Origin of the sequence: Pseudoduganella sp. SL102 (assembly GCF_027856995.1) — a bacterium.
Classification (GTDB): Bacteria; Pseudomonadota; Gammaproteobacteria; order Burkholderiales; family Burkholderiaceae_D; genus Rugamonas; species Rugamonas albidiflava.
Map to the genome: position 1 here is coordinate 3,786,727 of NZ_CP115554.1, position 57,671 is coordinate 3,844,397.

Annotated in this window: 48 protein-coding genes (2 of these 48 only partly in view); 26 read left to right on the forward strand and 22 right to left on the reverse strand. The window is 66.4% G+C overall.

Translation table 11 applies throughout. The annotated features are described in order from the left end of the window. The 3 genes from mshL to OU994_RS16015 form a co-directional block, all read left to right on the forward strand. A protein-coding gene (gene mshL / locus OU994_RS16005; RefSeq protein ID WP_281606657.1) for a pilus (MSHA type) biogenesis protein MshL crosses the window boundary here: on the forward strand, positions 1 to 49 show its final stretch. Its footprint begins 1,727 nt before the window's first position; 49 of the gene's 1,776 nt are visible here — the last part of the coding sequence; its start codon lies off the left edge, out of view; the stop codon is at positions 47 to 49. After that, a complete protein-coding gene (locus OU994_RS16010) occupies positions 49 to 945 on the forward strand; it encodes an ExeA family protein (protein WP_131146024.1) in 897 nt (298 codons plus the stop codon). Before mshL ends, OU994_RS16010 begins: the two co-directional genes overlap by 1 nt. Positions 946 to 1,045: 100 nt before the next feature. Then, complete coding sequence (locus OU994_RS16015) at positions 1,046 to 2,215, forward strand: tetratricopeptide repeat protein (protein ID WP_281606658.1); 1,170 nt, start codon at positions 1,046 to 1,048, stop codon at positions 2,213 to 2,215. A 98-nt stretch (positions 2,216 to 2,313) separates the two neighbouring features. Here OU994_RS16015 and OU994_RS16020 read toward each other — a convergent pair whose 3' ends face one another. The 4 genes from OU994_RS16020 to OU994_RS16035 all read right to left on the reverse strand — a co-directional run bounded on the left by OU994_RS16020 (position 2,314) and on the right by OU994_RS16035 (position 6,324). Further along, positions 2,314 to 3,330 (reverse strand): IS110 family transposase, encoded by a 1,017-nt coding sequence (locus tag OU994_RS16020; protein WP_281606659.1) that lies wholly within the window; start codon positions 3,328 to 3,330, stop codon positions 2,314 to 2,316. 332 nt (positions 3,331 to 3,662) lie between these two features. After that, positions 3,663 to 4,541, reverse strand: a complete 879-nt coding sequence (locus OU994_RS16025; RefSeq protein WP_281606660.1) for a metal-dependent phosphohydrolase — start codon at positions 4,539 to 4,541, stop codon at positions 3,663 to 3,665. Between the two features lie 5 nt (positions 4,542 to 4,546). Further along, the gene (locus OU994_RS16030) at positions 4,547 to 5,644 is read right to left on the reverse strand and encodes a pyridoxal phosphate-dependent aminotransferase (protein WP_373922621.1); all 1,098 of its coding nucleotides are present in this window, start codon (positions 5,642 to 5,644) and stop codon (positions 4,547 to 4,549) included. A gap of 188 nt (positions 5,645 to 5,832) precedes the next feature. Continuing rightward, positions 5,833 to 6,324 carry a putative toxin-antitoxin system toxin component, PIN family gene (locus OU994_RS16035; RefSeq protein ID WP_281611650.1) on the reverse strand — a complete coding sequence of 164 codons (492 nt, stop codon included), beginning with the start codon at positions 6,322 to 6,324 and terminating at the stop codon, positions 5,833 to 5,835. A gap of 89 nt (positions 6,325 to 6,413) precedes the next feature. On the opposite strand from OU994_RS16035, the gene yaaA reads away from it, so the two are divergent. Then, entirely contained in the window at positions 6,414 to 7,181 is a 768-nt protein-coding gene (gene yaaA / locus OU994_RS16040) for a peroxide stress protein YaaA (RefSeq protein WP_281606662.1), read from the forward strand. A 42-nt stretch (positions 7,182 to 7,223) separates the two neighbouring features. Here yaaA and OU994_RS16045 read toward each other — a convergent pair whose 3' ends face one another. After that, positions 7,224 to 8,033, reverse strand: coding sequence for an outer membrane protein assembly factor BamD (locus tag OU994_RS16045; protein WP_131146018.1), 810 nt, complete (start codon positions 8,031 to 8,033; stop codon positions 7,224 to 7,226). Positions 8,034 to 8,097: 64 nt separating this feature from the next. Between OU994_RS16045 and OU994_RS16050 the strand changes: the two genes are divergently transcribed. Both OU994_RS16050 and pgeF read left to right on the forward strand, forming a co-directional pair. Then, positions 8,098 to 9,243, forward strand: coding sequence for an RluA family pseudouridine synthase (locus OU994_RS16050; protein WP_373922457.1), 1,146 nt, complete (start codon positions 8,098 to 8,100; stop codon positions 9,241 to 9,243). Next, positions 9,240 to 10,031 carry a peptidoglycan editing factor PgeF gene (pgeF, locus tag OU994_RS16055; protein ID WP_281606663.1) on the forward strand — a complete coding sequence of 264 codons (792 nt, stop codon included), beginning with the start codon at positions 9,240 to 9,242 and terminating at the stop codon, positions 10,029 to 10,031. The genes OU994_RS16050 and pgeF overlap by 4 nt, the downstream gene beginning before the upstream one ends. Before the next feature lie 27 nt (positions 10,032 to 10,058). Here the strand turns inward: pgeF and OU994_RS16060 are convergent, their stop codons facing one another. Beyond that, positions 10,059 to 10,277 (reverse strand): hypothetical protein, encoded by a 219-nt coding sequence (locus OU994_RS16060; RefSeq protein WP_281606664.1) that lies wholly within the window; start codon positions 10,275 to 10,277, stop codon positions 10,059 to 10,061. A gap of 45 nt (positions 10,278 to 10,322) precedes the next feature. On the opposite strand from OU994_RS16060, the gene phaC reads away from it, so the two are divergent. The 8 genes from phaC to OU994_RS16100 all read left to right on the forward strand — a co-directional run bounded on the left by phaC (position 10,323) and on the right by OU994_RS16100 (position 21,634). After that, complete coding sequence (gene phaC / locus OU994_RS16065; RefSeq protein ID WP_281606665.1) at positions 10,323 to 12,032, forward strand: class I poly(R)-hydroxyalkanoic acid synthase; 1,710 nt, start codon at positions 10,323 to 10,325, stop codon at positions 12,030 to 12,032. A gap of 274 nt (positions 12,033 to 12,306) precedes the next feature. Continuing rightward, on the forward strand, positions 12,307 to 12,873 hold the full coding sequence (phaR, locus tag OU994_RS16070; RefSeq protein WP_281606666.1) for a polyhydroxyalkanoate synthesis repressor PhaR: 567 nt from the start codon (positions 12,307 to 12,309) through the stop codon (positions 12,871 to 12,873). A gap of 429 nt (positions 12,874 to 13,302) precedes the next feature. Further along, positions 13,303 to 14,688, forward strand: a complete 1,386-nt coding sequence (locus OU994_RS16075) for a GH1 family beta-glucosidase (RefSeq protein WP_281606667.1) — start codon at positions 13,303 to 13,305, stop codon at positions 14,686 to 14,688. A gap of 76 nt (positions 14,689 to 14,764) precedes the next feature. Further along, the gene (locus OU994_RS16080; protein ID WP_281606668.1) at positions 14,765 to 16,078 is read left to right on the forward strand and encodes an ABC transporter substrate-binding protein; all 1,314 of its coding nucleotides are present in this window, start codon (positions 14,765 to 14,767) and stop codon (positions 16,076 to 16,078) included. A 17-nt stretch (positions 16,079 to 16,095) separates the two neighbouring features. After that, a complete protein-coding gene (locus tag OU994_RS16085) occupies positions 16,096 to 16,971 on the forward strand; it encodes a carbohydrate ABC transporter permease (protein ID WP_281606669.1) in 876 nt (291 codons plus the stop codon). Next, the gene (locus OU994_RS16090; protein WP_281606670.1) at positions 16,968 to 17,975 is read left to right on the forward strand and encodes a carbohydrate ABC transporter permease; all 1,008 of its coding nucleotides are present in this window, start codon (positions 16,968 to 16,970) and stop codon (positions 17,973 to 17,975) included. The genes OU994_RS16085 and OU994_RS16090 overlap by 4 nt, the downstream gene beginning before the upstream one ends. 3 nt (positions 17,976 to 17,978) lie before the next feature. Further along, complete coding sequence (locus OU994_RS16095) at positions 17,979 to 19,034, forward strand: ABC transporter ATP-binding protein (RefSeq protein WP_281606671.1); 1,056 nt, start codon at positions 17,979 to 17,981, stop codon at positions 19,032 to 19,034. 158 nt (positions 19,035 to 19,192) lie between these two features. After that, positions 19,193 to 21,634, forward strand: coding sequence for a TonB-dependent receptor (locus tag OU994_RS16100; protein WP_281606672.1), 2,442 nt, complete (start codon positions 19,193 to 19,195; stop codon positions 21,632 to 21,634). Positions 21,635 to 21,659: 25 nt separating this feature from the next. Here the strand turns inward: OU994_RS16100 and OU994_RS16105 are convergent, their stop codons facing one another. Continuing rightward, on the reverse strand, positions 21,660 to 22,679 hold the full coding sequence (locus OU994_RS16105; RefSeq protein ID WP_281606673.1) for a substrate-binding domain-containing protein: 1,020 nt from the start codon (positions 22,677 to 22,679) through the stop codon (positions 21,660 to 21,662). A 91-nt stretch (positions 22,680 to 22,770) separates the two neighbouring features. On the opposite strand from OU994_RS16105, the gene rimO reads away from it, so the two are divergent. From rimO to OU994_RS16120, 3 genes are all read left to right on the forward strand, one after another. Next, positions 22,771 to 24,177, forward strand: coding sequence for a 30S ribosomal protein S12 methylthiotransferase RimO (rimO, locus tag OU994_RS16110; RefSeq protein ID WP_281606674.1), 1,407 nt, complete (start codon positions 22,771 to 22,773; stop codon positions 24,175 to 24,177). Between the two features lie 183 nt (positions 24,178 to 24,360). Next, positions 24,361 to 25,542: a cystathionine beta-lyase gene (locus OU994_RS16115; protein WP_281606675.1), complete on the forward strand. Its 1,182-nt coding sequence runs from the start codon at positions 24,361 to 24,363 to the stop codon at positions 25,540 to 25,542. 145 nt (positions 25,543 to 25,687) lie between these two features. After that, positions 25,688 to 27,103: a hypothetical protein gene (locus OU994_RS16120; RefSeq protein WP_281606676.1), complete on the forward strand. Its 1,416-nt coding sequence runs from the start codon at positions 25,688 to 25,690 to the stop codon at positions 27,101 to 27,103. Positions 27,104 to 27,237: 134 nt separating this feature from the next. On the opposite strand, the gene OU994_RS16125 is transcribed toward OU994_RS16120, so the two are convergent. From OU994_RS16125 to OU994_RS16140, 4 genes are all read right to left on the reverse strand, one after another. After that, a complete protein-coding gene (locus tag OU994_RS16125; protein ID WP_281606677.1) occupies positions 27,238 to 27,594 on the reverse strand; it encodes a hypothetical protein in 357 nt (118 codons plus the stop codon). Positions 27,595 to 27,690: 96 nt separating this feature from the next. After that, a complete protein-coding gene (locus tag OU994_RS16130; RefSeq protein WP_281606678.1) occupies positions 27,691 to 28,038 on the reverse strand; it encodes a GFA family protein in 348 nt (115 codons plus the stop codon). A gap of 60 nt (positions 28,039 to 28,098) precedes the next feature. Beyond that, positions 28,099 to 28,338, reverse strand: coding sequence for a hypothetical protein (locus OU994_RS16135; RefSeq protein ID WP_281606679.1), 240 nt, complete (start codon positions 28,336 to 28,338; stop codon positions 28,099 to 28,101). A 2-nt stretch (positions 28,339 to 28,340) separates the two neighbouring features. Continuing rightward, entirely contained in the window at positions 28,341 to 28,679 is a 339-nt protein-coding gene (locus OU994_RS16140) for a cytochrome c family protein (RefSeq protein ID WP_281606680.1), read from the reverse strand. A gap of 151 nt (positions 28,680 to 28,830) precedes the next feature. On the opposite strand from OU994_RS16140, the gene OU994_RS16145 reads away from it, so the two are divergent. Together OU994_RS16145 and OU994_RS16150 are read left to right on the forward strand one after the other, a co-directional pair. Continuing rightward, the gene (locus tag OU994_RS16145; RefSeq protein WP_281606681.1) at positions 28,831 to 29,328 is read left to right on the forward strand and encodes a TspO/MBR family protein; all 498 of its coding nucleotides are present in this window, start codon (positions 28,831 to 28,833) and stop codon (positions 29,326 to 29,328) included. A gap of 63 nt (positions 29,329 to 29,391) precedes the next feature. Next, positions 29,392 to 30,585, forward strand: coding sequence for a CaiB/BaiF CoA-transferase family protein (locus tag OU994_RS16150; RefSeq protein ID WP_281606682.1), 1,194 nt, complete (start codon positions 29,392 to 29,394; stop codon positions 30,583 to 30,585). Positions 30,586 to 30,915: 330 nt separating this feature from the next. Here OU994_RS16150 and serB read toward each other — a convergent pair whose 3' ends face one another. The 3 genes from serB to OU994_RS16165 all read right to left on the reverse strand — a co-directional run bounded on the left by serB (position 30,916) and on the right by OU994_RS16165 (position 36,299). Then, a complete protein-coding gene (gene serB / locus OU994_RS16155) occupies positions 30,916 to 31,758 on the reverse strand; it encodes a phosphoserine phosphatase SerB (protein ID WP_131145997.1) in 843 nt (280 codons plus the stop codon). A 48-nt stretch (positions 31,759 to 31,806) separates the two neighbouring features. Continuing rightward, positions 31,807 to 35,250: a transcription-repair coupling factor gene (mfd, locus tag OU994_RS16160; protein ID WP_281606683.1), complete on the reverse strand. Its 3,444-nt coding sequence runs from the start codon at positions 35,248 to 35,250 to the stop codon at positions 31,807 to 31,809. Between the two features lie 221 nt (positions 35,251 to 35,471). Further along, positions 35,472 to 36,299 (reverse strand): PP2C family serine/threonine-protein phosphatase, encoded by an 828-nt coding sequence (locus OU994_RS16165; RefSeq protein ID WP_281606684.1) that lies wholly within the window; start codon positions 36,297 to 36,299, stop codon positions 35,472 to 35,474. A 248-nt stretch (positions 36,300 to 36,547) separates the two neighbouring features. Between OU994_RS16165 and OU994_RS16170 the strand changes: the two genes are divergently transcribed. Next, positions 36,548 to 37,444: a PhzF family isomerase gene (locus OU994_RS16170; RefSeq protein WP_281606685.1), complete on the forward strand. Its 897-nt coding sequence runs from the start codon at positions 36,548 to 36,550 to the stop codon at positions 37,442 to 37,444. 41 nt (positions 37,445 to 37,485) lie between these two features. On the opposite strand, the gene OU994_RS16175 is transcribed toward OU994_RS16170, so the two are convergent. Further along, complete coding sequence (locus OU994_RS16175; protein ID WP_373922458.1) at positions 37,486 to 39,834, reverse strand: penicillin-binding protein 1A; 2,349 nt, start codon at positions 39,832 to 39,834, stop codon at positions 37,486 to 37,488. A gap of 151 nt (positions 39,835 to 39,985) precedes the next feature. On the opposite strand from OU994_RS16175, the gene OU994_RS16180 reads away from it, so the two are divergent. Both OU994_RS16180 and glpD read left to right on the forward strand, forming a co-directional pair. After that, positions 39,986 to 40,162, forward strand: a complete 177-nt coding sequence (locus OU994_RS16180; protein WP_281606686.1) for a hypothetical protein — start codon at positions 39,986 to 39,988, stop codon at positions 40,160 to 40,162. Positions 40,163 to 40,249: 87 nt separating this feature from the next. Further along, positions 40,250 to 41,830 (forward strand): glycerol-3-phosphate dehydrogenase, encoded by a 1,581-nt coding sequence (gene glpD, locus OU994_RS16185; RefSeq protein WP_281606687.1) that lies wholly within the window; start codon positions 40,250 to 40,252, stop codon positions 41,828 to 41,830. Between the two features lie 47 nt (positions 41,831 to 41,877). On the opposite strand, the gene OU994_RS16190 is transcribed toward glpD, so the two are convergent. Continuing rightward, positions 41,878 to 43,377, reverse strand: a complete 1,500-nt coding sequence (locus tag OU994_RS16190) for a peptide MFS transporter (protein WP_281606688.1) — start codon at positions 43,375 to 43,377, stop codon at positions 41,878 to 41,880. Between the two features lie 184 nt (positions 43,378 to 43,561). On the opposite strand from OU994_RS16190, the gene ppnN reads away from it, so the two are divergent. Beyond that, a complete protein-coding gene (gene ppnN / locus OU994_RS16195; RefSeq protein ID WP_131145990.1) occupies positions 43,562 to 44,932 on the forward strand; it encodes a nucleotide 5'-monophosphate nucleosidase PpnN in 1,371 nt (456 codons plus the stop codon). 352 nt (positions 44,933 to 45,284) lie between these two features. Here the strand turns inward: ppnN and OU994_RS16200 are convergent, their stop codons facing one another. From OU994_RS16200 to OU994_RS16225, 6 genes are all read right to left on the reverse strand, one after another. Next, a complete protein-coding gene (locus OU994_RS16200; RefSeq protein ID WP_281606689.1) occupies positions 45,285 to 46,928 on the reverse strand; it encodes a family 43 glycosylhydrolase in 1,644 nt (547 codons plus the stop codon). Positions 46,929 to 47,123: 195 nt separating this feature from the next. Further along, entirely contained in the window at positions 47,124 to 48,665 is a 1,542-nt protein-coding gene (gene lysS, locus OU994_RS16205) for a lysine--tRNA ligase (RefSeq protein ID WP_131145988.1), read from the reverse strand. Between the two features lie 2 nt (positions 48,666 to 48,667). Further along, positions 48,668 to 49,360: an HAD family phosphatase gene (locus tag OU994_RS16210; RefSeq protein ID WP_281606690.1), complete on the reverse strand. Its 693-nt coding sequence runs from the start codon at positions 49,358 to 49,360 to the stop codon at positions 48,668 to 48,670. Positions 49,361 to 49,363: 3 nt separating this feature from the next. Next, a protein-coding gene (gene prfB / locus OU994_RS16215) for a peptide chain release factor 2 (RefSeq protein WP_131145986.1) occupies positions 49,364 to 50,468 on the reverse strand; the annotation gives its coding sequence in 2 pieces (ribosomal slippage) (positions 49,364 to 50,386 and positions 50,388 to 50,468; 1,104 coding nt in all). 111 nt (positions 50,469 to 50,579) lie between these two features. Further along, a complete protein-coding gene (locus tag OU994_RS16220) occupies positions 50,580 to 50,864 on the reverse strand; it encodes a hypothetical protein (RefSeq protein WP_281606691.1) in 285 nt (94 codons plus the stop codon). A gap of 150 nt (positions 50,865 to 51,014) precedes the next feature. After that, on the reverse strand, positions 51,015 to 51,506 hold the full coding sequence (locus OU994_RS16225; protein WP_281606692.1) for a PEP-CTERM sorting domain-containing protein: 492 nt from the start codon (positions 51,504 to 51,506) through the stop codon (positions 51,015 to 51,017). A 239-nt stretch (positions 51,507 to 51,745) separates the two neighbouring features. Here OU994_RS16225 and OU994_RS16230 point away from each other — a divergent pair, with 239 nt between their 5' ends. The 3 genes from OU994_RS16230 to OU994_RS16240 all read left to right on the forward strand — a co-directional run. Beyond that, entirely contained in the window at positions 51,746 to 53,740 is a 1,995-nt protein-coding gene (locus tag OU994_RS16230) for a bifunctional 2',3'-cyclic-nucleotide 2'-phosphodiesterase/3'-nucleotidase (RefSeq protein ID WP_281606693.1), read from the forward strand. Further along, on the forward strand, positions 53,737 to 54,219 hold the full coding sequence (locus OU994_RS16235; RefSeq protein WP_281606694.1) for a hypothetical protein: 483 nt from the start codon (positions 53,737 to 53,739) through the stop codon (positions 54,217 to 54,219). The genes OU994_RS16230 and OU994_RS16235 overlap by 4 nt, the downstream gene beginning before the upstream one ends. Positions 54,220 to 54,347: 128 nt before the next feature. Continuing rightward, on the forward strand, positions 54,348 to 57,671 hold the 5' portion of the coding sequence (locus tag OU994_RS16240; protein ID WP_281606695.1) for a DUF3857 domain-containing protein. It continues 792 nt past the right edge of the window; 3,324 of the gene's 4,116 nt are visible here — the first part of the coding sequence; the start codon lies at positions 54,348 to 54,350; its stop codon lies off the right edge, out of view.

Genomic DNA, 57,671 nt, shown 5'->3' on the forward strand with positions numbered 1-57,671 from the left:
GGAGACCATGCGCCGCATCGAGCGTCTCGATCCGCAGCGGGGCCGCTGATGTACGAAGCCCACTTCGGCCTGGCCGAGCTGCCGTTTTCCATCACGCCGGATACCAGCTTTTTTTTCGGCAGCCCACACTCGCAGGAGGGGCTCAATACGTTGCTGGTGGCGGCGCGCAGCGGCGAGGGATTCATCAAGATCACCGGTGAAGTGGGCACCGGCAAGACCCTGTTGTGCCGCAAGTTCATGGCCATGCTGGGCGACGCCTTTCATACGGCCTATGTGCCGAATCCGTACCTGGAGCCGCGCGCGCTGATGCTGGCGCTGGCCGACGAGCTGGAAATCGTGCTGCCGCGCGACGTCGACCAGCACCAGCTGGTGAAGTCGCTGACGGTGCGGCTGCTGGAACTGGCGGCGCGCGGCAAGCACGTGGTGCTGTGCCTGGACGAAGCGCAGGCGCTGCCGCTGGAAAGCCTGGAAGCGCTGCGGCTGCTGACCAACCTGGAAACGGAAAAGCGCAAGCTGCTGCAGATCGTGCTGTTCGGCCAGCCGGAACTGAATGCCCACCTGGCCAGTCCGAAGATTCGGCAGCTGGCGCAGCGCATCACGTTCCACTACCACCTGGGCGCGCTGCGGCGCGACGACCTCGATTACTACCTGGCGCACCGGCTGCGCGTGGCGGGTTTCACGGGCGCCCGGCTGTTCAGCGCGGCGTCGGTGCGGCGCCTGTACCGCGCCACCGGCGGCATTCCGCGGCTGGTCAACATCGTCGCGCACAAGTCGCTGATGCTGGCCTACGGCGAAGGACGCCACCTGGTGGAAAAACGGCACGTGGCGCTGGCCGCCGGCGACACGATCGGCACGCGGCCGGCACGCGCAATGCGCTGGGCGTGGCTGGCCAGCGCGGCGGCACTGGCGGCGGCCGGCGGTATCACGCTGGCCTTGACGAGATGAGGCGGAAGAATGCGCTTGCAGCATGCGCTGGCTGTGCAGGCCGGATAACATAGCCCGACGATAGAGCCCGACGATAGAGCCCGATGATAGAGCCATATAAATGAGCTTGATAAACAAGATGCTGCAGGACCTGGATGCGCGGGGCGGCGCGGCGCGGCCGGCCGCCGGCGGCGACGTGCGCCCGGTCGCGGCCGAGAGCAGCTCGCGCACCGCGATCGCCATCGGCGCCGGTATCGGTGCGCTGATCGTGGCCGCAGGCGCCGGCGGCTGGTATTACCTGCACCGGGAAGCCGCGCCGGCAGCCGCGCCTGCCACCGCCGTCCTTGCCCCCGCGGTTCCCGCCGCGGTGGTACCTGCTCCCGCTGTACCGGCCCCTGCGGCGACTTCTTCCGCAACGCCCGACCCTACGGTGCCCGCGCCCGCAGTTCCGGCTTCCATCATGCCGGCTCCCGCCGAGCCGTCCACCACGGCGCCCGCGCCCCAGGCGGTGGTAGCCGCGTCGCCTGCGCCGGCGGAGGCGGCTGCGCCGCGGCAGGCAGCCGTCCCGCAGCCGGCCGTGGCCGCAACGCCTTCCGTCGATCGCACGCCGACGCCGCAAGTGGCCAGGCCGCGGCCCCCGCGGGCGCCCCGCACGGAACGCGACAGTACCGCGGCCGCACCCGCCATCGCGGTGCCGGAACGCCAGGCCGGGGAGGGCGCCACGCTGACGTCCCGCCAGCAGGGCGAGAACGCCTACCGCCGCGCGCTGGCGGCGCTGCAGGAAGGCCGCGTCACCGAAGGCGTGGGCGCGCTGGAGCACGCGGTGCAAGTCTATCCCCGCCACGAAGCGGCACGCCAGACGCTGGTGGGCCTGTTGCTCGAGAACGGCCAGGCGGACGAGGCAATGCGCCATGCACAGCTGGGGCTGGGCCTGGACAGTAACCAGCCCCAGCTGGCGATGGTGCTGGCGCGCCTGCAGCTGGAACGGGGCGGCCCCGCCGACGTGACGCTGCTGCGCTCGCTGCCGCACGCTGGCGGCAACGCCGAGTACCGGGCATTCCGCGCCGGCGTGCTGCAGAAGCAAGGCCGGCACCGCGAAGCCGCCGAGCAGTATGAAGCGGCGCTGGCGCTGCGGCCGCGCAACGGCGGGTGGTGGATGGGGCTGGGTATCTCGCGGCAGGCGCAAGACCTGCGCCCCGGTGCGCGCGAGGCGTACGGCAAGGCAAAGGAAGCCGGGCTGGCGCCGGAACTGCAGGCATTCGTCGAGCGGCGGCTGGGGCAGCTGGAGTAGCGGGCTCGCCGGCCAGCCGGATTTCTCAAGCAATGTCCCGAAAAATGGGGATTGCCCTTACGGCGCTTCATTAAGCCACCCAAGTGCAAATTCCGGGGTCAGATACCGTCTTGTTTTGCAAGGCCCGAATTCAAAAAATTCGGGTCGAATGGCTTGCCAGAGCAAACCACGCCGTAAATCAGATGAACCAGCTTGCGCATGACGGCGCCGGTGACGGCCTTGGGAGCCATGCCATTGGCGCTCAGGCGCTCGGCAAAGGTCTTCAGCAAGGTGTTGTACCGCTTGGCGACCATGCCAGGCATGTACAGTGCACTACGCAGATCATTGTTGCCGATCTTGCTCATGCTTGTCCGACCGCGCACTGATGTTCCAGAGCTTTTTTGCTTTGGACTGACTCCAATAAATGCCGCAAGTGCCTTGGCCGATCCGAAGCGCCTAATGTCACCAATGTGGCCCAGGACCTTAGCTATCGTAGTGCTGCCAATGCCCGGAATACTGCGCATCAGATCGGCGTCATGTTTCAGGCCAGGATGCCTGTCGATGTGATCGTCGATCTCCTTTTCCAGCTCGGTGATCTTTTGATCGAGCCATTTTACGTGCTCATCGACGTTTTTCACCAAGTCGCCCTGACCGGCAAAATCATGAGCTTCCATCCGGTTCTTTTCCTGTTGCCTGATGTCCTTGAGCGCAAGCAGCCGATCGCTCAAACCCTTGAGTTCACGCTGTTCCTTTGGAGGTGGCACCCAAACTGGCGGCCTCTTCGCAGCACAGAATCGGGCGATCAGCCCGGCGTCAATTTGATCGTTTTTGTTGCGGATGTTTTCGGACTGCCCAAAACCTTTGATGCAGCCTGGATTGATGACGCTCACCATGATGCCCGCATCGTGCAACCACAGAGCAAGCGGCTCGCTATAGACACCGGTCGCTTCCAGACACACGTGAGCGCTGTCTGGAGAGACCTTCTGCTTGACCAACCATTGAACCAGTTCCTGGTAACCCTCCGGCGTATTGCTGAGCGTCTTCGATTTCGCTTTGCCACTGACCAGCAGAACAATATCGAGCTTCTTCTTACTCACATCAACGCCAACTACCGGGGTTACTGCCATTTCCATCATTTCCTCTCTCGTATGCGGGCTTAGCGTAAGAACGCCGTCCCAAGATACCGTACGGACTTCAATGAAAAAACAGGCAAGGCCACCTATCTGACCCACAGGCTCGAAGCCTTAATCCCGAGCGGTGTGACCTTGCCTGGCCGGAACTGCAGCGGAAGTATCCACTGAATTGCCGGTACGCTCAAGATACGAGACCCGGCGGGTCTGACCCCAGCCCTTCGCTGTTGGGGTGAATGTATGCGCTTTCAAGGTGTCGGAAAATGGGGCGCTTCCCCTGTGTTCCATGCAATATCTCTAGTGTCCATCCCACCGGCCTCCGGCGAACGCCGGCCCGCCTACAGGCTGCCCAGCGGCCCCCACACCTGCTTCATCGGCACGCGGATCTCGCTGTCCTCGTCGTCCAGCGCGGCGGCGATCGCGCAGCCATCCTCGCCGACACGGCGCGGCAGCGGCACGGTCAAGGTGCGGCCGGCGGCGTCGCGCAGGCAGAACACGGCGGGGCGGCCGCCATCGCGATGCGCGACGATGCCCCATTCGCCGCTGGCCAGCCGCACCACCGTGCCGGGCGGATACGGGCCGATTTCATCGCGGAACGCCGCCGCCAGTTCGGCATCGGGCGACAGCTCCAGCACGCGGCCCAGCGCATCGTCGGACAGCAGCGCGCGGCGGTAGTTGCGCGGTGAAATCCCGGCGCAGTAGCGGTCGGCCATGCGCAGCAGGTGCGCGGCGGCGTCCACGTCCGCGCCGGCGCCCGCATCCGGCGCATGGTCGAGCAGCAGGCAGGCAAACCAGTCCGGCTCGCCGGCGCGGGTGCAGTGCACGGCCTGCGCCACGGCCTGGTCATGGCGGCCGGTGGCGTGCAGGGCCAGCGCGGCCGAGACCAGCGACAGCAGGTGGGCAGGGCGCATGTGCAGGCGCCGGCCCACCAGGGCCGCGACGACGGCCGTCTCGATGCTGTGGCGCATCGCATAGCTGCCGGCCACCTGGTTGCGCAGCACGCAGGCCAGCGCCACGTCGGCGGACAGGTCGACGGCATGGAGCAGGTCGCGTGCGGTGGCGCGCAGGTCGGCGGGGTCGCCGTGCGACGGCGCGGCCGCGATCGCTTCGAGCCGCTGCTGCACCGCGTTCAGTGCGCGCAGGACGGATGGCGGCGCACCCGGGTGGCCGGCGCCGTCCGGTTCGTCGAGGTCGGAGAGGCGCTCGTGGGGCAGCATGGCGGTCAGATGCGCGCCAGGCGTTGCAGCGCCAGCGCCAGCGTCTCATCCCGCTTGGCGAAGCAGAAGCGCACGATGCCCGATTCCCTGGCCTGGCGGTAGAACGCCGACACGGGAATCGCCGCGACGCCGACCTCGGCCGTCAGCCATTCGGCGAAGGCGGCTTCCGGCATGTCCGAGATCGCGCCGTAGCGCACGCACTGGAAATAGGTGCCGTCCGCCGGCAGCAGCTCGAAGCGGCTGCCGGCCAGGCCGGCGCGGAACAGGTCGCGCTTGTTCTGGTAGAACGCCGGCAACCCGAGATACGGCGCGGGGTCGGCCAGGTAGCCGGCGATGCCGTGCTGCATCGGCGCATTTACGGAAAACACGTTGTACTGGTGGACCTTGCGGAACTCCGCCATCAGGGTCGCGGGCGCGGCCACGTAGCCGATCTTCCAGCCGGTGGTGTGGAACGTCTTGCCGAAGCTGGACACGACGAAGCTGCGCGCGGCCAGCACGGGGTGGCGGCTCATCGACGCGTGCCGCTCCCCGTCGTACACCATGTGTTCGTAGACTTCGTCCGCCAGCACCAGGATGCCGGTGCCGCGCACGATGCCGGCCAGCGCTTCCAGGTCGGCGTCGCGCAGCACGGTGCCGGTGGGATTGTGCGGCGTGTTGACGACGATCAGGCGGGTCTTGCCGGACACGGCGGCCTGGATGCGCTCCCACGGCACGTGGTAGCCCCGCTCGTCGAGCGCCATCTGCACCGGCACCACGACGCCGCCGGCCAGCTCGATCGCCGGCATGTAGCTGTCGTAGGCCGGTTCGATGACGATCACTTCGTCGCCCGGGTGCACGGCGCACAGGATGGCCGTCGTCAGCGCCTGGGTGGCGCCGGCCGTCACGGTGATCTCGGCGTCGGCGTCGTAGGCATGGCCGTACAGCGCGGCGATCTTGGCGGCGATGGCCTGGCGCAGCGCCGGCGTGCCCGTCATCGGCGGGTACTGGTTGTGGCCGGCGCGCATCGCCCCGGTGACCAGGTCCACCAGCCGCGGATCGCAGGCGAAGTCCGGGAAGCCCTGGCCGAGGTTGACGGCATCGTGCTGCGCCGCCAGGGCCGACATGCGCGTGAAGATGGTGGTGCCGACGGCGGGCAGGCGCGTGGCGAGGGACGGCGTGACGGCATCGGCGGGATCGAAAGCGTCGGCGGCATGCGAATGCACGGCGGGGGCAACGGCGGGCGGGAAGGGGGTGCTCATTGCTGGATGCTCATTGCTGGATGCTCATTGCTGGGTGCTCATCGCTGGGGTGTTCATCGCTGGCTCGTGGGCGGTCGGGTGCGACTCATTCTAGCGCAGCATCGGCGCGCGCGGGGGGGGGGCGCCCACTGTTCCGGCGGGATCACGGCGAACATGCCGGCATTGCGCAGGCGCCGCGCCAGCTTGAGCAGCGCCTTGTCCTTGGTGATCAGCATGTCGGCGCCGGCATCGCGCGCCAGTTCCAGGAATTTCTGGTCGTCGCGGTCGGTGCACACGGGCAGGCGCACGCCCGACTCCGGCGGCGCGACGACCTTGATCAGCGCATCGAAGCGCGCCGCGCTGGCCGGGCGGGTGGTCTCGTCCAGCGGCAGGTGCGGGTAGTGGAGCACGATGTGGTATTCGTCGCGGCAGTCGGCGCGCGTGATCGCCTCCACGGCGCCGCTCTCGATCGCCGCCAGCAGCCCGGCCCAGCGCGGGTCGCGGAACACGAACAGGTCGAGGCAGACGTTGGTGTCGATGACGATGCGCTGCGGCGCGGCGACAATGCCGGCCGGCGTTGCTTCGGTCGACGTTACTTCGGAAAATACAGGTATCATGCGGGAAATTATTTCTGAGTAAGCCAGTTTCGAATCATATGCTGATAGTGCTTTCCCCCGCAAAGAGTCTCGACCTCGATACGCCCCCCACCACCGATATCGCCACCCGCCCCGCCTTCCTCGACCATTCGGCCCAGCTCATCGAGCGCATGCGCGAGTTCGCGCCGCACGAACTCGCCGACCTGATGGACCTGTCCGATGCGCTGGCCACGCTGAACGTCGGCCGCTACGCCTCGTGGACGATGGACACGACGCACGCGCGCCAGGCCGTGATGACGTTCAATGGCGATGTGTACGACGGCTTCGACGCCCGCACGCTGAGCGCGCCGCAGCTCGACTATGCGCAGGGCCGTGTGCGCATCCTGTCCGGCCTGTACGGGCTGCTGCGGCCGCTGGACCTGATCCACCCGCACCGGCTGGAAATGGGCACGCGGCTGACCACCCCACGCGGCAAGGACCTGTATGCGTTCTGGGGCGACCTGATCACGCGCGAGCTGAACGGCGCGGCGCGCGATGGCGGTGCCCGCTGGCTGGTGAATTGCGCGTCGGAAGAGTATTTCAAGTCGGTGCGCCCGGCCCAGCTCGACGTGCCGGTGATCACGCCCGTGTTCGAGGAATTCAAGAACGGCAAGTACAAGATCATCTCGTTCTACGCCAAGCGGGCGCGCGGCATGCTGGCCCGCTATGCGGCCGTCAACCACATCCTCGACCCGGAAGAGCTGAAGCGCTTCGACGTGGATGGCTACGCGTTCGCGCCGGACGCGTCGAACGACAGCCGCTGGGTGTTCAGGCGGAACGCGGCTTGATGAGATGGGGCCGGGACGCTGTCCCGGCCCTGGTACCGCGGCTTACGAAGCGGACCAGAACTTCCACCACTTGCGCTCCGGCTTCGGGGCGCCTTCGTCGAGGAATTTGCTGGACGGGAAATTGAGCTTGAAGACGCGCATCGCATCGTCGCGCAGCGCCACGTTGCCCAGCTTGTCGTAGCTGCGCACCATGATCCACAGCGCTTCCTCGATGGCCGGCGAATCGGCGTACTCGCGCACGGCATCCATCGCGCGGTTGGCGGCGGCCAGGTAGGCGCCGCGGCGGTAGTAATACCGCGCCACGTAGACTTCGTACGCGGCCATCGCGTTGATCAGGTACTTCATGCGGTCGATCGCGTCCGGGGTGTATTTACTTTCCGGGAACTTGTCGACCAGCGCCTTGAAGGCGGCGAACGCTTCGCGCGTGGCCTTCGGGTCGCGCTCGGCGGGATCCTGTTCGTAGACGAAATTGAGCAGGCCGATCTGGTCATTGAAATTGATCAGGCCGCGCAGGTAGTACATGTAGTCGACGTTGGGATGGTTCGGGTGCAGCTTGATGAACCGTTCCACGGCGGCCAGCGCCTGGGCCTGGTCCTGCGCCTTGTAGTAGGCATAGGCCACCTCCAGCTGCGCCTGCTGGGCGTACACGCCGAACGGATAGCTCGCTTCAAGCCGGTTGAACAACTGGATTGCCCGTTCGTAGTGCTGTCCGGCCAATTCTTCCTTGGCCTCCGAGTATAATTTCGAAGCGGACCAACCTTTGGTCTCATCCGATTGTTCCGGTAACAGGCTGCATGCCGAGAGACTGGCGAATACAACGGATGCTGCGACTACCTTCAATTTTTTTTGCATGTTCTCGTGCAAGAAGACGTTTAAACAAGATACGACCTGGCTGATTATAGCCGATGGGAATGCTGTGATATTGAATCCTGAGCCGAATCCGGCCCACCAACCCTCCGACCACGACCTCCGCACGGACCTGGACGCCACCCTGCAAGCCGACCTGGAAGCCGACGTGCTTGCCGACGACCTGCTACCGGACGACGGCGAAGTTGCCGGTTTCGCCAACCCGCTGGCGCCGATCGAACTGCAGCTGACGCCCGATGCCTGCGGCGAACGCCTGGACAAGGTGATCGCGAAACTGGTGCCGCAATTCTCGCGCGGCCGCCTGCAAAGCTGGATCGAAGAGGGCTTCGTCACCGTCGACGGCAAGCCGGCCAAGGTGCGTGCCACCGTGTACGGCGATGAAAAGATCGTCGTGCTGCCGCAGGCCGCGCCGGAAGATGTCGCGTTCGCCCCCGAGCCGATCGACGTGGACGTGGTGTACGAGGACGATCACCTCATCGTCATCAACAAGCCGGCCGGCCTGGTCGTGCATCCCGGCGCCGGCAACTGGTCCGGCACGCTGCTGAACGGCCTGCTGCACCGCTGGCCCCAGCTGGGCGGCGTGCCGCGCGCCGGCATCGTGCACCGCCTCGACAAGGATACCAGCGGCCTGATGGTCATCGGCAAGGACTTGCCGACCCAGACCGACCTGGTGCGCCAGCTGCAGGCGCGTACCGTGAAGCGCGAATACTGGGCGCTGGCGTGGGGCACGCCGCGCCTGTCCGGCACGATCGACGCGCCGATGGGCCGCCACCAGCGCGACCGCGTGAAGATGGCCGTTTCCACCGGCTTCGGCGCCAAGCCGGCCATCACGCACTACGAGCGCCTGGCGTCCGGTGAACTGGACCGCCGCCCCGTCAGCCTGGTGCAGTGCCGCCTCGAAACGGGCCGCACCCACCAGATCCGCGTGCACATGGCGCACCTGGGCTATCCGCTGGTGGGCGACTACGTGTACGGCAAGCCGCACCTCACCGGCGTGTTCCACCGCCAGGCACTGCAGGCGCGCCGCCTCGGCCTGGTGCACCCGGCCACCGGCGAGCAGTGCGAATGGGAGATTCCGCTGGCGGACGACTTCCGCGCGCTGCTGGAGGAATGCGGCATCGACGAAGCGTCGCTGCACCAGGATCCCGAAGGGGAATTCGACGATGACGGCGACGACGACTACGACGACGAATGAGCACGCAGAACGTCACCCAATGGCTGGTTCCGGACTGGCCCGACGTGCCTGCGGGCGTCGGCGTGCTGTGCACCACGCGCCGCGGTGGCGTCAGCCCGGCGCCCTATGACGATGGCCAGGGCCGCGGTGGCCTGAACCTGGCCACCCACGTGGGCGATGCGCCGAAATGCGTGGAGCGCAACCGCGACATCCTGCGCGCCGAATTGCCGGCCGAGCCGCTGTGGCTGACGCAGGTGCACGGCACGCGCGTGCTCGACGCGGCCGGCATCGATATCGATGCCGAACCGCCGATCGCCGATGCCAGCTTCGCTGCCGCGCGCGGCGTGGTGTGCGCCATCCTCACCGCCGATTGCCTGCCGGTGCTGCTGTGCGATGCCGAAGGCCGCATGGTCGGCGCCGTGCACGCGGGCTGGCGCGGCCTGGCCGATGGCGTGCTGGAAGCCACGGTGGCGTCGATGCGCGAAGCCGGCGCGGGCGAGCTGATGGCCTGGCTGGGCGCGGCGATCGGCCCGAACCGCTTCGAGGTGGGGCAGGACGTGCTCGATGCGTTCCTGCGCCGCCCCGGGGGGGACGAAGCGGCCGTCCGGGCCGCGTTCACGCCGTTCGGCCTGAAGCCGGGGAAGTATTTCGCCGACCTGTATGCGCTGGCCCGCATCGCGCTGTTGGGTGCCGGCGTGCGGCGGGTGTGGGGCGGCGATTTCTGCACCGTCTCCAATTCCGGCCGCTTCTACTCGTACCGGCGCGATGGCGTGACGGGGCGGCAGGCCAGCCTGATCTGGCTGAAATAATTGGCCAGGCCGGGGCGGCGGGGCGATTCAGCCGGGGCGATCCTCGCTGGCCCGGGCCGCGGCCTGACGCTCGCGCCGCGCCCTGCGGCGCTGGCCGATGCGCCGGAATCCACCCGTCACATAGAGTAAAATTGCAAGAGGAACAACGCAGTAGAGCAGGAACGTCATGATGCCTGCGACGACTGTCGGCTCGGTTACCGACATCAGCAGCACGACATAAATCCAGGCAAGAGCAACGATCAGCATCGGTAGTTTCGGTTGGAATCACAAACAATTCTAAATGGAATATACATGAACATGCCCGACGCGCAGTCCCTGGCCAGCTGGATGAATCCAAGCCAGTGGCAATCCTGGATGTCCAACCCGGACGCCCTGGCAGGTGTTCCCATGCCCGGTGCCGCGCTGCTGCGCGACGCCGGTGCGACGGTGAAGCCGGAAGTACTGGACACCCTGAAGAACGAATACATGGCCGAATTCGGAGCACTGTGGCAGCAGCTCCTGGAAGGCAAGACGCCCGAGATCCGCGACCGGCGGTTCTCCGCCCCGGCATGGATCGCAAATCCCGTCACCGCGTTCAGCGCGGCGGCCTACCTGCTCAATGCCAAGTTCCTGCTGGCGATGGCCGACGCCGTCGAGGCGGCGCCCCAGCAACGGCAGAAGATCCGCTTCGCCCTGCAGCAGGTGGTCGATGCGATGTCGCCGGCGAACTTCCTGGCGACCAATCCGGAAGCCCAGCAGGCGCTGATCGAATCGAAGGGCGAAAGCCTGACCCGCGGCCTGAAGAACATGCTGGCCGACATGCAGAAGGGGCAGATTTCGCTGTCCGACGACAAGGCGTTCGAGGTCGGCCGCAACCTGGCCACGACCGAGGGCGACATCGTGCTGGAAACGCCGCTGTTCCAGCTGATCCAGTACCGGCCGCGCACGGAGACGGTCAGGCAGCGGCCGCTGCTGATGGTGCCGCCGTGTATCAACAAGTACTACATCCTGGACCTGCAGCCAAGCAATTCGCTGGTGCGCTACGCGGTCGAGCAGGGCAATACCGTGTTTCTTGTCTCGTGGCGCAATCCGGATGCCTCGCTGGCGAAGACGTCGTGGGACGACTACACCGAGCAGGGCGTGATCCGGGCCATCCGCGCCGTGCAGGACATCAGCGGGGAAGACACGCTGAACCTGCTGGGCTTCTGCGTGGGCGGCACGCTGCTGTCGACGGCGCTGGCGGTGCTGGCCGCGCGCGGCGAGCAGCCGGCAGCCAGCCTCACGCTGCTGACCACGTTCCTGGACTTTTCCGACACGGGCGTGCTGAGCGTGTTCGTCGACGAACCGCAGGTGCAGTTGCGCGAGCAGGCGCTGGGGCAGGGCGGCCTGATGCCGGGGCGCGACCTGGCCAGCACCTTCTCGAGCCTGCGTCCGAACGACCTGGTGTGGAATTATGTGCAGTCGAACTACCTGAAGGGCAACGAACCGGCCGCGTTCGATCTGCTGTACTGGAACTCCGATTCGACCAACCTGCCGGGCCCGATGTTCTGCTGGTACCTGCGCAATACGTACCTGGAGAACCGGCTGAAGGAGCCGGGCCGCCTGACGGTGGCCGGCGAGAAGGTCGACCTGACGACGATCGACGCGCCCGCCTTCATCTACGGATCGCGCGAAGACCATATCGTGCCGTGGACCTCCGCCTATGGCTCGATGAATATCCTCAACCCGGCGCGGCGCGACGCCAACCGCTTCGTGCTGGGCGCTTCCGGGCACATCGCCGGCGTCATCAATCCGCCATCGAAGAACAAGCGCAGCTACTGGGTCAACGACGACCGGCCGGAAAATCCCGATGCGTGGATGGCCGACGCCGTCGAGCATCCGGGCAGCTGGTGGCCCCTGTGGGCGGACTTCCTGGCCGAGCACGGCGGCGAGGACGTGCCAGCCCGCACGCAAGCCGGCAACGCCGACTACCCGCCGGTCGAGCCGGCGCCCGGCCGTTACGTCAAGGAAAAGGCTGATTAGGCCGGGAAAGCCACACGGACCGGAACAGTCTTTGTCCGGCGCTTATTTTCGTTGCGTTGCAATAAGCGCCATTCCGCCGGCCTCCGGGCCGGTTTTATTCCGGATTTCATGCCGGTTTCATCCTACTGCGTGCGCATATAGTGAAATTTTCACTCTATAATAGGGTGAGCAGGGCTAGTGAAAGCGAACTCTACGTTCGCTTTTTTTCGTTTTTTTCATGGCCCTTTTTGAAACCCACAAGGAATGCGCTGCGGCGCAAAATACGGAACTCGTGATGAGTAGTGTAAAGAAAACTGCCGAACGCCTGATCAAGAAGTATCCCAACCGCCGACTCTACGATACGCAGACCAGTTCCTATATCACGCTGACCGACGTGAAACAGCTCGTGCTGGACAATGAGCCGTTCACCGTGGTGGATGCCAAGTCGAACGAAGACCTGACCCGCAGCATCCTGCTGCAGATCATCCTGGAAGAAGAGGCGAGCGGCGCGCCGATGTTCTCGACGGACGTGCTGGCGCAGATCATCCGTTATTACGGCCATGCGATGCAGGGCATGATGGGCTCGTACCTGGAAAAGAATATCCAGGCCTTCACCGACATCCAGCGCCGCCTCACCACCGGCGCCGTGAATTTCGACGGCAAGACCTTCAGCCCGGAGATGTGGACGCAGTTCATGAACGTGCAGGCCCCGATCATGCAGGGCATGATGAACAACTACATCGACCAGAGCAAGAGCCTGTTCGTGCAGATGCAGGAACAGATGCAGAACCAGAGCAAGAACCTGTTCGGCGCCTTCCCGTTCGCCGTGCCGCCCGTCACGCCCCCCACTGACAAGAAATAACGTCACCCGCCTGCACCGCACCGGTGCAGGCGTCACATCCCCGCCAGCGACGTTACGCCCTCCGCCATCGCGCCTGTCACGATTCCGCTTGGTATTGTTGCCCTAAGCGGCGGCTTTTTTCAAGTCACGACAGGTTAAGTCTTATCCCACACAACGCGTGCGTTTACCCCAAGAGCGAACGGCCGGGGTCAGACCCGCCGGGGTGGAGCAGGGGTTTCGCGAAGCATGCTTCGCGCCTGCGGAACGATGCTGGCATGCATGCAAGCATTCCTTCCTGACCCCAGAATCGGCACTTGGGGTTCCAATGTGTGCTTTTCGCGACGACAGGAAACGTTTCCAAAAAAGTGTTTGACGCCGTAAAAAGGGGGCTGATAGTATTGGCAACAACAAGTGGAAGCGCTTCCACACCGATCCAGCCAAGGAGTGTCCGTGTTCAAGAAAGCATTGCATGCGCAGGTTGCCGAGACGTTCGACGTACCGCCCGATTCGGTCCTGTGGCGCCGGGACTTCCTGCTGGGCGTGGCCACCGCCGCCTACCAGATCGAAGGCGCGGTGGACGAAGATGGCCGCCTGCCGTCGATCTGGGATACCTTTTCGGCGACGCCCGGCAAGGTGCTGCGCGGCGACACGGGCGCCGTCGCCTGCGACCACTATCACCGCTGGCGCGACGATGTCGAGCTGATCGCCGCGCTGAACGTGGATGCCTACCGCCTGTCGATCGCCTGGCCGCGCGTGATGGACCGCGATGGCCGCGCCAACGAAAAGGGCATCGCCTTCTATCGCGAGCTGCTGCAGGTGTTGCGCGCCAGGGGCATCCGCACCTCCGTCACGCTGTACCACTGGGACCTGCCGCAGCACCTCGAGGATGCCGGCGGCTGGTGCAACCGGGCGACGGCCTACCGGTTCGCCGAGTATGCGGACCTGGTGAGCCGCGAGCTGGCCGGCCTGGTCGACTTCTGGTCGACGCTGAACGAGCCGTGGTGCTCGGCGATGCACGGCTACGGCACGGGCCACCACGCGCCGGGCCACACCAGCGTCACCGAGGCCAGCGCGGCGATGCACCACCTGCTGCTGGGCCATGGCCTGGCGCTGCAGGCGCTGCGCCGCAACGACCCGGACTCGCAGAAAGGCATCGTCGTCAACGTGGGACGCGGCACCACGGATGGCGATCGCCCCGAGGACCGCCGCGCCGCCGAACTGTTCGAGCTGCAGCACAATGACTGGGTGCTCGATCCGCTGCTGAAGGGCAGCTATCCCGCGCTGCTGTTCGAACAGCTGTGGCAGGGCGCCGAGCCGCCGGTGGAGGAGGGCGACCTGGCCATCATCGCCGCGCCGCTCGATTTCCTGGGCATCAATTACTACTTCCGCACCAATGTCCGCGGCGGCGACAAGGGCGGTTATGTCGAAGTGGACCTGGAAGGCGTGGAGCGCACCCAGATGGGATGGGAGGTGTATCCCGAAGGCCTGGCGCACCTGCTGGTCGGCTTCCACGAACGCTACGCCAGCCTGCCGCCCATCTACATCACGGAAAACGGCATGGCCTGCGACGACGAGGTGGTGGACGGCCGCGTCGTCGACGGCCAGCGCATCGCCTTCCTGAACCGCCACCTGGCGGCGGTGGACCGGGCCGTGAAGGCGGGCGTCGACGTGCGCGGCTACTACATCTGGTCGCTGATGGACAACTTCGAATGGGCCTTCGGCTACGAGCGGCGCTTCGGCATCGTCCATGTCGATTACGCCACGCAGCGGCGCACGGTCAAGCGCAGCGCGGAACTGGTGCGCGACTTCCTGGCGCGGCGCAACGGCCGATCCTGATTCCAGCCGGCAGCCTGTTTCACTTATCATTAGCATCCCATACCTATAAGGCGCCCCGATGCGCCATGGAGACGACATGAACAAGGCTACCCCCGGCGCCGTGGCGCGGGCCGCCGCCCTGGCGCTGGCATGGTCGCTGCCTCCGGCGCAGGCCACGCAGCAGCCGGCCGCGCCACAGCCATCCGCCAAGGCATCCGCCAGGGCGCCCGCCGGTGCTCCCCTGAAGGCCACCGTGTCGCACTGGTGGACTTCCGGCGGCGAGTCGGCCGCGATCCGCCAGTTCGCCGACGCCTACACCCGCGCCGGCGGCCAGTGGATCGACCAGGCGGTGGCCGGGGCCGACCAGTCGCGCGCCTCGACGATCAACCGCATCGTCGGCGGCAACGCGCCGGTGGCGGCGCAGTTCAACACCTCGAAGCAGTTCCGCGACATCGTCGACCAGGGCTTGCTGAACAACCTGGACGATGTCGCCGCGCGCGGCAACTGGGACAACATCCTGCCCCGCACCATCATCGACGCCATCAAGATCGACGGCCATTACTATGCCGCGCCGGTCGACATCCACATGCCCGCATGGTTCTTCTACTCGAAGGCGGCCTACGCGAAAGCGGGCATCCAGGCCGAGCCGAAGAGCTGGGAGGAGTTCGTGGCCCAGCTGGACCGGCTGAAGAAGGCCGGCCTGATACCGCTCGCATTCGGCGGCCAGGTATGGCAGGAAAAGATCGTCTTCGACGCCATCTTCGCGCTGGTCGGCGGCCCCGAGCTGTACCTCAAGATCTACCGCGACCGCGACCTGCGCGCCGTCGCGTCGCCGGCGTTCCGCGACGTGCTGGTCAAGTTCAAGGCGCTGCGCGCGTACACCGATCCCGGCTCGCCGGGCCGCAACTGGAACGATGCCACCGCGCTGGTGGTCTCGGGGCGCGCCGGCGTGCAGATCATGGGCGACTGGGCCAAGGGCGAATTCACGTCGGCCGGCCAGGTGGCGGGCAAGCACTTCGGCTGCTTCCCCGGCTTCGGCCCGCGGCCGCCGTACATGGTCGCGGGCGACGCGTTCGTGTTCCCGAAGACCGCCAAGCCGCAGATCGTACAGGCGCAGAAGCTGCTGGCGACCGTGATGACGGCGCCCGGCCCGCAGGCCGAGTTCAGCGCCCGCAAGGGTTCCATCCCGATCCGGCCCGACGTCGACATGAGCAAGCTCGATGTGTGCGCCCGCATGGGCATCAAGATCATGCAGGACAAGGCGCGCCAGCTGCCCAACGCCGAGATGCTGCTCGACCCGGACCTGAACGGGGCGCTGCAGGACGTGCTGACGAACTACTGGAACCGCAACGAGACGCCGGAACGCGCGCAGCAGGCGTTCGCCCAGGCGATCCGGGACAACACATGGTAGCCGCGCCGAAGAAGACGATGCGCACAACGTCTTTGGCAGCTTATCTTGCGCTGGTGCCGATGATCGTGACCGCGCTGGGCGCCTATGTGCTGACGATCCTGTGGACCGCGCGGGTCTCCGTGTCGTCCAGCCGCATCTTCCCGTCCGGCGACTTCGTCGGCCTCGGCCAGTACGAGCGGCTGTTCCGCAATGCCCGCTGGCTGCTGTCGCTGGAAAACCTGGCGATCTACGGCCTGCTGTTCATCGCCGCCTGCATGGTGCTGGGCTTCCTGCTGGCCGTGTTCATCGACCAGAAGGTGGCCGGCGAGGGCGTGCTGCGCACCGTGTTCCTGTATCCGTATGCGATGTCGTTCGTGGCCACGGGCCTGGTGTGGCAGTGGATCCTGAACCCCGAACTGGGCATCCAGCAGGTGGCGCGCCATCTCGGCTTCCGCGATTTCACGTTCGACTGGATCGTCCAGCAGGACAAGGTGCTGTTCACGATCGTCATCGCCACGGTCTGGCAGGCTTCGGGACTGGTGATGGCGCTGCTGCTGTCCGGCCTGCGCGGCATCGACGAGGAATTGTGGAAGGCCGCCCGCATCGACGGCATCCCGAAATGGCGGGTCTACCTGTCGATCGTGCTGCCGATGCTGTGGCCGTCGCTGTCGACCGCCTTCATCCTGCTGTTCGTGCTGGTCGTGAAGCTGTTCGACGCCGTGGTGGCGATGACGCAGGGCGGCCCCGGCACGGCCAGCGAAGTGCCGGCCAAGTTCATCATGGATTACCTGTTCGGCCGCGCCAATATCGGGCTGGCCTCCGCCGCCTCGATGGTACTGCTGCTCACGGTGCTGGCGATCGTCGCGCCGCTCTACTATGCGCGCCACAAGGCCCTGCAAAGGGGAGTGAAATGAACCGCGATATCGCCCTGAATGTGCCACAACCTGCACCACAACCCGTGCCGCATCCTTCTGCACGACCCGTGCCGCAACCGCCGCCACCGGCCACGCCACGGCCTGCGGACTCCCGCGCCGGCGCAGCGCTCACCCGCCCTCGCCGCAAGCAGGCGTACTTCACGCCAGCCCGCATCGGCATCTACCTGTTCCTCGTGACGGCCGCCATGTTCTTCCTGGTGCCCCTGTACGTGATGCTGGTGACGTCCGTGAAGCCGATGGCCGAGATCCGGCTCGGCAACATCTTCGCTCTGCCGATGGCGCCCACCCTGGCGCCCTGGCACAACGCCTGGCAGGCCGCCTGCACGGGCCTGGAATGCGAAGGCATCCGGGGCGGGTTCTGGAACTCCGTGAAGATCACCGTGCCCAGCGTGGTGCTGTCCATCGCGCTCGGCGCCGTGAACGGCTATGCGCTGTCGTTCTGGCGGCCGCGCGGCGCCAACGCGCTGTTCGCGGTGCTCATGATCGGCGCGTTCATCCCCGGCCAGGTAATGCTGTATCCGCTGGTGCGCGCGCTGGCCGCCGTGGAGCTGTACAGCAGCCTGCCGGGCATCGTGCTGGTCCACATCGTGTTCGGCATGCCGATGATGACGCTGCTGTTCCGGAACTACTATGCGTCGCTGCCGCAGGAGCTGTTCAAGGCGGCGCGCATCGATGGCGGCGGCTTCTGGCGCATCTTCTTCGAACTGATGCTGCCGATGTCGACGCCCGTGATCGTGGTCGCGATGATCATGCAGGTGACGAACATCTGGAACGATTTCCTGCTCGGCCTCGTGTTCGCGGGATCGGACAACCTGCCGATGACGGTCCAGCTCAACAACATCATCAACACCACGACGGGCGAGCGCCTGTACAACGTGAACATGGCAGCCACGATCCTCACGTCGCTCGTGCCGCTCGCCCTGTATTTCTTTTCCGGCCGCTGGTTCGTCCGCGGTATCGCCAACGGTGCAGTGAAGGGGTAAGACATGGCCAACGTTTCCATCCGCAACCTGCAGATCCAGCTGGGCGCCAACCGGGTCATCGATGCGCTCGACCTGGAAGTGGGCGCCGGCGAATTCATCGTGCTGCTCGGCCCCTCGGGCTGCGGCAAGTCGACCCTGCTGCACAGCATCGCCGGCCTGAACGACGCCGCCGGCGGCAGCATCTGCATCGGCGGGCGCGACATGACATACGCCGACCCCAAGGACCGCGGCATCGCGCTGGTGTTCCAGTCATACGCGCTGTACCCGACCATGAACGTCGAGCGCAACATGTCGTTCGGCCTGCGCATCAACGGCACGCCGAAGGCGGAGATCGCCCGGCGCGTGACCCGCGCCGCCGAGATGCTGCAACTGGGCCCGCTCCTCAAGCGCAAGCCCGGCGAGCTGTCCGGCGGGCAGCGCCAGCGCGTGGCGATCGGCCGCGCCATCGTGCGCGAAGCCGACGTGTTCCTGTTCGATGAACCGCTGTCGAACCTGGACGCGAAGCTGCGCACCGAGCTGCGCCGCGAGCTGAAGGCGCTGCACCGGCAGCTGGGCGCCACGATGATCTACGTGACCCACGACCAGGTCGAGGCGATGACGCTGGCCGACCGGATGGCCGTCATGAAGGGCGGCGTGATCCAGCAGTTCGACACGCCCGACGCGATCTACCGGGCGCCGGAAAACCTGTTCGTGGCGGGCTTCCTCGGTTCGCCCGGCATGAACCAGTTCCACGGCCGCCTCGACACGGCGAACGGCATCCGCTTCGACAACGGCCACATGGCGCTGGACCTGTCGCACTATCCGTTCCGCCAGGCGCCCGCGCACGGCCAGCCAGTGGTGCTGGGTGTGCGGCCGGAGGACGTGCACGTCGCCGCCGATGGCGCCTTCGCGGCACCCGTCACGCTGGTCGAGGCGATGGGCGCCCACCGCGTGGTGTGGCACAGCTTCCATGGCACCCAGGTGGCCGCGATCGTGCAGGACGACCGCCCCGGCGGCGCGTTTTCCCTGAACACCGGCCAGGCGTCGCTGTTCGACACGGCGACCGGCCAGCGCCTGTAGCACCAGTCCACCGATACGCAGTACCGGCCGCGCGAGCGGCATGCACCGTCGCGCGCGCACGGCAGGCCGGCTCGCGCCCGGCATTTCACCTGAAGCTTGCTGTACCCGCGGGGCCCCCCGCACGCCCCATCCACCAACCGGAAGAAGAGGACAGGCAAATGAAACAGATGAGGAAGAGCGCGCTGGCGCTGGCCATCGCCGCGGCGATCGGCACCCCCGCGGCGCAGGGACAGACCACAGCCCAGGCGCAAACCACAGCGGCCGGCGACAACGCCATGGCACAGGGCGGCGTCGAGCGCATCGTCGTGACGGCCAACCGGCGGGACCAGCTGGTGCAGGACACGCCGCTGGCCGTCTCCGCGTTCACGCAGGACACGCTGCAGAACAACCAGGTAAAAGACCTGGCATCGCTGACGGCGCTGGTACCGAGCCTGGTCGTGGAGCCGCACAGCGATTCCGGCGGCGTGCACGTCTACATGCGGGGCGTCGGCTCGGCGAACCACACGGAGCTGGGCGACCCGGCCGTGGCCTTCTATGTCGACGGCATCTACCTGCCGCGGCCGCAGGGCGCCACGGCGCTGATGTACGACCTGTCGCACGTGGAGGTGGCGCGCGGCCCGCAAGGCACGCTCAATGGGCGTAACTCGACGGCCGGCGCCGTCAATCTCGTGTCCGCCGCGCCGAACACGCAGAAGCTGATGGGCTCCGCTTCCGTCACGTTCGGCAACCATCACCGCATCCAGACGCAGGGCATGATCAACATCCCGTTCAGCGAGAATGTCGCACTGCGCGTGGCGGCGATCAAGGACAGCCATGACGGCTACGTGGACTTCGCGCGCGGCTCGAACGTGCCGCCCGGCGCCGACAAGTACGGCGCGCAGGACCAGGCCGGGGCGCGCGCCACGCTGCTCTGGAAGATCCTGCCGACCTTGCGGGCCACCTTCATCGCCGACTATTACGAGGACAAGGGCGCCGGCAGCGTGTACCTGGCCATCGAACCGGGCAACCGCGACCGCTGGAGCACCGTGATCGACACGCCCGGCACGCTGGACCAGTCCATCACCACCTACAAGACCAAGTGGAACTGGGCGCTGAACGACGCCGTGGACGTGCAGTACCTGGGCAGCTGGAGCCGGCTCGAACGCAGCAATGCCAGCGACGCCGATGCCGGCCTGTTCCTCGGCTTCAAGGCCGAGAACCGCACCGAATGGGGACAGTTCGACAGCCACTCGAACGAGCTGCAGTTCCGCTCCGCCGAGGGTGGCGCGATCGAATGGGTGGCGGGCCTGTTCGAGTTCGGCGAGAAGAACAAGATCCGCTTCGACATCGACCGCAGCCAGATTTCCGAGGCGGCCCTGCAGCAGGACCTTGCCGCCGGCAACGTGATCTTCGTCCAGCCCACTGTCGGCCAGTACGCCTCGGCGATGACGTTCATCCAGGGCGACCGGCAGCTGAAGTCGAAAGCCGTGTTCGCCCAAGGCAGCTACAACCTCGACGAGCGCACCAAGCTGACGGCCGGCGCGCGCTATACGAAGGACCACAAGTTCGACCGGGGCGGCCAGAACTGGGCCTGCCCGAACTGGCCCGACAACGCGCCGCGCGGCGCCACGGTGCTGACGCCGAACCAGGTGGCCCAGCTGGTCACGCCCGGGACGGGCCTGATCAACACCCACAACATCGGCCCCGGCGGCATCGTCACCGCCGCCAACTGCGGCAATACGCCGGGCGACAACACGGCGGACCTGAAGTACGGCCAGGCCACGTGGCTGGGCCGCGCCGAGTACAAGCCGGCGCCCGGCATCCTTGCCTTCGCCTCGGTCACGACGGGTTTCCACTCGCCGGCGATCGGCGACGGCGGCGCGACGACCAGGCCGGAAAAGCTGACCAGCTACGAGCTCGGCTTCAAGTCCGACCTGCTGGGCCGCACGCTGACCCTGAACCTGGATGCGTTCTGGATGAAGTACAAGGACAAGCTGGAATCGCAGGTGGTCAACAACACGCTGCAGAACTTCAACGCGGCCGGCGCCGCCGTGAAAGGGATCGAGGCGGAATTCGCGTGGGGGCCTACGCCTGCCGCGCGCATTTCCGGCAACGCCACGTGGCTCGACGCGACCTACGACAGCTTCCTGTCGTGCGATGTCGACGCGGCGCGGGCCAACGGGCAAGCGTGCGGCACCACGGCACCCACCGAGGACGTGGGCGGCTCGAAGCTGAAGCACGCGCCGCGCTTCGCGACGACGCTGATGGCCGAGCACGATTTCACGCTGCGGGGCGGGCGCCTGACGCCGCGTGCCCAGGCGCACTTCGAGACCGAATCCTTCGTCGGCGCCGGCGCGTTCAACCGCGACGTGCCCGGCCATCCCGGCGTCAAGCAGCAGCCGTCGTACACGACGGTGGACCTGTCGCTGCGCTGGGAACCGCTGGACAAGGCTTACACGGCCGAGCTGTTCGTCAACAATGCCACCGACAAGGAAGTGAAGTTCGACGCGATCGAGGTGTGCACCCAGGTCGGCGCGCCATGCCAGCCGAACCAGCAGATCTGGGCGGCCTACTACAACCAGCCGCGCACGTTCGGCGCGCGGTTGTCGATGAAGTTCTGAGCCTCGACGGCGGCCACGGCGCGGCTTATGCCGCCGTGGTTGCTGCGGGACCGACCGAATCGCGCATCGTCACCGTGGCCGGAAACTCGCGCACGATCGGGTAGCTCGTGCCGTAGCACTGGTTGGCCAGCCAGCGCACGGCATTCTGCGTGAGCTCGCGGATCGGGATGTGGATCGACGTGAGGCCCGGCGCCGTGAAGGCGGCGGAATAATCGTCGTCGTAGCCGATCACGGACACCTCGCCGGGCACGCGCACGCCTTGCCGGTGCAGGCAGGCCAGCGCGCCGACCGCCATTTCATCGTTTGCGCAGAACAGCGCCGTGAAAGGCCGGCCGGCCGCGAGCAGTGCCTCGGCCGAGGCAAACCCGCCTTCCCGCGAAAAATCGGCATCGATGCGCTGCACGGCGCCGGCGGCGATGCCGGCCATCGCCAGTTCGGCGAAGAAGCCCTGCAGGCGCGCCGCGTTGTCGGTGGCGCCCTGCGGGCCGGCGATGACGGCGATCCGGCGGTGGCCGTGCTGGAGCAGGGTGCGCGCGGCCAGTGCGCCACCGGCGCGGTGGTCCGGGCAGAACGACGAGTCGGGCAGTGCGGGATGGGCGCGGTTCAGGAAGGCGATGCGGGGATGCAGTTCGTGCAGCATCGCCACGTCGTCGTCGCGCATGTCGTGGCCCAGCACCACGATGCCGTCGCAGTCGCGGCCGATCAGGAACTTGACGGCCTCGATGGCTTCCTCGCGCGGCGGCAGCGGCCCGCAGCCTGTCGCGACCACCACGTGCCGGCGCAGCGCGCGCAGCTCCACGTCGGTCTGTTTCAGGATGGTGCCGTAGTAGGCGCCGAAGAAGGTGGGGGCGAAGATGCCGATCATGCCCAGCGATTGTGCCGACAGCGAGCGGCCGATGGAGGAAGGGCGGAAGTTCAGCTGCTCGACGGCCGCGCTGACGCGGCGCAGCGCATCGGCGGAAACGGGGCCGGCACCGGAAATCGCACGCGATGCGGTCGACATGCCGACACCGGCGAGGGCTGCGACATCCTTCAGCGTGGCCACACGAACTCCCTGGATTGCGAGGAGGTATGGTAGCACGTGGCCCGTTCGGGTAAAATAGCCGATTGGTCCGAACATTCGTTGACACTTGAACATGCAATCTCAGCCACTTTCCCGTCTTCCCAAGCCCGCCGATGGATCGCCAGCACAAGGTACGCCAGCACCGAAGGTGGGTTTCGTCTCGCTCGGCTGCCCGAAGGCGCTGGTCGATTCCGAACAGATCCTCACGCAGCTGCGCGCGGAAGGGTACGACACCGCCAAGTCGTACGCCGGCGCCGATCTCGTGATCGTCAACACCTGCGGCTTCATCGATGCGGCGGTCCAGGAATCGCTGGACGCCATCGGCGAAGCGCTGGCCGAGAACGGCAAGGTCATCGTCACCGGCTGCCTGGGCGCCAAGAAGGATGCCGATGGCAGTGACCTGATCCAGAAGATCCACCCGAAGGTGCTGGCCGTGACCGGCCCGCATGCGGTGGGCGAAGTGATGTCGCAAGTGCACACCCACCTGCCCAAGCCGCACGAGCCGTTCATCGACCTCGTGCCGCCGCAGGGCGTGAAGCTGACGCCGAAGCACTATGCCTACCTGAAGATCTCGGAAGGCTGCAACCACCGCTGCTCGTTCTGCATCATCCCGTCGATGCGCGGCGACCTCGTGTCGCGCCCGATCGGCGAACTGATGATCGAAGCGGAAAACCTGTTCAAGGCCGGCGTCAAGGAACTGCTGGTGATTTCGCAGGACACCTCGGCCTACGGCATCGACGTCAAGTTCCGCTCCGGCTTCTGGAATGGCCGCCCGGTGAAGACGCACATGACGCAGCTGACCGAAGCGCTGGGCCAGCTGGCCAGGCAGTACGGCGCCTGGGTGCGCCTGCACTACGTGTACCCGTACCCGCACGTGGACGAGATCATCCCGATGATGAGCGGCGGCCATGTGCTGCCTTACCTCGACATACCGATGCAGCATGCCCACCCGGAAGTACTCAAGCGCATGAAGCGCCCGGCGTCGGGCGAGAAGAACCTGGAGCGCATCCTGAAATGGCGCCAGATGAACCCGGACCTGACGATCCGCTCGACCTTCATCGCCGGCTTCCCCGGTGAGACGGAAGCCGAGTTCGAGTACCTGCTGGACTTCCTGAAGGAAGCGCAGATCGACCGCCTGGGCTGCTTCGCCTATTCGCCGGTGGAGGGCGCGACCGCCAACGAGATCGCCAACCCGGTCCCGGAGGAAGTGCGCGAAGAGCGCCGCGGCCGCGTGATGCTGCTGCAGGAAGAGATCTCGAAGGCGCGCCTGAAGGCCAAGGTCGGCAAGACCATCAAGGTGCTGATCGACGAACTCACCCCGTCCGGCGCGATCGGCCGCTCGGCCGCCGATGCGCCCGAGATCGACGGCGTGGTGCACGTGAAGAAACCGTTCGAGCCGCACAAGAAGCTGGCAGTCGGGCAGTTCTTCGACGTCGAGATCACCCGCGCCGACGCGCATGATTTGTGGGGGGAATCCTGAGCCCAGTGGGCTCAGGATTCCGACTGGCCGAGTTACCCCCGGCCGCCTGGAAGTAACGGCTACAATGAAAGGCGGACCATCATGGTCCGCCTTTTTTTATCCCGCGCCGTTATTCCGCGCTGATTTCCCGCGCTGTTTTTCCCGCGCTGTTCTCCTGATTTTTTCGCCCGATCCGACGCCGACATGACGACCAAGACCATCTCCCCGCAAACCTCGCTGATCCACTCCGATTACCAGCCGCCGGCCGGCTTCGGCGCCTTCCCGCCCGCCATCCACCACGCCTCGACGGTGCTGTTCCCGAACGTGGCGGCGCTCCGCTCGGGTAACTGGAAGGACAAGAGCGCCTATACGTACGGCCTGCACGGCACGCCCACCACGTTCACGCTGGAAGCGCGGCTGGCGGAGATCGAGGGCGGTACCGATTGCCTGCTGGCGCCTTCCGGCCTCGCCGCCATCGCGATGGTCGACTTCGCGCTGCTGAAGACGGGCGACGACATCCTCCTGCCCGACAATATCTACAACCCGAACCGCGTGCTGGGCAACTGGCTGCAGGAGTCGATGGGTATCACGGCACGCTATTACAACCCGTTGGCCGGTGCCGGCATCGCGGAGCTGATCCGCCCGAACACGCGCCTGATCTGGACCGAGGCGCCCGGTTCCGTGTCGATGGAAGTGCCGGATCTGCCGGCGATCTGCGCCGCCGCGAAGGCCAGGGGCGTGGTGGTCGCGCTGGACAACACCTGGTCCGCCGGCATCGCGCTGCGCGCCTTCGACCTGGGCGTCGACATCGTCGTGCAGGCGCTGACGAAGTACCAGTCCGGCGGCGCGGATGTGCTGATGGGCGCAGTCATCACGCGCGGCACCGGCCAGGACGGTGGCCTGCACGACAGGCTGTCGCTGTCGCACATGCGGCTCGGCTATGGCGTCGGTGCCGACGACGCCTACCTCGTGATGCGCGGCCTGCCGACCATGAAACTGCGCTTCGATGCGCACGATGCCGGGGCCCGCAAGGTCGCCGCGTGGCTGAAGGAGCGGCCGGAAATCTCGAAGGTGCTGCACCCGGCATTCGCCGATTGTCCGGGACACGAAACGTGGAAGCGCGACTTCACCGGCGCCGGCGGCCTGTTCTCGGTGCTGTTCGACGCGCGCTATACGGAGGAGCAGACCGACCGCTTTGTCGATTCCCTGAAGCTGTTCGAGATCGGCTACAGCTGGGGTGGACCGAACAGCCTGTGCATTCCGTACCGCATCCAGGCGATGCGGCGTGGCTGGCCGGACAGTGGCACCCTCGTGCGCTTCAACATCGGCCTGGAAGAGCCGGACGACCTGATTGCCGATATCGAAGCGGCACTGGCAACGCTGTAGCCCTTAGTTCGGGGCTATCGCCACGATGGAGTAAATCAATCGATCGCGACCTTTCAATCGATGGCCCCGCCTGCTTTAATGAAGAACGTAAGTCCATAAAAGGAGAAGTCTGCCAGCCCTTCATCGATAACTACAAGGAGGAGTCATGAAAGCTTCACGCGGTCTTGTCATCGGCGCCGGCGCCATTGCGCTTGCATTGATCCCGGCGCTGGTGTGGACGCAGGACGGCAAGCCCAAGCCGCCGCCCGCGCAAACGCCGACCAGCTACATGAAGGTCGACATCACCGAACCCTTTCATGTGACGATGGAGCGGATGAAGGCGGCACGGCCGGCCATCGAGCGCCGCCAGCAGGAACTGCTGGCGCAGCGCTACGACATGGCCAACCGGCCCGCGGCGGGCGTGACCATGTTCCGGGGCAAACCGGTACAGGAAGGAGTCAGGGTCAGGCTGCCGAAGGGAGTGACATGGCAGTCTCTCGCCGCGATGAGCCCCGAGGATATCCGGGCCAGGGGCGTATATCCGGCCGGCTTCCTGCCGCTGTCGCACCCGAACCATCCGGAAGGCGGCATGCTGTTCCCGCAATTCCATATCGACGAGATCCTCCGGCAGGAGCGCCGCGACCTGAACCGCTTCGACCTGTCGTTCGATTTGCCCGACCACGTACTGCCGGAATTCCCGGCCCCGATGTTCCTGACCACGCACCCGGAAATGGGCGACGTGACGAAGGGCCGGCTGCTGACGATCGATAACTACTACGAGATCTTCAACGGCCTGCTGAACCCCAAGCAGATCGAAGGCCTGCGCCTGCTGCTCACGCCATTCCCGCAGCAGCAGTTCAACCAGACGGAAGACCGGCGCTCGGCCCGGCCCAGCATGGGCGTGTCGTGCTTCGACTGCCACTCCAACGGCCATACCAACGGTTCCAATCACCTGGTCGGCGATATCCGGCCGCAGGAGCTGCGCCACCGCATCGAAACGCCGACCCTGCGCGGCGTGAGCGTGCAGCGCCTGTTCGGTTCGCAGCGGGCGCTGAAGACGGTCGAGGACTTCACCGAGTTCGAACAGCGCGCCGCGTATTTCGACGGCGACCCCGTGATCGCCACGAAGAAGGGCGTCAACATCCTCGAGCGGGGCAGCCAGGTGCACTTCATGGCCGAATTCCAGGCATTGATGGATTTCCCGCCGGCGCCGAAACTGAACGTGTACGGCAAGCTCGATCCGAAGAAGGCCACCGCCCAGGAGTTGCGCGGCGAGGCGGTCTTCAACGGCAAGGGCCAGTGCGTGGCCTGCCACGCGGCGCCGTACTACACGGACAACCTGATGCACGACCTGAAGACCGAGCGGTTCTACAAGGTGCAGATGGTGAACGGCATGAAGGCCGTCGGCGACGGGAAGATCAAGACCTTCCCGCTGCGGGGCATCAAGGAATCGCCGCCGTACCTGCACGACGGGCGCCTGATCACGCTGGAAGATACTGTGGAGTTCTTCAACCTCGTGCTGGAGACGAAGCTGACGGATGGGGAGAAGGCCGACCTGGTGGCGTTCCTGCGGGTGCTGTAGGCCGTCGCCTGAAGTAGCTAGCGCAACGGCTGGTTGGCCACGAATCAGCGGCTGGCCGGACACGGCTGGTGTCGGACACTTTTTCGCACAGCGAAAAGGTGTCGGACACCGGTTTCAAATACCTCAAACCTGCGTCACACCGGCTCGTTGTTGTTCAGCGCGATGAAGCCGCGGATCAGCCGGTAAGCCTTCCAGACCCACGCGCCGACCCAGATGATCCAGGCGAACAGGATGCCGATGATCGTGGCGAACAGCACCCAGCCGATCGCCATCCAGACGAAATACCACCAGAACGAGCGGATTTGCCAGCCGTGGTGGCTGTGCACGAAGGTGCCCGCCGTCTCCGGCCGCTTCACGTAGTTCAGGATCAGCGGAATGAAGGAGAACAGGCCGAGCGTGAACAGAAAGCTGACGGCATGCGCCACGTACAGCCACCATGCCCAGCTCTTGGCCGAGTCGGTGCGGGCATCGAGAACCAGGTCCTGGACCATTTGCACACTCCCTGTCTTGAAGGATGAAAGGAAGGCACAGTCTATAGCAATTTTGCCAAGCCCGGCGCGCAGCGAGCGGCTACGCCAGCGCCAACCTCACAGGCTGCGCCCGTCGTAATGCTGGACGGGGATCGCGTCGAGGTCGATGTCGTCGATGCAGCGGAGGTTGATCGCCGCCGTCGCATTGCCGTTCGGGTCGGAGCCTTCGCCATACGGATGGATGCCGCAGGCCGGGCAGAAACGGTGCCGGATCACGTGCTTGTTGAACAGGTACGTGGCCGCGTTGTCTTCCGGCGTCGTCACCTTCAGCTGGTCGCGCGCCACGAACCACAGCAGCGATCCCTTGCGCCGGCAGATCGAGCAGTTGCACGCCAGTGCGCCATCGATCGTGCCTTCGACTTCGAACGCCACCTTGCCGCAGTGGCAGCTTCCCTTGTAAAGCATGGCTCCTCCGTGGATTGAACAGCAATGGCCTGATGGTCAGGCTGATCGTCGAGCTGATGGTCAGGATTGGTCGCTGCTGGCGTATTCGGCCGCGGCCTTGGCGGACCACATCGCTTCCTTTTCCGAAGGATAGGGTTCGTCGTAGCCTTCGACGCTGCCGTCGTCGCCGATGAACCACAGCGTCCAGCCGCCTTCGACCTGCTGGATGGCGATGTCGCCGGGGCGGCAATGGGTAGCGGGTTCCTCGCCGGTATCGAGGGTGACGATGCGGGTGCGCCGGTGCTTGATCGTGGTGGGCATGATTATTGGTATTGACGCAGGTAGGCCAGCAGGTTGGCGATCTTGCGCTCGTCGGAATAACCCCACAGGCGCATCTTCGTGCCCGGCACGACGTCGTCCGGATCGCGCAGGAACGCGGCCAGGGTCTTGTCGTTCCAGACGATCGGCGACTTCTTCATCGCGGCGGAATAGGCATATTGCGTGCTGCCGGCGCGGCGGCCGAACAGCTTGTTGAGGTGCGGGCCGAACGCGTTGCGGGCGCCGGGCCCCACCTGGTGGCACGAGGCGCACACCCGGAACGCGGCCGCGCCGGCCTTCGGGTCGGCAGCGGGAGCGGCGTTGGCATTCAGGGCAGGCAGCATGGCAATCAACAGCGCAGGGACGTGGACAAGACCGGATCGTTTCATGGCGCGACGTTTCATGGCCCGATTATAGACCCGGGCGGGCCGCCTGTGCGCCGTCCAGCGGGTCCGCCTGCTACAGTTGGCATTCCTTCAACGAAGCGCATGGACCATGGATACGCACCGACTTGCCGACAACATCAAGCATCTCGCCGGCTGGCTGCTGGTCACCTTCGCCGCCGCCGCGCTGGGCGCCTGGGCCTCGCAGGACGCGCCGCGGTTCTACGCGCAGCTGGACAAGCCGGATTGGGCGCCGCCCGCCGGCGTGTTCGGCCCGGCATGGACGGTGCTGTACCTGCTGATGGCGATCGCCGCCTTCCTGGTGTGGCGCACCCGGGGCTTTTCGACGGCACCCCGCACGCTCGGCCTGTACCTCGTGCAGCTGGCCGCCAACGCGCTGTGGAGCTGGCTGTTCTTCGGCTGGCACCTGGGTGCCGCCGCGTTCGCGGAAGTGCTGGTGCTGTGGGCGCTGATCCTGGCCACCACGGTCGCGTTCTGGAAGGCGCGCCGCATCGCCGGCGTCCTGCTGCTGCCTTACCTCGCCTGGGTCACGTACGCCAGCGCGCTGACGTTCGCCTGCTGGCAGCGCAACCCGCAATTGCTGGGGTAGCGCCACCCCTGGACGGAAGCGCCGCCGTTGTCTATGCTCCCCGGATTACATTGGAGAAGAGACATGAGCGGACCCCTGGCTGGCATCAAGGTAATTGAAATCGGCGCACTGATCGCGGCGCCGTTCGCGGCGCGGCTGATGGCCGAATTCGGCGCGGACGTCATCAAGATCGAGGCGCCCGGCGACGGCGACCCGATCCGCAAGTGGCGCAAGCTGCACAATGGCACGTCGCTGTGGTGGTACCTGCAGTCGCGCAACAAGCGCTCGATCGCGCTGAACCTGAAGAGCGCGGACGGCATCGCCATCGTCAAGCGCCTGCTCGAGGATGCCGACGTGCTGATCGAGAACATGAAGCCCGGTGCGCTGGAGAAGCTCGGTCTCGGCTGGGACGTGCTGCATGCGCTGAATCCAAAACTGACGATGGTGCGCATTTCCGGCTACGGCCAGACCGGCCCTTACAAGGACCGGCCGGGCTTCGGCGCCATCGGCGAGGCGATGGGCGGCATTCGCTACACCACGGGAGAAGCAGGCGGCGTGCCGGCCCGGGTCGGCGTCAGCCTGGGCGATTCGCTGGCGTCGCTGCATGCGGTGATGGGGGCGCTGATGTCTGTGCTGCGCGTGAAGACGGGGCAGGGCGACGGCCAGGTGGTCGACGTGTCGCTGGTCGAGAGCGTGTTCAACCTGATGGAAAGCCTGGTGCCGGAATATGACCTGCTGGGCCACGTGCGCGAACGCAGCGGCGGCGCCTTGCCGGGCATCGCGCCATCCAATACCTATCCCACGCGCGACGGCGCCTACGTCGTCATCGCCGGCAACAGCAATCCGATCTACAAGCGGCTGATGGCCGTGATCGGACGGCAGGACCTGGCCGACGACCCGCAATTCGCGCAGAACGACGGCCGCGCCGCGCAGGCCGCGCTGATCGATGCCGCGATCGCCGGTTGGACGTCGCGCCATCCGATCGAGCACGTGCTGGCGGAGCTGGAAGCGGCCGACGTGCCGGCCGGCCGCATCTACTCGGTGGCCGACATCGTCGCCGATCCGCACTACCAGGCGCGCGACATGATCCTGCGCCACACCCTGCCGGACGGTGTCGAGGTGGCGATGCCGGGGATCGTGCCGAAGCTGTCGGAAACGCCGGGCGCGGTGCGCTGGCAGGGCCCGGCGCTGGGCGAGCATACCGATGCCGTGCTGGCCCAGCTGGGCATGACGGCGGCCGATATTGCCCGGTTGCGGGAGAACGGCGCGGTGCAGTAGGTTACAGGGCCGGCGCGATGCCGGCCGGTTACGCGAATGGGGCGCCTGATTGAAAGCGCATGCACTCACCCCAACGGCGAAGGGCTGGGGTCGGACCCGGCGGGGTGCAGCAGGGGTTTCGCGAAGCATGCTTCGCGCCTGCGGAACGATGCCGGCATGCATGCCGGCATTCCTTCCTGACCCCGGAATTTGCACTTGGGGGAAGCTTGTCTAAGCGGCATCAGTGTCCGACACCGAAGGACCGGTGTCCGACACCAGGCCGCGAACGCCGCCAGCCGCATCGACCACCGCTGCCGGACGGCCTGGTCGTCCCGAACCCGGCGGGGCAGCTCAGTCCAGCAAATTGAGGATGCCGTCCAGCCCCACGTAGTTCAGCGCCACCGTGGCCTGCTCGCGCACGACCGGCTTGGCGCGGAACGCCACCGACATGCCGGCGATCCCCATCATCTTCAGGTCGTTGGCGCCATCGCCCATCACGATCGCCTGGTCCGGCGAAATGCCCAGCGTGGCGCAGACCTGCTCGACGGTCGCGCGCTTGGCCTCGGCGTCGACGATATCGCCCAGCACCTTGCCGGTCAGCTTGCCGTCGACGATTTCCAGCTGGTTGGCGCGGGTGAAGTCCAGGCCCAGCATCGGTTTCAGGCGGTCGGTGAAATAGGTGAAGCCGCCGGACACCAGCAGCGTCTTCAGTCCGGCAGCCTGCACGGCCTTGAGCATGCGTTCGGCGCCGGGGGAGAGGCGCAGCCGTTCCTCGAACACGCGCTCCAGCGCCGAAGCATCGAGTCCTTCGAGCAGCGCCACGCGGCGGCGCAGGCTTTCCGAGAAATCCAGTTCGCCGCGCATGGCCGCCTCGGTGATCGCCGCGACCTGCGGCTTCAGGCCCTGCATGTCGGCGATCTCGTCGATGCATTCGATGGTGATCAGCGTGGAATCCATGTCCATCGCCACCAGTTTGAAGTCGGCCAGGCGCTGCGCGCCCATCATGTACGTGGCGTCCAGCTCGGCCGCATGGGCGGCCACCTCGATGGTCTGGCGCAGCGCGGGCGAAAAGGCGATGCCTTCGCAGCGCAGCGCCGTATCGGAAATGCGCGTGACGCGCTGCGGCGCGGTCAGCGCCGCGATGCGCTCGAGGCGCGGATAACAGTCGTCGAGCCCTTGCAGGACGAGGTTCATGGTGACGTCTTGTACTTGATTCATCGGGCTGGATTGGTCCGGCTAGGTTCAGGGGGAAGTCAATTGTTTGATGGCGGTCTTGATCTGCGCGACGCGTGCCGCCAGGTCGGGCATGCTCGCGGTGATCTTCAGCTTGTCCTGCCCGTTCAGCTTGATGTGCTTGTGCTTCTGGATCAGGGTGATGATGCGCATCGGGTCGATGGGCGGCTGCGGCATGAATTGCAGGTTCGCTGCTTCTCCGTGGGCATCGATTTTAACAATACCGACGGTCTTTGCGGCAACTCGCAGCCGGTGCGTTTCCACCAGCGCCTTGGCCGGTTCCGGCAGCTTGCCGAAACGGTCGATCAATTCTTCCTGCAGGCCGTCGAGCGCTTCCTGCGATTCGCAGTTGGCCAGCCGCTTGTAGATCGACAGGCGCTCGTGCACGTCGCCGCAGAAGTCGGCCGGCAGCAGCGCCGGCACGTGCAGGTTGATCTCGGTGGTGGTGGCCAGCGGCGCCGCCAGGTCCGGCTCCTTGCCGGCCTTCAGCGCGCGCACGGCTTCGTTCAGCATGTCGGTGTACAGCTGGAAGCCCACTTCGAGCATTTCGCCCGACTGGCTTTCGCCCAGCACTTCGCCGGCACCGCGGATTTCCAGGTCGTGCATGGCGAGATAAAAACCGCTGCCCAGTTCTTCCATCTGCTGGATCGCGTCGAGCCGGCGCTGCGCCTGCTTCGACAGCGACTGCACGTCGTTCACCAGCAGGTAGGCATAGGCCTGGTGGTGCGAACGGCCGACCCGGCCGCGCAACTGGTGCAGCTGGGCCAGGCCGAACTTGTCGGCACGGTGCATGATGATGGTGTTCGCGGTGGGCACGTCGATACCGGTCTCGATGATCGTGGTGCACAGCAGGATGTTGTAGCGCTGCGCCACGAAGTCGCGCATCACCTTTTCCAGGTCGCGCTCGTGCATCTGGCCGTGGGCGACTGCGATGCGTGCCTCGGGCACCAGCTCGGTCAGTTGCGCCAGCCGGTTCTGGATGGTCTCCACTTCGTTGTGCAGGAAGTACACCTGGCCGCCGCGCTTCAGTTCGCGCAGGATCGCCTCGCGGATGATCGAGCCATCCTCGCTGCGCACGAAGGTCTTGATGGCCAGGCGCTTTTGCGGCGCCGTGGCGATCACGGAAAAGTCGCGCAAGCCTTCCAGCGCCATGCCCAGCGTGCGGGGAATCGGCGTGGCCGTCAGCGTCAGTACGTCCACTTCGGCGCGCAGCGACTTCAGCGCTTCCTTCTGGCGCACGCCGAAGCGGTGTTCCTCGTCGATGATGACAAGGCCCAGGCGGGTGAACTTCACGTCTTCCGACAGCAGCTTGTGGGTACCGATCACGATGTCCAGCGTGCCGTCGGCCATGCCCTTGATCGCGGTGGCGATTTCCTTGCCGGTGCGGAAGCGCGACATCTCGGCGATCTTCACGGGCCAGTCGGCGAAGCGGTCGGCGAAGGTCTGCGCATGCTGCTCGGCGAGCAGCGTGGTCGGTGCCAGGATCGCCACCTGCTTGCCGCCCATCACGGCGATGAAGGCCGCGCGCAGCGCCACCTCGGTCTTGCCGAAGCCGACGTCGCCGCACACCAGCCGGTCCATCGGCTTGCCGGAGGTCATGTCGCGGATCACGTTGAGGATCGCGGCCGCCTGGTCCGGCGTTTCGTCGAAGCCGAAACTTTCGGCGAAACGCTCGTAGTCGTGCGACGAGTATTCGAAGGCATGGCCCTGGCGCGCGGCGCGCCGGGCATACAGGTTGAGCAGCTCGGCCGCCGTGTCGCGCACCTGTTCGGCGGCCTTGCGCTTGGCCTTGTCCCACTGGCCGGAGCCCAGCGCGTGCAGCGGCGCATCTTCCGGCGCGCCGCCCGAGTAGCGCGAGATCACGTGCAGCTGCGAGACCGGCACGTACAACTTCGTGTCCTTGGCGTACTCCAGGTGCAGGAACTCGGTTTCGCCTTCGCCCAGGTCCATGCTCACCAGGCCCATGTAGCGGCCGATGCCGTGGTTGATGTGCACCACCGGGTCGCCGATCTTCAGCTCGGACAGGTCGCGCACCATCGACTCGACCTGCGTGACGGCTTCCTGCTTCTTCTTGCCGACGCGCCGCCCCGAGCCGGCATAGATCTCGGTCTCGGTGACGAATACCAGCGTCTCGGCACCGGCGTGCAGTTCGAAGCCGGCCTGCAGCGGCGCCACGCCCAGCACGATGCGGTCGTGCGAGGCCAGGAAGCCGCCGAAACCGTCGACCAGGGCCGGGTGCAGGTCGAATTCGGCGAAGTACTGCTGCAGCGTTTCGCGGCGGCCCGCCGAATCGGCGCAGATCATCACGCGCAGGTCCGGCCGCATCACGTAGGCGCGCAGGTTGGTCAGCGGATCGTCCAGGTGGCGGTTGACGGCGATGTTCGGCACCGGCGCCGACAGCTCGGACGGCTCGCCATCGAGGCTCTTGCCGATCGTGATGCGGGCATGCCGCTTGGCGCACGTGAAGAACGCCTCGTCGCGCAGGAAGATCGCTTCCGGCGGCAGGATGGGGCGCTCGCGGTCCGCCTTCAGGAATTTGTAGCGGCTTTCGGTATCGCCCCAGAAACGGCGGATCGCGCCATCGATGTCGCCCACCAGCGCCAGTGCCGCGCCGTCCGGCAGGTAGTCGAACAGCGTGGCCGTCTCCTCGAAGAACAGCGGCAGGTAGTATTCGATGCCGGCCGAGGCGATGCCGCTCTTGATGTCCTTGTAGACCACCGAGCGCGAAGGGTCGCCTTCGAAGGTTTCGCGCCAGCGGCTGCGGAACGTGGTGCGCGCCGCTTCGTCCATCGGGAATTCGCGGCCCGGCAGCAGCCGCACCTCGTGCACCGGATACAGCGAGCGCTGGGTGTCGGCATCGAAGGTGCGGATGGTTTCAATGGTGTCGCCGAACAGGTCGAGCCGGTAGGGCAGGGCGGAGCCCATCGGGAACAGGTCGATCAGGCCGCCGCGCACCGAGTATTCGCCGGGCGACATCACCTGCGTCACGTGCGTGTAGCCGGCCAGTGTCAGCTGGGCTTTCAGCCGGCCTTCGTCGAGCGACTCGCCCTTCTTGAAGAAGAAGGTGTAGGCGGCCAGGAACGACGGCGGCGCCATGCGCACCAGCGCCGTGGTGGCGGGCACCAGCAGCACGTCGCACTGGCCGCTGCGGATCTCGTGCAGCGTGGCCAGCCGCTCGGACACCAGGTCCTGGTGCGGCGAGAAGGCGTCGTAGGGCAGGGTTTCCCAGTCCGGCAGCAGGTGGCAGCGCAGGGCGGACGCGAACCAGGGAATCTCGTCGAGCAGCCGCTGGCCATCGCTGGCGCTGGCCACGATGACGGCCAGCATGCGGCCTTCGTTCTTCAGTTGCAGCGCCGCCTGTGCCAGCGCGTAGGAATCGGCGGAACCATACAGCGCGGGCAGCGCGAAGCGGTTGCCGGGTTTGGGAAGTGCTCGTGTAAAGTCGAAGGGCATGCGGCGGGAGGGCTGGCGTGACTGCTGACTGTGGTGGCTGACGATGGTTGTTGACGAAGCTTATTGACGAAGATTACTGACGAAAACTGCTCACGTGGATCGTACTGACGGTGCTTGCCGATGCTGCGGCGATCGCCGGCGTCACCGCGATACCGCCGGGCGGCAAGGCAATATTATAGTCCAAGCACGCTCGCCCGGTCGCCCGTCAGGACCGCCGGTGCTCAGCCGTGACAGCGCAGCAGCACGGCGGTGATGTTGTCGCGGCTGCCGTCGCGCTTGGCCATGTCCACCAGTTCCGCGCAGCACGCCTCGAGATTGTCGTCCCGGGCCCGCGCCATCACGGCCGCGATGGCTTCCCGGCTGGATTCGCCGTGCAGGCCGTCGCTGCACAGCAGGTAGACGTCTCCCGGCGCCATCGACCATGCCGACACGTCCGGCTGGATCGCCGGGCCCGGGCCCAGCGCCTGCAGCAGCAGGTTACGGGGCGGCAGCGGAGGCGGCGCGCCCAGGTCGAGTGCCTGCTGGTACAGCGTGTGGTCGCGGGTCAGTTGCAGCAGCTCCCCCTGCGCACCGCCGCGCCAGCAGTACAGGCGGCTGTCGCCGACATGGAACAGATAGGCCGGGCCGTGGCGGACGGGATGCCACAGGCCCGTCAGCGTCGTCCCCATGCCCATGCCATCGGCGTGGTTGCGCTCCACGTTCGTCGCGTACAGCTGCGCGTTGGCATACTCGATCGCGCCGCGAAGCGTGTGCAGCGCGCCGCCCGGCACGCCGGCCCAGGTGGCATCGGGATCGGCATCCGGATCGTGCGGCGGCGCGGGCGGCGCGTCCGACAGGTGGCTGCACAGCAGTTCGACGGCGCCGGCGCTGGCGATCTCGCCCCCTTCGTGGCCGCCCATGCCATCGGCCACCGCCAGCAGGCCCAGCTCCGGGGCCACGCGGAAGGTGTCCTGGTTCGAGTGGCGCACCGTGCCGACGTCGGTGATGCCGAACGCCACGCCGAAATCCAGCGTGTGATACCGCGGCGACGATGGCTGCGAGCTGTTCAAGGTGACTCCTGTAGTGACGCTGTGGTGAAGCCTGCCGTATTTCCTGAATCGATTCACGCGGTGCTCCAGCGATCCGGTGCCGCACTGGAAGTGAGCATACCAGCTTCACCAGCCCGGCGCCGCTGCGCTCACGCCACGGCCGCCCGCCATTTTCCCGCCGGGCGGAAGAGTCTTTATCTCAGCCATGGATTGTTTGCGGGGGAGGCTGCCGCTATGCTTGCCGGACGAAACCCGACAGTGGAGGATGGATGGAACGCAGGATTTTTCACGTGGACGCCTTTACCCGCACCCCAGGGCAGGGCAATGCGGCCGGCGTGGTGCTCGATGCGGATGGCATGAGCGAAACGGCGATGCTGCGCATCGCCGCGCAGCTGGGCTATTCGGAAACGGCGTTCGTGCTGGCGCCGGCCGATGGCGGCCACGACGTGCACGTGCGCTTCTTCACGCCGGCGGTCGAGGTGCCGGTATGCGGCCACGCGACGGTGGCGGCCCACTATGTGCGCGCGGCCGTGCTGGGCATCGAAGGCAGCTTCCTGCAGAAGACCGGTGCCGGCCTGCAGCGCATCACCGCGACCCGGCACGAGGGCGACTGGCGCATCGCGATCCGCCAGGGCGCGCCCACCTTCGGCGAGCCGGTTGCGGAGTCCTTGCGCGGGCGGATCGCGGCGGCGCTGGGCATCCGCGCAGCCGATCTCGCGGCCGGCCTGCCCGTGCAGGTGGTGTCGACCGGCCACTCGAAAGTGCTGGTGCCGCTGGCCGACGGCGCCTTGCTGGACCGGCTGCGGCCCGATCCCGGGGCGCTGGCGGCCCTGAGCGGGGAAGTCGGCAGCAAAGGCTGGTTCCCGTTCGCGGTCGGCGGCGGCCGCACGGACGGGCGCATGTTCGCCCCCGCGATCGGCATCGCCGAAGACCCGGTCACCGGCAATGCCAATGGCCCGCTGGGCGCCTACCTGGTACGCCACGGGCTGATGCCGCACGATGGGAAACGGCTCGCGTTCGAAGGCCACCAGGGCCGCGCGCTGGGCCGCGACGGTATCGTGCATGTCGCGGTAGACATCGCCGATGGCGCGCCCGCGGTCGTCACGATCGCCGGCGACGCGGTGATCCGGCTCGACAGGGCCGCGGCGCGCGCCGACGCTCACTGAAGATCCCGGGGCTCACCCGGGACTACGCTGGGGACTTCCGCTCAGTTGACGTACGGCGACGGCGGCGCCTCGGGTGGGGCCGGCTCGGCGCCCTCGGCCGGTCCGGCCGGCTCCACGCCTTCCAGCGCGGCCGGATCGATGTCGGTGGTGAGCACGGCCGGTTCGTTGGCGTATTCCTCGAGCATCCAGTCGTCGTTGACCTGCACCACGCCTTCCGGCACCGGCCGTTCGACGATCGGCCGGCCGGCCAGCGCGCCGCGCATGTAGTCGATCCAGATCGGCAGCGCCAGCGTGGAGCCGAACTCGCGCCCGCCCAGCGACTTCGGTTCGTCGTAGCCCATCCAGGCCACCGCCACGATGCCGCCGCCATAGCCGCCGAACCAGCCGTCGAAGGCGTCGCTGGTGGTGCCGGTCTTGCCGGCGATGTCCGGCCGGCCGATGCGCTGTACCGCCGCCGCTCCCGTGCCGGTGCGGGCCACTTCATGCAGCATGCTGTCCATGATGAAGGCGTTGCGCGGATCGAGCACGCGCGCCGACTCGTCGGGCTGCGCCGGGCGCTGCGCGGCACGCAGCACCTTGCCGTCGGCATCCTCGATGCTGGCGATCAGCCAGGGCTGCACGCGGTAGCCGCCGTTCGCGAACACGGCATACGCGCTGGCCATCTGCGCGGGCGTAACGGCGCCGGTGCCGAGCGCCATAGTCAGGTTCGCCGGATGCTTCGAGCGGTCGAGCCCGAACCGGCCCAGGAATTCATGGGCGTACGGCACCGTGATGGCGCGCAGGATGCGCACCGAGGGCACGTTCTTCGACTTGGCCAGCGAGATGCGCATCGAGATCGGGCCATCGAACACGAAGTCGTCGTTCTGCGGCCGCCATGGCTCGCCGTTGGCGCCGCCCGGCAGTTCGAGCGGCACGTCGTCGATCAGGGTGGCGGGGCCATAGCCCTTCTCGACCGCCGCGGCATAAACGAACGGCTTGATCGCGGAGCCGGGCTGGCGCCACGCCTGCGTGACGTGGTTGAGCTTTTGCACGTTGTAGTCGAAGCCGCCGACCATGGCGCGGTAGGCGCCGGTGGCCGGGTCGATCGACGCGAACGCGGCCGCCACCTTCGGCACCTGCGTGATCGCCCAGCCTTTCTTGCCGGCGCGGATCACGCGGATCACGGCGCCGGGGCGGATGCGCACGCTCTCCTTTGCCTTCGCCGACAGCGCGGCCGTGGCCAGCTTCAGGCCGTCGCCGGTGATCGTCACCTCCGTGCCATCGGCCATCTCGGCGCGCACCGAGCGCGGGCTGGCCGACAGCACCACCGCGGCGACCAGGCCATCGCTGGTGATCTGGGCCGACAGCGCGCGGTCGATCTCCTCTTCGCGCTCGGCTTCGTCGTCGGGCAGCGCGACGAACGCTTCCGGCCCGCGGTAGCCGTGGCGCTGGTCGTACGCGATCACGTTGCGGCGCACGGCCTGGTAGGCGGCTTCCTGGTCGGCGCTCAGGATCGTGGTGCGCACCACGATGCCGCGCGTGTAAGCGGCCTCCTTGTACTCGGCGACCGCGGCCTGGCGCGCCAGTTCGGCCACGTACTCGGCATGGGTGGCGAAGTCCTGGCCCTTGCTGCTGATGCGCAGTTTTTCCGCGCGGGCCTTGCGGTACTGCGCTTCGGTGATGTAGCCGACATCGAGCAGGCGGCGCAGCACCACCTGCTGGCGCAAGGTGGCCCGCTTGAAGTTGGTGATCGGATTATGGCGCGCCGGATTCTTCGGCAGCCCGGCCAGCATCGCGATCTCGGCGACCGACAGGTCCTTCAGCGGCTTGTCGAAGTAGGTCTGCGCGGCCGCGCCGAAACCGAAGGTGCGCTGGCCCAGGTAGATCTGGTTCATGTACAGCTCGAGGATCTGGTCCTTCGTCAGCGCGTCCTCGATCTTGTAGGCCAGCATCACTTCATTGAGCTTGCGGGAGATGACCTTCTCGCGGGTCAGGTAGAAGTTGCGCGCCACCTGCATCGAGATCGTCGAGCCGCCCTGGCGGAAGCTGCCCGACAGGTTGGCCTTGACCGAGCCGGGCACGCGCAGCCAGTCGACCCCGCCGTGTTCGTAGAAGCGCGTGTCCTCGATCGCCAGCACGGCCTTCTTCATCATGTCCGGCATCTGCGCCACCGGCACGAAGTCGCGGTGCTCCTCGCCGAACTCGCCGATCAGCACCTTGTCCGCCGTGTAGACGCGCAGCGGGATCTTCGGCTTGTAGTCGATGACGGCATCGAGTTCCGGCAGGCGCGGGCGCACGATCAGGAACAGGTAGGCCAGCAGGAGAAGGGCCGCCAGCACGCTCGCGCCCAGGGTGGCGATGGCGGCGATGGCGGCGTTGCGGCGGTTCAGCCAGGAAGGGAGATTGCTCAAGACTTGGGTTTCCTCTGTTGCGGGGCGACGAATGCGCGGGCCATTATAGACCAGCGTAATCGCATCCCCGGCAGTGGCGCCGGCGCCACATCGCTTGTCGAAACTGCATGCCGGCTCTTGAAAACGGCCCGGCCGCATCGACGTAGGCGCCATGCTCAAATCCAAACTCCACTGGAAACGCCCGCTGTTCTACGTGCTCTTGCCGGTCTTGCTGGTGATGGTCTTCCTGGGCTTTCCGCTGCCGGTGGCACCGCCGCCCGCCATCAAACCCACGCAGGAGCAATCCGAGACCGTCAGGAAGCGCAAGCGGAAAACGGCCCGGGAGTGAGCATCGGCCAGCCGGCGGGACGCGCGCTGCTTGCCCAGTCCATGTAACTGTCGTATCTTCATAGAAATTGAGTGAGCCGGGGATCCGATGGCAGCGGCAAGGCGGGACGTCGATTGCGACGTGTTGGTGGTGGGAGGCGGCATCAATGGCGCGGGTATCGCCCGCGACGTGGCGGGCCGCGGCCTGTGCGTGGCGCTGTGCGAGCGCGACGACCTGGCCGCGCACACCTCGTCGGCGTCTACAAAGCTGATCCATGGCGGCTTGCGCTACCTGGAACATTACGAGTTCGGCCTGGTGCGCAAGGCGCTGGCCGAGCGCGAAGTGCTGCTGCGCGCCGCGCCCCACGTGATACGCCCGATGCGTTTCGTGATGCCGCATACGGGGCAGCGGTCGGCGGCCCTGATTCGCGCCGGGCTGTTCCTGTATGACCGGCTGGCGCGCCGCGAGCTGCTGCCGGGTTCCGCCAGCGTGCAGCTGGCGGACCACCCGGCCGGCCGCGCCCTGAAGCCGGCGCTCGGCCGGGCCTTCGTGTATTCGGATGGCTGGGTCGACGATGCGCGCCTGGTGGTGCTGAACGCGGTGGACGCGGCGCAGAAAGGCGCGTGCATCCTCACGCGCACCGCCTGCACCGAAGCGCGCCGCGACAACGGTGCCTGGCGTGTCACGCTGCGCAAGGCCGACGGCACGACCAAGCAGATCGCCGTGCGCGCCATCGTCAACGCGGCCGGGCCATGGGCCGCCGCCTTCCTCGACAGCGCGCAGGGTTCGGTGAAACAGCCCACGCGGCTGCGGCTCGTCAAGGGCAGCCACATCGTGGTGCGCCGCCTGTTCGACCACGACGATGCCTACCTGTTCCAGCACACCGATGGCCGCATCGTCTTCGCCATTCCGTACGAGCGGGATTTCACGCTGATCGGCACCACCGATGTCGAGTACAGCGGCGATCCCGCTGCCGTGGCGATCGCCCCCGAAGAGATCCGCTACCTGTGCGCGGTGGCCAGCCACTATTTCCGCACCCCGGTCGCGCCGGCGGACGTGGTGTGGAGCTTCGCGGGCGTTCGTCCACTGCTGGACGACGCATCGGCGCGCGCCAGCGCCGTTACCCGGGACTACCGGCTGCAGCTCGATGGCGGCGCGCAGCCCGGCGATGCGCCGCTGCTGACGGTCTTCGGCGGCAAGCTGACGACTTACCGGAAGCTGGCGGAAGAGGGCGCCGACCTGCTGTGCAAGGCGCTCGATCACCGGGCCGGCGCCTGGACGGCGGGTGCCTGCCTGCCGGGCGGCGACCTGTTCGGCGCCGTGCCGCAAAGCCGGTCGGTGCTCGAGTTCGACGGCTGGCGCTCGCGCCTGCAGGTGCAGTACGACTGGCTCGACTGCCCGCTGATCGCGCGCTATGCCAGGGCTTACGGCACGCGCATCCATACGCTGCTGCAGGGCCGGGCATCGATGGCGGACATGGGCGAACAGGTCTTGCCGGGGTTGTACGAGGCGGAGCTGGATTACCTGCGCCGGCACGAATGGGCCGTGACGGCCGAGGATATCCTGTGGCGGCGCACCAAGCTGGGCTTGCACCTGCCGGCCGGTGCGGCGGCCCAACTGGATGCCTGGCTGACGACCCACCCGGCAGCGGCGCTGGCGAAAACGCAAGCGAAAGCGCAGGCAGAATAAAAAACGGCGGCCCGCGGGCCGCCGTTCTCATACCGGGATGGCGAATGTCACTTCACGCCATGCATCAGCTTCTGGATCAGCGGTGCCAGCAGGAACAGCAGCACGCCGCCGATCACCAGCGACCAGAAACCGAAGTTGTAGCCGGACAGCGCCGATTCCACCGACATGCCCGACTCGCCGGAGACGTGCGAGGCGAAGATGCCGGACAGGTTGTTGCCGATGCCGGTCGACAGGAACCAGCCGCCCATGCCCAGGCCGACCAGGCGGGTCGGCGCCAGCTTCGTCACCATCGACAGGCCGATCGGCGACAGGCACAGTTCGCCGATGGACTGGATCACGTAGACCATGAACAGCGTCCAGAACGGGATCTTGCCGTCGACCACCAGGGTCTTCAGCGCGAACACCAGCAGCAGGAAGGCCAGGCCGTTGAAGATCAGGCCCAGGCCGAACTTGCGCGGGATCGACGGTTCCACGTTGCGCCGGGCGGTATAGATCCAGATCGCCGCGATGACCGGTGCGCAGGTGATGATGGCGATCGAGTTCACGCTCTGGAACCAGGCGGTCGGGAAGATCCATTCGCCGAAGGAGCGGTTGACGATGTTCTCGGCCAGGAAGGTGAACGAGCTGCCGGCCTGTTCGAAGAACATCCAGAACAGGATGTTGAAGGCGAAGATGATCATCATCGCCCAGACCTTGTCGCGCGCCACGGGGCCGTTGCGGTAGCCTTCCACCAGCAGCATCACCGCCAGCAGGATGAACAGCACGGTCAGCACGCCCTGCAGCTGCTGCGCGCCCACGGCCAGCAGCGCGAACACGACAGGGATCGTGGCCAGGCAGCCGGCGATCACGTACAGCACGCGGGCCGGGCTGGCCGCCTGCGCTTCCGGCATGCCGATGCCCTGCAGGCCCTTGCGGCCGATGAAGAACCACACCAGCGAAATCAGCATGCCGATGCCGGAAGCGATGAACACCACCTTGTAGTCGGGGATGTCGCCGGTATTGAAGACATACTGGGCCAGGTACTGGGTCAGGATCGGGGCGACGAAGGCGCCCGCGTTGATGCCCATGTAGAAGATCGTGAAGCCGCTGTCGCGCCGCGAATCGGCCGCCGCATACAGCTTGCCGACCATCGTCGAGATGTTCGGCTTGAACAGGCCATTACCGGTGATGATGGTGGCCAGACCCACCTTGAAGATGGTGGGATCGGGAACGGCGATCATGAACAGGCCGGCCGCCATGAAGGCAGCACCGACGAGGATGGAACGCTGGTAGCCGAGCACGCGGTCGGCTACATAGCCGCCGAACAGCGCCGCCGCATAGACGAGCGCGAGATACGAACCATAGGTGAGGTTTGCGTCGGCCTCCCCGGAAGCCGCGCCACCGTGGAATTGGGCGACGATATACAGCACCAGCGCCCAACGGATGCCGTAGAACGCGAAGCGTTCCCAGAACTCCGTCATGAACAACATCCACAGTGGAGCGGGATGCCCCAAAATCTGTTTGAATTCGGGGATGGCCGTGTCTACTGCCTTGCTTGAACCGCTCATGCGGCATCTCCTGAAAAAAAGTCGCCATTGTAATGGAGCGCCCGGAATTGTCGACGGCTTCCTGTGCTGCGACGCAGCAATATGGTTCGTTTGAAAAGATTGCAATCCTCCTGGCGCCGCGATGTCGTATATTGACGCTAATAGAGGGGCAATACGTATTAATTCAATAAAGGATGGTCGCACCATGGAACAAGGTTTTGTCGATACTCTGATTTCACCGGAAGGCAAGCTCGAAGTACTGTCGAAAGCGGAAGTGGTCAAGCTGCTCGACACCGGCAAGGGCGGGCTTTACAAGACTTTCCGCCAATGCGCGCTTGCCGTGCTCAATTGCGGCAGCACCATCGACGACGGCAAGGAACTGCTGGATCGCTACCAGTCCTTCGATATCAACATCCTGCAGCGCGAGCGCGGCATCAAGCTGGAGATAAAAGGCGCGCCGGCCATCGCATTCGTGGACGGCAAGATGATCAAGGGTATTCACGAACACCTGTTCGCGGTGCTGCGCGATATCGTCTTCGTCAGTAACGAAGTCACCGATAACCCGAAATTCGACCTGTCGCGCACGGAAGGCATTACCGATGCCGTATTCCATATCCTGCGCAATGCGAACGTGCTGCGGCCGCAGACCAACCCGAACCTGGTGGTGTGCTGGGGCGGCCACTCGATCAACCGCGCTGAATATAACTATTCAAAGGAAGTCGGTTATCAACTGGGCCTGCGCGCACTGGATATCTGCACCGGCTGCGGCCCCGGCGCGATGAAGGGCCCGATGAAGGGCGCCACCATCGGCCATGCCAAGCAGCGCTTCGTCAATGGCCGCTACCTGGGCATCACCGAGCCGGGCATCATCGCCGCCGAATCGCCGAACCCGATCGTCAACGACCTGGTGATCATGCCGGACATCGAGAAGCGCCTCGAAGCCTTCGTGCGCACCGGCCACGGCATCATCGTGTTCCCGGGCGGCGCGGGAACGGCGGAGGAGATCCTGTACATCCTGGGCATCCTGCTCCATCCGGACAACGCCGAGATCCCGTTCCCGCTGATCTTCACGGGACCGGAATCGTCGCGCGAGTACTTCGCGCAGATCAACGAGTTCATCGGCATCACGCTGGGCGAGCAGGCGCAGAAGCGCTACAAGATCATCGTCGACGATCCGGAATCGGTGGCCCGCGAAATGCAGGAAGGGATCAAGCAGGTGCGCGAGTACCGCAAGGCGCGCAGCGATGCCTATTACTTCAACTGGGCGCTGCACATCGACGAGGAATTCCAGCGCCCGTTCGCGCCCAGCCATGAAAACATGCGCAACCTGAAGCTGCACAGGAACCAGCCGGTGCACGTGCTGGCCGCGCACCTGCGGCGCGCGTTCTCCGGCGTGGTGGCCGGCAACGTGAAGGCCGACGGCATCCGCGCCATCGAGGCGCACGGCAATTTCGAGATCCACGGCGACCCGTCCATCATGGAACCGATGGACCGGCTGCTGGCATCGTTCGTCGCGCAAAGCCGGATGAAGTTGCCGGGCAAGGCGTATGTGCCGTGCTACCGCGTGGTGATGTAAAGCAGCAGAGCCAGTGACAGGCCTGGTGTCGGACATTTTTCCCGGGCGGTTGCTCCGGGAAAAGTGTCGGACACCGGTTTTTGGGAACATTCCAGGATTATCGGAGCTGTCATCAGTGCCGCTTTATTAGGCCCACCCAAGTGCAGATACCGGGGTCAGGAAGGAATGCTGGCCTGCATGCCAGCACCGTTCCGCAGGCGCGAAGCATGCTTCGCGAAACCCCTGCTTCACCCCGCCGGGTCTGACCCCAGCCCTTCGCTGTTGGGGTGAATGCATGCGCTTCAATGTGTCGAGTAGTGCTGACCTAAGCGGCACTAGGCCTGTGACCGGTTTCAGTTCGCGCTGCGTGGTGTCACAACGCGCGGTAGCGGAAATCGCGCAGCGTCACCGCGCCATCGCCAACGCAATAGATGCCGACCTTCAGGCTGAGGAAGCCCCCGAACACGTTGTGGTGGATGCCGGATACTTCCATGCGCAGCCCGTGCAGCAGCCAGCTCCTTCCCCCATCGTACGAGTAATGGAAGGTGACCACGTTCTCCGCGTTGGTCAGCCGCACCCGCACGCTCCTCGTCGCGCGCTTGACCCGCATCCACGGCTGTTCCTCGGCGTATTCCCAGGTCTTGATCGCATCCGGCGCGAAGCCCACGCCGACGAAAGCCTTGTGGTTGTAGAACAGCAGCAGGCCCGCTTCGGCCTGGTTTTCCAGTTCCAGCGTGACGTCGGCCTGGTACGAACGGTCGCCCACGCCGCACGTCAGTGGCGCGCTATCGGCCGGCGACGTGCCCTTGCCCTGGATGCGCAGGCCGGGGTTCAGGTAGCGCGCGCGGTCCATGTCGTCCGGCTTCGGGTCGTGGAAGCTCCACTGCATGCCGAAGCGGTCGCGCGTGAAATCGTCGGACAGCGGTTGCCCGTTGCGGCCCGCCTCGATGTGCCGCCCATCCTTGCCGCGTGGTTTCGGCAGCGGCTGCGACAGGTCGCCGCCGCGCGCGCGGAACCAGCCGTCGTCCATCCATTCGACCGGTTCCAGCAAGGTCTGGCGGCCCAGCGTGCGGTAACCGTTTTCGTAGCCGTGGTAGACCATCCACCAGTCGCCGGCCGGACCTTCGACCAGCGTGGCGTGGCCGCGCGACCACCAAGGCTCGCTTGTGCTGGTGGTACGCACCAGCGGGTTGCGCGGGCAGTGTTCCCAGGGACCGTGCACCGACTTCGACCGCGCGGCAATCACCATGTGGCCGGTCACCGGGCCGGCCGTGCCGCCCACCGCCGTCACCAGATAGAACCAGTCGCCACGCCGCAGCAGCTTGGGCCCTTCCGGCGCGAAGTTCTCGACCACCCAGTCTTCCGGATAGCGCCACGGTTTATAGGCTTCTTCCAGCTTGCCGTCGGTGGCCAGGCCATCGTCGGTGAGGCGGATCTTGCGGATGCCGTTGACAAACAGGTAGCGCTTGCCATCCTCGCCGACGATGTGGCCCGGGTCGATGCAGCCGGCGATCTTCAGGTCGACCGGGTCGCTCCACGGTCCTTCGATGCGGTCCGCCCAGATGGCGTAGATCGACCAGGTATTGCCGTCCGGCGCGGCGGGGATATAGATGAAATAGCGGCCGTCGTGTTTGCACAGGTCCAGAGCCCAGATCGTGCCCAGTGGTTTCCTCAGGGCCGGCCCCACCGGCGCCCAGTTCACCAGGTCGGTGGAATGCCAGATGACAATGCCGGGGTAGGAGAAGAACGACGAGAACGTCATGTAGTAATCGCCGCCGTCCTTCAGGATCGTGGGATCCGGATGGTCGCCGGAGACGATCGGGTTGACGTACCGGCCGTCGCCCAGGTCGGCCTTGCGCTGGCCTTCGATGCCGCGTGCCCAGGTGGCCGTGGCGGTCGCCGTCGCCGGGTCTGGCCGGGACGGTGTGGCTGGCTGGCCGAGCACCTGCGCGGCGGGAAGGGCGGCGGTGCTGGCGAGGATGGTCTTGAAGGCGTTGCGGCGGGATTGGTTCGTCACGTGCTGTCTCCGGAGCGTGATTGTCGAGGCTACGGCAGGCTAGCTGAAAACGATTTCAGGAGCAATGCGAAAACAGGGAAAAGGACGAATGGTTTTTGAGGAGGGAAGCGCGCAGGCGAACACCGTAGCTTCGATAGCAGCGCCATAAAAAAACGCGCGGTGGAAGCCGCGCGTTTTCAGGGGAGCGAAGAAAGATCAGTCTTCCTTGCGCAGGTGCGGGAACAGCAGCACGTCGCGGATGTTCGGCGAGTCGGTCAGCAGCATGATCAGGCGGTCGATGCCGATGCCGCAGCCGCCGGCCGGCGGCATGCCGTATTCCAGCGCGCGGATGTAGTCGGCGTCGTAGTACATCGCCTCGTCGTCGCCGGCTTCCTTGGCCGCCACCTGCGACAGGAAGCGTGCCGACTGGTCTTCCGCGTCGTTCAGCTCCGAGAAGCCGTTGGCGATCTCGCGGCCCACCATGAACAGCTCGAAGCGTTCGGTGATGCCCTTGCGGGTGTCGGAGGCGCGCGCCAGCGGCGAGACTTCTTCCGGATAGTCGATGATGAATGTCGGCTCCCACAGTTGCGCTTCGGCGGTTTCCTCGAACAGCGCCAGCTGCAGCGCGCCCAGGCCCGAGTGCGCATGCGGCTTCACGCCGAACTTCTTCAGTTCGGCCTTGATGAACTCCGCGTCATCGAGCTGCTCGTTCGTGTAGTGCGGGGCGAACTTGTTGATCGCGCCGACGATCGTCAGCCGGTGGAACGGTTTCGACAGGTCCAGTTCGCGGCCGCCGTAGGTCAGCACCGCCGAGCCGTGCGCATCGACGGCCGCCTGGCGGATCACCGCCTCGGTGAAGTTCATGATCCACTGGTAGTCCGTGTACGCGGCGTAGAACTCCAGCATCGTGAACTCGGGGTTGTGACGGATCGACACGCCTTCGTTGCGGAAGTTGCGGTTGATCTCGAAGACGCGGTCGAAGCCGCCCACGACCAGGCGCTTCAGGTACAGCTCCGGCGCGATGCGCAGGTACATCTCCATGTCCAGCGCGTTGTGGTGCGTGACGAACGGCTTGGCCGCCGCGCCGCCCGGGATGGCGTGCAGCATCGGCGTTTCCACTTCCATGAACTCGTTGTCCTGCATGAAGCGGCGGATCGACGAGATGGCGGCGGTGCGGGCCTTGAACGTGCGGCGGGTTTCCTCGTTCATGATGAGGTCCACGTAGCGCTGGCGGTACTTGGTTTCCTGGTCGGCCAGGCCGTGGAACTTGTCGGGCAGCGGGCGCAGCGACTTGGTGATCAGGCGCAGCTCGGAAACCTTGACCGTCAGTTCGTCGGTCTTGGTCTTGAACAGCGTGCCCTTCACGCCCAGGATGTCGCCCAGGTCGTAGCTGCGGAACGCTTCCATCGCGGCCTCGCCCGTCGCGTCCAGCGTCACGTAGATCTGGATGCGGCCGTCGCAGGCCTTGCCGGACGAATCCTGCAGCGTGGCGAAAGCGGCTTTCTTGCCCGCTTCGCGCTTGAGCATCATGCGGCCGGCCAGCACCACCGGCACGGGTTCGGCTTCCAGCTCTTCGCGCGACTTGCCGGCATATTGCGCCTGCAGGTCGGCGGCCTTGTGCTCGGGGCGGAAGTCGTTCGGGAAGGCGATGCCCTGTTCGCGGATGGCGGCCAGCTTGGCACGGCGCTCGGCGATGATCTTGTTATCGTCCTGGCCCGGCACCTGGTCCTGGGGTTCCGCTTGGTTTTCGGTCGTCATGGTTACTGTGCTTGTTGAATGTTGTTGGTGGTCTCGAACAGGGCGTCGATGTCCAGTTCCGTGAAGTCGCGCGCCATGCGGATCACGTTGTCGAACTCGGCGAACGCCTCGGCCGGCAGCGTGGTGGTCAGCACCACGGCGCGCATGCCGGCGCGGCGTGCGGCTTCCACGCCCAGCGGGGCATCCTCGAACACGATGCAGTGCTCCGGCGCCACGCCGCAGCGTTCGGCCGCCAGCAGGAACACGTCGGGATTCGGCTTGCCACGTGCGACATCGGCGGCGCCGACCACGGCGTCGAAGTGGCGGCGCAGGTCCAGGCCATCGAGCGTGAACACGATGTTGGCGGGCGGCGCGGCCGTGGCCACGGCCAGGCGCACGTCCTGCTCCTGCGCGGTTTCGATGAACTGGTCGAAGCCGGCCACCGTTTCCAGGTGCGGCGCGTACAGCTCGCGGTACAGCTCTTCCTTCTCGGCGTCGAGCAGCACGGTGTCTTCGGTGGTCAGCCCGGCGCCCAGGTAGGTGCGCATGATTTCATGGCCCTGGCGGCCGGCCGTCGCGCGGAAGAAGTCGTCCGCGTCGATCGCATGGCCGCGCCGCTCGAAGAAGGCCACCCACGATTTCGTGTGGAAGGCCATGTTGTCGACGATCGTGCCATCCATGTCGAAGATGAACGCGCGGGGCGCTTGGTGACTCATGCGTCACACCCCTTGCTTCAGCGAGGCGGCGATGAAGTCGTCCAGGTCGCCGTCCAGCACGTTCTTCGTGTTGCCGGTCTCGAAGCCGGTGCGCAGGTCCTTGATGCGGGACTGGTCCAGCACGTAGGAACGGATCTGGTGGCCCCAGCCCACGTCGGTCTTGGAGTCTTCCAGCTTCTGCTGCTCGCTCATGCGCTTGCGCAGTTCCTGCTCGAACAGCTTGGCCTTCAGCATTTCCATCGCCTCGGCCTTGTTGCGGTGCTGCGAGCGGTCGTTCTGGCACTGCACGACGATGCCGGACGGCGCGTGCGTCAGGCGCACCGCGGAGTCGGTCTTGTTGATGTGCTGGCCGCCGGCGCCGGATGCGCGGTACGTGTCGATGCGCAGGTCGGCCGGATTGATCTCGATCTCGATCGAGTCATCCACTTCCGGATACACGAACAGCGAGGTGAACGACGTGTGGCGGCCGTTGGCGCTGTCGAACGGCGACTTGCGCACCAGGCGGTGCACGCCGGTCTCGGTGCGCAGGTGGCCATAGGCGTAGTCGCCCTCGACCTTCAGCGTGGCGGTCTTGATGCCGGCGACTTCACCGTCGGATTGTTCCATCACCTCGACCTTGAAGCCCTTGCGTTCGCAATAGCGCAGGTACTGGCGCAGCAGCATCGAGGCCCAGTCCTGCGCTTCGGTACCGCCGGCGCCGGCCTGGATGTCGATGAAGCAGTTGTTCGGGTCCATCGGGTTGTTGAACATGCGGCGGAATTCCAGGCCTTCGATGACCTTGGCGATTTCCGCGGTATCGGCGATCACCGCTTCGAGCGTGTCGTCATCGCCTTCTTCCTTGCCCATCGCGAACAGCTCGGCCATGTCGGCCAGGTCGCTTTTCGCCTTCGTCAGCGTGTCGACGATGGCTTCCAGGCCTTTCTTTTCGCGGCCCATGTCCTGGGCTTTCTTCGGGTCGTTCCAGACCGCCGGATCTTCCAGTTCGGCGTTCAGTTGTTCCAGTTTCTCCGACTTCACATCGAAGTCAAAGATACCTCCGAAGTTCGTTCTCGCGGGCCGTCAGGTCTGCGAGCTGGGCGGCGAGGGAATTGATGCGTTCTGCTTCCATGGTTTTTCTGTCTCTTTAGAGGGCGATCAAACCTTGGATTATACCTCACGCAAGGTATGGCGGCGCCGCCCGCGGGCCCGCACGGGCTCGCCGGACGGCACCGCGCGGAACTCAGCGCCAGAGCGTGAGCAGCCGCACCACGCCCCATGCGGCAATCGCATACACAGCGATCGCCAGCAGGCAACCGATGTCGGTCGGCATGTCGAACCAGCCGCCTGTGGTCAGCCCGAACGGTTTCAGCAACACGGTGCTGAAGATCAGCGCCAGCATGGCGGGCATCAGGATGGCGTCGACCAGCGGTCCGGACAGGTCGGACCGGTCGAGCCAGTACACGGCGAGGGCATGGCACGGAACCCCCGCGGCGGCGATGCGTGGCCACCAGGTCTTGTCTGACATATAACCTGCATGAATTGATCGGCAAGCCGACGGGAGGCCGATTGTGGTGGCATTGCCGGGTGAGACTGCTGAGCTGGCGCATACTTCATTTTTTGGTTGCAAGAGCGCCACGGCACTGCACACCACCAGGCTATCTGGCGAAATTGGTCGTCACTGCCGCCGGCGGCGCAGCGCGATGCCCAGCAAGCCCATGCCGGCCAGCAGCATGCCGTAGGTCGCCGGTTCTGGTACCGCCGAGATCGTAAGTAGCGACTCATTGTTGCCCTGGTAATCGGTCAACGTGTAGGTGCCGGGCTCGAACGACGCGGTAAAGCCGTTGCCGGTGTAGAGTTGCGGGCCATCCGTGATCAGCAGGTACTCCCCGTTCACGCTGTCTTCCAGGCTGAGGCCACCGCCGAAACCGAGATAGAAGAACGTGACGTGCGCATAGCCGGAAAGTGCACCGCTGTACAGGCCGGCGACGTCACGGTAAGTGATGCCAAGTTCTTCGATATTCACATCGGGTTCCACGTCGCTGTCGAGTTGCCAGGTCGCGGCATAGTTACCCGTGATGGTGAACTGGTACAGCTCGGCGTTTGCGGTCCCGCTGAACAGGAAAGCCGTTGCGACCGCGGTAGTGCCCAGAAGATGGTTCAGTGTCATGATGGCCTATGGGGTAGTGCTACTGGTGGATTGTCTGCATGCAGCCTTGGGTGGTTCGGCGCCCAGAGTAACATGATGTAAAGGTTTTGCTGATCGGTTTTGTAACTGTTCGTCGTCGTGCCGGTCGCCCCGTCGATGCCCCGGCCAAGCGTGCTTGCGGCAGCCGGCCCGGCATCGGCACCACTTGTCCGGGCGCCTGTCCGTTGCGTATGATGGCTATTTCCCTTCCTGTTTCAGCAATGAAAAACCTGGTCCTGATTTCCCTGCCGCTCGTGCTGGCCGGCTGCACGGTCCTGCCTTCCGGCGTGCCGGTGGGCAGCCGCGCCACCGTGGCCATCCTCGAGACGACGGACCTGCACGGCAATGTCGCCAGCTACGATTACTACAAGCTGGCGCCCGACCCGTCGATCGGCCTGGAGCGCACCGCCACGCTGATCGCCCGGGCGCGCGCGCAATTTCCGGACAACGTGCTGCTCGATAACGGCGACACGATCCAGGGCACGGCACTGTCGGATTACCAGGCCGTCGTGCAGCCGCTCGGCTGCGCCGCCACGCTGGCCATCTATAAAGCGTTCAACGCGCTGGGCTACGACGGCAGCGGCATCGGCAACCATGACTTCAACTATGGCCTGGCCTACCTGAACCAGGTCTCCGGCAGCCAGTTCGATGTCGAGGGTGTCACGCCCGGCAAGCGCTGCGCCGGCCCGGCCTTCCCGCAGGTGCTGGCCAACGTGGTCAGCGTGAAGTCGGGCCAGCCGCTGTTCAGGCCCTACGCGATCATCGACAAGCGCGTCACCGCCACCGCGCCGGACGGGCGGCGGGTGCCCGCCACGCTGCGGGTCGGCATCATCGGCTTCACGCCGCCCACCATCCTCACCTGGGACAAGCGCTGGCTGGAAGGCAAGGTGGTCACAGAGGGCGTGCGCGAAACGGCGCAGCGCTACATCCCGGCGATGCGCAAGGAAGGGGCGGACATCGTGGTGGCGATCTCGCATGGCGGCCTGGATGCCGCGCCGTATTCGCCGACCATGGAAAACGGCAGCTGGCACCTGGCCCGCGTGCCGGGCATCGATGCCATGCTGATCGGCCACTCGCACGAGGTATTCCCGAACGCGGCCAGTACCGTGCCGCAGTTCGACCTGCCCGGCGTGGACAAGGCCAAGGGCCTGGTGCATGGCGTGCCCACCGTGATAGCGGGGCTGTGGGGCAAGCACCTGGGAGTGATCGGGCTGTCGCTGGCGTGGGACGGCAAGGCATGGGTGGTCGACCGGGAAGGCACCACGGTCGAGGCGCGGCCGATCGGCACGGGCCGCGACGCGGTCGCTGGCGATCCGGCCATCGCGCCGCTGGTCGAGGCCGAGCACCAGGCCACCATCGCCTATGTGAAGACGCCGGTCGGCAAGACCGACTTCCGCATGTCGACCTATTTCGCCGACGCGGGCGATGTCAGCGCGATCCAGGTCGTCAACCAGGCGCAGGCGGCCTACCTGCGCGACTATGTGAAGGCCAACCTGCCGCAGCTGGCGCACCTGCCGGTGCTGTCGGTGTCGTCGCCGTTCAAGAGCGGAACGGCCGGCGTGACCGACTACACGGACGTGCCGGCTGGCGGCATCGCGCTGAACAACGCGGCCGACCTGTACCTGTATCCCAACGCGCTGTACGGCGTGCAGGTGAGCGGCACCGGCTTGCAGGCATGGCTGGAAAAGGCGGCGGGGCGCTTCAACACGATCGACCCGCGGCAGACAGCGCCGCAGGAACTGGTCGATACCGGCTTCCCCGGCTATAACTTCGACATGCCGGCCAGCGACGATCTGCGCTACGAGATCGACATCACGCAGCCGCCCGGCAAGCGCGTCCGGAACCTGCGCTTTCGCGGTGCGCCGGTGGCGCCGGGCCAGCAGTTCCTGGTGGCGACCAACAATTACCGGGCCAGCGGCGGCGGCGCGTTCCCGGGGCTGGACGGCAGCAGCACGGTGGTGGCCGCGCCGGACAACAACCGCGATGTGCTGATCGAGTACATCCGCAAGCAGGGGCAGCTGACCCGCGCTACCCACGGCAGCAGCCGCAGCTGGCGCTTCGCGCCGGTCGTGACGCGCGGCCCGGTGGTCTTCCGCTCGGCGCCCGGCAAGGAAGCGCTGGCCCGCGAAGCCGGCCTGACGAACGTGCGCGAACTGCGCGCCGACGATGGCGGCGGCAAGGGCTACGCGCTGTACGCGATCGACCTGGCCCGATGAAGCTGCGGAGCATGGCGGCGGCGGCGCTGCTGCTGGTGGTTGCCCTGCCAGCCGGCGCGGCCGACCTGGCCGCTGCCCGGGCCGCGCTGCCTGGGCCGCCCGCCGGCTGGCCGCAGGCGCTGGCCGATTTTACCGACGCCGCGCGCGCCGGCGATCCCCGCGCGGCGTGGTCGGCCGGGCTGATGGTCCGCAATGGCAAGGGCACCGAGCCGGACAGCATCGCCGCCGCGGCCTGGCTGGAACAGGCCGCGCGGGGCGGCGTGCCGGAAGCGATGTTCGTGCTGGCCAACATACGCATCGCGGGCGAGGGCGGCCCCGCCGATGCCGTTGCCGGCCGCGCGTGGCTGGAACGGGCCGCCGCGCTGGGCCATGCCGCGGCACTGCAGCAACTGGCGCAGATGGCGCGTGACGAAGGGGCCAGTGGGCGCGCCAATGCGCTGCTGAAGGAAGCGGCGCATGCGCTGAAGCATGCGCGGTAAGTTCTCGGCTGCCCGGCGCGTGCTTGCCTGGCCGGTCCAGTGGACGCGGATTTCGGGAGAATCAAAAATTCCATAAGGAAATTACATGAACTATAATTTCCAACTCGACAATACGCGTGTTGGACATCATGTTTCACTTCCTCGGCATACTGCTTGCCGCATTGACCCTGGCCCATGGCACTTCCGCCATCGGCGCCCCCGGCAAGCCCGCCCAGCAACAGGACCGCTCGTTCAGCCGGTTCACTCCCGTGCCGGCGTGGGTCCTGCCGATGCCACCGGTTCCCGAAACAGTGCGCAAGGATGCGGCGGTCATCAGGCTGGCCGATACCCAGGTCAGGCTGGATCGCGAAGTGTCGACCCACATCACCAGCGCGATCCAGGTCAACGACCAGCAGGCGCTGCAGGCCATCGGGCAGTTCGGGATCGATTACCTGCCCAGCTACCAGACCTTGCAGCTGCATCAGGTCGCGATCTTGCGCGATGGCAAGACGCTCGACCAGGCCGGCAAGGTCGACCTGCGACTGCTGGACAGCGAGAACCTGCGGGGCCAGGGCATGTACGGCGGCGTGCGCACGCTGCAGATGCTGCTGCCCGACGTCAGGGTGGGCGATACCTTGCTGCTCCGCTATACGGTCGCGGGGCACAATCCCGTGTTCGGGGCGCGCTGGTTCGATACGTTTGCCTGGGATGCGACCGTTCCCGCGGAACATCGCCGCCTGGTGATCACCCATCCGCGCAAGCGTGCCTTGGCCTGGCGCCAGAACGGCGACTTCCGCACCGCTGCGGTGCCGGTCCGCATCGAACACTCCGGCGACGATGAAAGGCTGGTGTTCGAGCAGCGCGCCATCGACGAACTGGAGTGGGAGCCCGGCATGCCGCCGGAGTACCAGCCGGGCAGATCACTGCAATTCAGCGAATTCCAGGACTGGCGTGCGGTGTCCGAATGGGCGGCCGCGCTGTTCCCGGCGCCTGCGGCGTCGCCCGGCCTGGCGGCGCTGGCGCGCGAGCTGTCGGCGGACCCATCCAAAGCCGTGCGTGCCGCCGCCGCGCTGCGCTGGGTACAGAACGAAGTACGCTATTTCAGCGTGGCGATCGGCGAGAACAGCCATCGCCCGCGCGCGCCGGACGCAGTCCTCAAGAGCCGCTTCGGCGACTGCAAGGACAAGGCCTATCTGCTGGTCAGCCTCCTGCGCCTGCAGGGCATCGACGCGATGCCGGTGCTGGTTTCCGCCGGCAGTCCGCTGGTGCCGGCCCGGCTGCTGCCGTCGCCGGGCGCCTTCGATCACGTGATCGTGCGGCTCACCCTCGATGGCAAGGAGCATTACGTGGATCCGACGGCCACCGGGCAGGTCGAGGCGCTGGAAGCATTGCCGGTGCCGCTGCCGGCTGCACAAGGCCTGCTGGCCGCACCCGCGGCAGCGGCCCTGGTCACGCTGCCGCCGCCGCGCGATACCGTGGATTTCCTGGTCGACGAGGCGTTCGTGATCGAACGGTTCGACGGCCCGGCAACCCTGCACGCCCGCCGCGAGTACCGTGGCGATGCCGCCGCGGCGATGCGGCGCCACTTTGCGGCGATGAATGCGGCGTCGCTGCGCAGGCACGTGCTGGAGCTCTACGAGAAGCGCTATCCGGGGGTGGCGCTGCGGTCGGTGCCCACCTTGAAGGACTATGGCGAGCGGTACGAACTGAACGCCGAACTGACGCTGCCGAAGCCGGTCACGCTGGTGGACGGGCTGTATGAGCTCGCGATCGAGAACAAGCTCGTCGCCGGCACGCTGGACATCCCGGACAAGCTCGTCCGCAACTATCCGTTCGTGCCGTCGGGGCCGTCGCACGGGCGGCATACGCTGAGCGTGACGTGGCCCGCGGCGGCACGGCTCAACGACATTCCCGGTGCGTTCGCCATCGATGGCCCGTCTTTCCGATACCGGCATGACTATCTGTTGCGTGGCAACGTGCTGCGCTACGAAGCGGATTATCGGGTGACGGGCGCCCAGGTTGCACCGGGTGGCATGCAGGCCCTGCACGAGCAGGCAACCCGGCTCGCCGAAGCGCAGATCACGTCCTTCTCCATCGGCAAGGCCTCGCTGGTGCCGGAGCCGCTGCAGGGCCTGGCCTACCGCGCCGCGCTGTCGGCCACGGCCGCCTCGAAAGCGCCGACGAAGCGTCCGTCACGGAACGATGCGCTGGACGATGCCACCCTCTGCGCGGCGGCCGTCTCGCAGGCGCTGGCAGGCGAATATTCCTACGACGGACAGGCCGAGGTGGCTACCGCCGTGCGCGCGGAACTGGCACGCCGTGGCAACAGCGAGGAGGCGCGGCGCTGCCGCGCGATACTGTCGTTCATGGATGGCGCGGGCGCGCAGGTCGCGGCTGGCGGTTTCGCCGACGTGCTGCGCGAGCCCGATGACCCCTTGCACCTGTATCTGGCATGGGGGCTGCTGTTCGCCGGGGACAAGGCGGCCGCGGTGAAGGCCGCGTCCAGGTACGCCGGCGCCCTCGAATCCGCGGGCACCGCCACCATATCCAGCCGGTTGCGCCATGCGGCACTGCTGCGGCGGGCCGGGGTGGAGCTGCCGGACGCGCTGCGCAACAACCTGGCGTTCCCGGTCAACACGGGGTGGCCGGCGCCCATTGGCCGGCTGCTGGCAGGGGAAACGGACGCCGCGCAATTGCTGGCCGCCGCCGAAACGCTGACGGGGCCGCTGCGCGAAATGGCGTTGGCGGAAGCGTGGTACTACATCGGCGCCGTACGGCTTGCCGCCGCCGACAAGGCGGGTGCGCGCCGCGCATTTCGCCAGGTGCTGGCCACCGGCCCGCGCAGCAGCATCGAATACCAGCTCGCCGCCAATGAGCTGTCGGCCATGGCGAGTACCGATGCCGATTTCCTGGCAGGGCGAGCCCAGGAGGCGAATGAACGCTATCGCGCCGCGCTGGGGCATTACCAGCTGTGCGCGGCACGTGCCGATGCCGAGTGCCGGAATGCGCTGGGCTTGCTGTACTACCAGGGGCAGGGGACGGCGCGCGACCACGCCAGGGCCTTCGAGCTGTTCCGGCTGGCCGCCCTGCAGGGCAATTCGGACGCGCAGAACTCGCTGGGCCTGATGTATGACGAGGGCGAGGGCGTCGCAAGGGACCCGGCCGAAGGCCTGCGCTGGCTGCAGGCGGCGGCGGACAACCTGGATGCGCACGGCCTGCGGAACATGGGCGACCGGTATGTCCGCGGCATCACGGTCGAGCGCGATGTCAGCCGCGGTGTCGATTACCTGCGCTGGGCAGCGGCGCTGGGCAACATCCCCGCGCAGGAGCAGCTGGGCGAGGTACTTCTCGGCATGGCACCGGAGGAGGCGGCCATCTGGAATCGCCTGGGTGCCGTGCGCGGCGACACCGGGGCACAGGTGCGCCTGATCGACCAGCTACGCTTTGGCAAGGGCATGCCGGCCGACGCGAAA

Excerpts from the sequence above, each read along its gene's own strand:
- OU994_RS16010 (WP_131146024.1), top strand. The coding sequence starts at position 49 with ATGTACGAAGCCCACTTCGGCCTGGCCGAGCTGCCGTTTTCCATCACG.
- OU994_RS16015 (WP_281606658.1), top strand. The coding sequence starts at position 1,046 with ATGAGCTTGATAAACAAGATGCTGCAGGACCTGGATGCGCGGGGCGGC.
- OU994_RS16020 (WP_281606659.1), bottom strand. The coding sequence starts at position 3,330 with ATGATGGAAATGGCAGTAACCCCGGTAGTTGGCGTTGATGTGAGTAAG.
- OU994_RS16025 (WP_281606660.1), bottom strand. The coding sequence starts at position 4,541 with ATGCTGCCCCACGAGCGCCTCTCCGACCTCGACGAACCGGACGGCGCC.
- OU994_RS16030 (WP_373922621.1), bottom strand. The coding sequence starts at position 5,644 with ATGTCGGCCCTGGCGGCGCAGCACGATGCCGTCAACCTCGGCCAGGGC.
- yaaA (WP_281606662.1), top strand. The coding sequence starts at position 6,414 with ATGCTGATAGTGCTTTCCCCCGCAAAGAGTCTCGACCTCGATACGCCC.
- OU994_RS16045 (WP_131146018.1), bottom strand. The coding sequence starts at position 8,033 with ATGCAAAAAAAATTGAAGGTAGTCGCAGCATCCGTTGTATTCGCCAGT.
- pgeF (WP_281606663.1), top strand. The coding sequence starts at position 9,240 with ATGAGCACGCAGAACGTCACCCAATGGCTGGTTCCGGACTGGCCCGAC.
- OU994_RS16060 (WP_281606664.1), bottom strand. The coding sequence starts at position 10,277 with ATGCTGATCGTTGCTCTTGCCTGGATTTATGTCGTGCTGCTGATGTCG.
- phaC (WP_281606665.1), top strand. The coding sequence starts at position 10,323 with ATGAACATGCCCGACGCGCAGTCCCTGGCCAGCTGGATGAATCCAAGC.
- phaR (WP_281606666.1), top strand. The coding sequence starts at position 12,307 with ATGAGTAGTGTAAAGAAAACTGCCGAACGCCTGATCAAGAAGTATCCC.
- OU994_RS16080 (WP_281606668.1), top strand. The coding sequence starts at position 14,765 with ATGAACAAGGCTACCCCCGGCGCCGTGGCGCGGGCCGCCGCCCTGGCG.
- OU994_RS16085 (WP_281606669.1), top strand. The coding sequence starts at position 16,096 with ATGCGCACAACGTCTTTGGCAGCTTATCTTGCGCTGGTGCCGATGATC.
- OU994_RS16090 (WP_281606670.1), top strand. The coding sequence starts at position 16,968 with ATGAACCGCGATATCGCCCTGAATGTGCCACAACCTGCACCACAACCC.
- OU994_RS16095 (WP_281606671.1), top strand. The coding sequence starts at position 17,979 with ATGGCCAACGTTTCCATCCGCAACCTGCAGATCCAGCTGGGCGCCAAC.
- OU994_RS16100 (WP_281606672.1), top strand. The coding sequence starts at position 19,193 with ATGAAACAGATGAGGAAGAGCGCGCTGGCGCTGGCCATCGCCGCGGCG.
- rimO (WP_281606674.1), top strand. The coding sequence starts at position 22,771 with ATGCAATCTCAGCCACTTTCCCGTCTTCCCAAGCCCGCCGATGGATCG.
- OU994_RS16115 (WP_281606675.1), top strand. The coding sequence starts at position 24,361 with ATGACGACCAAGACCATCTCCCCGCAAACCTCGCTGATCCACTCCGAT.
- OU994_RS16120 (WP_281606676.1), top strand. The coding sequence starts at position 25,688 with ATGAAAGCTTCACGCGGTCTTGTCATCGGCGCCGGCGCCATTGCGCTT.
- OU994_RS16125 (WP_281606677.1), bottom strand. The coding sequence starts at position 27,594 with ATGGTCCAGGACCTGGTTCTCGATGCCCGCACCGACTCGGCCAAGAGC.
- OU994_RS16130 (WP_281606678.1), bottom strand. The coding sequence starts at position 28,038 with ATGCTTTACAAGGGAAGCTGCCACTGCGGCAAGGTGGCGTTCGAAGTC.
- OU994_RS16135 (WP_281606679.1), bottom strand. The coding sequence starts at position 28,338 with ATGCCCACCACGATCAAGCACCGGCGCACCCGCATCGTCACCCTCGAT.
- OU994_RS16140 (WP_281606680.1), bottom strand. The coding sequence starts at position 28,679 with ATGCTGCCTGCCCTGAATGCCAACGCCGCTCCCGCTGCCGACCCGAAG.
- OU994_RS16145 (WP_281606681.1), top strand. The coding sequence starts at position 28,831 with ATGGATACGCACCGACTTGCCGACAACATCAAGCATCTCGCCGGCTGG.
- OU994_RS16150 (WP_281606682.1), top strand. The coding sequence starts at position 29,392 with ATGAGCGGACCCCTGGCTGGCATCAAGGTAATTGAAATCGGCGCACTG.
- serB (WP_131145997.1), bottom strand. The coding sequence starts at position 31,758 with ATGAACCTCGTCCTGCAAGGGCTCGACGACTGTTATCCGCGCCTCGAG.
- mfd (WP_281606683.1), bottom strand. The coding sequence starts at position 35,250 with ATGCCCTTCGACTTTACACGAGCACTTCCCAAACCCGGCAACCGCTTC.
- OU994_RS16170 (WP_281606685.1), top strand. The coding sequence starts at position 36,548 with ATGGAACGCAGGATTTTTCACGTGGACGCCTTTACCCGCACCCCAGGG.
- OU994_RS16180 (WP_281606686.1), top strand. The coding sequence starts at position 39,986 with ATGCTCAAATCCAAACTCCACTGGAAACGCCCGCTGTTCTACGTGCTC.
- glpD (WP_281606687.1), top strand. The coding sequence starts at position 40,250 with ATGGCAGCGGCAAGGCGGGACGTCGATTGCGACGTGTTGGTGGTGGGA.
- OU994_RS16190 (WP_281606688.1), bottom strand. The coding sequence starts at position 43,377 with ATGAGCGGTTCAAGCAAGGCAGTAGACACGGCCATCCCCGAATTCAAA.
- ppnN (WP_131145990.1), top strand. The coding sequence starts at position 43,562 with ATGGAACAAGGTTTTGTCGATACTCTGATTTCACCGGAAGGCAAGCTC.
- lysS (WP_131145988.1), bottom strand. The coding sequence starts at position 48,665 with ATGACGACCGAAAACCAAGCGGAACCCCAGGACCAGGTGCCGGGCCAG.
- OU994_RS16210 (WP_281606690.1), bottom strand. The coding sequence starts at position 49,360 with ATGAGTCACCAAGCGCCCCGCGCGTTCATCTTCGACATGGATGGCACG.
- OU994_RS16220 (WP_281606691.1), bottom strand. The coding sequence starts at position 50,864 with ATGTCAGACAAGACCTGGTGGCCACGCATCGCCGCCGCGGGGGTTCCG.
- OU994_RS16225 (WP_281606692.1), bottom strand. The coding sequence starts at position 51,506 with ATGACACTGAACCATCTTCTGGGCACTACCGCGGTCGCAACGGCTTTC.
- OU994_RS16230 (WP_281606693.1), top strand. The coding sequence starts at position 51,746 with ATGAAAAACCTGGTCCTGATTTCCCTGCCGCTCGTGCTGGCCGGCTGC.
- OU994_RS16235 (WP_281606694.1), top strand. The coding sequence starts at position 53,737 with ATGAAGCTGCGGAGCATGGCGGCGGCGGCGCTGCTGCTGGTGGTTGCC.